General features: G+C 43.0%; 46 protein-coding genes (1 of these 46 running past the window's edge). 15 read left to right on the forward strand and 31 right to left on the reverse strand.

Annotated features, from left to right (window positions below; translation table 11 throughout):
* Positions 1-332: 332 nt before the first annotated feature.
* The 8 genes from ACYQ2C_RS07790 to ACYQ2C_RS07825 all read right to left on the reverse strand — a co-directional run bounded on the left by ACYQ2C_RS07790 (position 333) and on the right by ACYQ2C_RS07825 (position 7,321).
* Entirely contained in the window at positions 333-782 is a 450-nt protein-coding gene (locus ACYQ2C_RS07790) for a hypothetical protein (protein ID WP_460101573.1), read from the reverse strand.
* 74 nt (positions 783-856) lie between these two features.
* Positions 857-1,306 (reverse strand): hypothetical protein, encoded by a 450-nt coding sequence (locus tag ACYQ2C_RS07795; RefSeq protein ID WP_460101571.1) that lies wholly within the window; start codon positions 1,304-1,306, stop codon positions 857-859.
* A 173-nt stretch (positions 1,307-1,479) separates the two neighbouring features.
* Complete coding sequence (locus ACYQ2C_RS07800) at positions 1,480-2,076, reverse strand: DUF998 domain-containing protein (RefSeq protein WP_460101569.1); 597 nt, start codon at positions 2,074-2,076, stop codon at positions 1,480-1,482.
* Between the two features lie 87 nt (positions 2,077-2,163).
* Positions 2,164-2,451 (reverse strand): hypothetical protein, encoded by a 288-nt coding sequence (locus ACYQ2C_RS07805; RefSeq protein WP_460101567.1) that lies wholly within the window; start codon positions 2,449-2,451, stop codon positions 2,164-2,166.
* Positions 2,448-3,368: a zeta toxin family protein gene (locus ACYQ2C_RS07810; protein ID WP_460101565.1), complete on the reverse strand. Its 921-nt coding sequence runs from the start codon at positions 3,366-3,368 to the stop codon at positions 2,448-2,450. The genes ACYQ2C_RS07805 and ACYQ2C_RS07810 overlap by 4 nt, the downstream gene beginning before the upstream one ends.
* Positions 3,369-3,453: 85 nt before the next feature.
* Positions 3,454-4,560 (reverse strand): DUF4062 domain-containing protein, encoded by a 1,107-nt coding sequence (locus ACYQ2C_RS07815; RefSeq protein WP_460101563.1) that lies wholly within the window; start codon positions 4,558-4,560, stop codon positions 3,454-3,456.
* A 649-nt stretch (positions 4,561-5,209) separates the two neighbouring features.
* Entirely contained in the window at positions 5,210-5,698 is a 489-nt protein-coding gene (locus ACYQ2C_RS07820) for a MarR family winged helix-turn-helix transcriptional regulator (protein ID WP_460101561.1), read from the reverse strand.
* A 63-nt stretch (positions 5,699-5,761) separates the two neighbouring features.
* Positions 5,762-7,321 carry a BCCT family transporter gene (locus ACYQ2C_RS07825; RefSeq protein ID WP_460047474.1) on the reverse strand — a complete coding sequence of 520 codons (1,560 nt, stop codon included), beginning with the start codon at positions 7,319-7,321 and terminating at the stop codon, positions 5,762-5,764.
* 336 nt (positions 7,322-7,657) lie between these two features.
* Between ACYQ2C_RS07825 and ACYQ2C_RS07830 the strand changes: the two genes are divergently transcribed.
* The 3 genes from ACYQ2C_RS07830 to ACYQ2C_RS07840 all read left to right on the forward strand — a co-directional run bounded on the left by ACYQ2C_RS07830 (position 7,658) and on the right by ACYQ2C_RS07840 (position 13,693).
* On the forward strand, positions 7,658-10,261 hold the full coding sequence (locus ACYQ2C_RS07830) for a TonB-dependent receptor (RefSeq protein WP_460101558.1): 2,604 nt from the start codon (positions 7,658-7,660) through the stop codon (positions 10,259-10,261).
* A 255-nt stretch (positions 10,262-10,516) separates the two neighbouring features.
* Positions 10,517-12,478, forward strand: a complete 1,962-nt coding sequence (locus tag ACYQ2C_RS07835; protein WP_460101556.1) for a tetratricopeptide repeat-containing sulfotransferase family protein — start codon at positions 10,517-10,519, stop codon at positions 12,476-12,478.
* Between the two features lie 366 nt (positions 12,479-12,844).
* A complete protein-coding gene (locus tag ACYQ2C_RS07840) occupies positions 12,845-13,693 on the forward strand; it encodes a glycosyltransferase family 2 protein (RefSeq protein WP_460101554.1) in 849 nt (282 codons plus the stop codon).
* Between the two features lie 144 nt (positions 13,694-13,837).
* On the opposite strand, the gene ACYQ2C_RS07845 is transcribed toward ACYQ2C_RS07840, so the two are convergent.
* The 5 genes from ACYQ2C_RS07845 to ACYQ2C_RS07865 all read right to left on the reverse strand — a co-directional run bounded on the left by ACYQ2C_RS07845 (position 13,838) and on the right by ACYQ2C_RS07865 (position 19,384).
* Complete coding sequence (locus tag ACYQ2C_RS07845) at positions 13,838-14,728, reverse strand: TIGR03915 family putative DNA repair protein (protein ID WP_460101552.1); 891 nt, start codon at positions 14,726-14,728, stop codon at positions 13,838-13,840.
* Between the two features lie 62 nt (positions 14,729-14,790).
* Positions 14,791-16,104 (reverse strand): putative DNA modification/repair radical SAM protein, encoded by a 1,314-nt coding sequence (locus tag ACYQ2C_RS07850; RefSeq protein ID WP_460101550.1) that lies wholly within the window; start codon positions 16,102-16,104, stop codon positions 14,791-14,793.
* 127 nt (positions 16,105-16,231) lie between these two features.
* A complete protein-coding gene (locus ACYQ2C_RS07855) occupies positions 16,232-17,608 on the reverse strand; it encodes a DASH family cryptochrome (protein WP_460101548.1) in 1,377 nt (458 codons plus the stop codon).
* A 494-nt stretch (positions 17,609-18,102) separates the two neighbouring features.
* Positions 18,103-18,498, reverse strand: a complete 396-nt coding sequence (locus ACYQ2C_RS07860; RefSeq protein ID WP_460047482.1) for a VOC family protein — start codon at positions 18,496-18,498, stop codon at positions 18,103-18,105.
* 253 nt (positions 18,499-18,751) lie between these two features.
* Positions 18,752-19,384, reverse strand: coding sequence for a pyridoxamine 5'-phosphate oxidase family protein (locus ACYQ2C_RS07865; RefSeq protein ID WP_460101545.1), 633 nt, complete (start codon positions 19,382-19,384; stop codon positions 18,752-18,754).
* 99 nt (positions 19,385-19,483) lie between these two features.
* On the opposite strand from ACYQ2C_RS07865, the gene ACYQ2C_RS07870 reads away from it, so the two are divergent.
* On the forward strand, positions 19,484-20,377 hold the full coding sequence (locus ACYQ2C_RS07870; RefSeq protein WP_460047485.1) for a LysR family transcriptional regulator: 894 nt from the start codon (positions 19,484-19,486) through the stop codon (positions 20,375-20,377).
* Between the two features lie 311 nt (positions 20,378-20,688).
* Here the strand turns inward: ACYQ2C_RS07870 and ACYQ2C_RS07875 are convergent, their stop codons facing one another.
* The gene (locus tag ACYQ2C_RS07875) at positions 20,689-20,910 is read right to left on the reverse strand and encodes a hypothetical protein (RefSeq protein ID WP_460101542.1); all 222 of its coding nucleotides are present in this window, start codon (positions 20,908-20,910) and stop codon (positions 20,689-20,691) included.
* 2 nt (positions 20,911-20,912) lie between these two features.
* Positions 20,913-21,371 carry an EVE domain-containing protein gene (locus tag ACYQ2C_RS07880; RefSeq protein WP_460101540.1) on the reverse strand — a complete coding sequence of 153 codons (459 nt, stop codon included), beginning with the start codon at positions 21,369-21,371 and terminating at the stop codon, positions 20,913-20,915.
* Between the two features lie 149 nt (positions 21,372-21,520).
* Here ACYQ2C_RS07880 and ACYQ2C_RS07885 point away from each other — a divergent pair, with 149 nt between their 5' ends.
* Positions 21,521-21,997 carry a hypothetical protein gene (locus ACYQ2C_RS07885; RefSeq protein WP_460101538.1) on the forward strand — a complete coding sequence of 159 codons (477 nt, stop codon included), beginning with the start codon at positions 21,521-21,523 and terminating at the stop codon, positions 21,995-21,997.
* 228 nt (positions 21,998-22,225) lie between these two features.
* Here the strand turns inward: ACYQ2C_RS07885 and ACYQ2C_RS07890 are convergent, their stop codons facing one another.
* Positions 22,226-23,149, reverse strand: a complete 924-nt coding sequence (locus tag ACYQ2C_RS07890; RefSeq protein ID WP_460101536.1) for a histone deacetylase family protein — start codon at positions 23,147-23,149, stop codon at positions 22,226-22,228.
* A gap of 320 nt (positions 23,150-23,469) precedes the next feature.
* Here ACYQ2C_RS07890 and ACYQ2C_RS07895 point away from each other — a divergent pair, with 320 nt between their 5' ends.
* Positions 23,470-25,878, forward strand: a complete 2,409-nt coding sequence (locus tag ACYQ2C_RS07895) for a bifunctional acetate--CoA ligase family protein/GNAT family N-acetyltransferase (RefSeq protein WP_460047490.1) — start codon at positions 23,470-23,472, stop codon at positions 25,876-25,878.
* A gap of 267 nt (positions 25,879-26,145) precedes the next feature.
* Here the strand turns inward: ACYQ2C_RS07895 and ACYQ2C_RS07900 are convergent, their stop codons facing one another.
* Positions 26,146-26,811 carry an alpha-ketoglutarate-dependent dioxygenase AlkB family protein gene (locus ACYQ2C_RS07900; protein ID WP_460101533.1) on the reverse strand — a complete coding sequence of 222 codons (666 nt, stop codon included), beginning with the start codon at positions 26,809-26,811 and terminating at the stop codon, positions 26,146-26,148.
* An 858-nt stretch (positions 26,812-27,669) separates the two neighbouring features.
* Between ACYQ2C_RS07900 and ACYQ2C_RS07905 the strand changes: the two genes are divergently transcribed.
* On the forward strand, positions 27,670-28,971 hold the full coding sequence (locus ACYQ2C_RS07905) for a zinc-dependent metalloprotease family protein (protein WP_460047493.1): 1,302 nt from the start codon (positions 27,670-27,672) through the stop codon (positions 28,969-28,971).
* An 85-nt stretch (positions 28,972-29,056) separates the two neighbouring features.
* Here ACYQ2C_RS07905 and ACYQ2C_RS07910 read toward each other — a convergent pair whose 3' ends face one another.
* The 3 genes from ACYQ2C_RS07910 to rimO form a co-directional block, all read right to left on the reverse strand.
* Positions 29,057-29,776, reverse strand: a complete 720-nt coding sequence (locus ACYQ2C_RS07910) for a hypothetical protein (RefSeq protein WP_460101531.1) — start codon at positions 29,774-29,776, stop codon at positions 29,057-29,059.
* The gene (locus ACYQ2C_RS07915; protein ID WP_460101529.1) at positions 29,763-30,809 is read right to left on the reverse strand and encodes a hypothetical protein; all 1,047 of its coding nucleotides are present in this window, start codon (positions 30,807-30,809) and stop codon (positions 29,763-29,765) included. Before ACYQ2C_RS07915 ends, ACYQ2C_RS07910 begins: the two co-directional genes overlap by 14 nt.
* Before the next feature lie 502 nt (positions 30,810-31,311).
* Positions 31,312-32,646: a 30S ribosomal protein S12 methylthiotransferase RimO gene (gene rimO, locus ACYQ2C_RS07920; protein ID WP_460101527.1), complete on the reverse strand. Its 1,335-nt coding sequence runs from the start codon at positions 32,644-32,646 to the stop codon at positions 31,312-31,314.
* A gap of 293 nt (positions 32,647-32,939) precedes the next feature.
* Between rimO and ACYQ2C_RS07925 the strand changes: the two genes are divergently transcribed.
* Positions 32,940-34,094, forward strand: coding sequence for a flavohemoglobin expression-modulating QEGLA motif protein (locus ACYQ2C_RS07925; RefSeq protein ID WP_460047497.1), 1,155 nt, complete (start codon positions 32,940-32,942; stop codon positions 34,092-34,094).
* A 3-nt stretch (positions 34,095-34,097) separates the two neighbouring features.
* On the forward strand, positions 34,098-34,922 hold the full coding sequence (locus ACYQ2C_RS07930; protein ID WP_460101524.1) for a 23S rRNA (adenine(2030)-N(6))-methyltransferase RlmJ: 825 nt from the start codon (positions 34,098-34,100) through the stop codon (positions 34,920-34,922).
* A 107-nt stretch (positions 34,923-35,029) separates the two neighbouring features.
* Here ACYQ2C_RS07930 and ACYQ2C_RS07935 read toward each other — a convergent pair whose 3' ends face one another.
* Both ACYQ2C_RS07935 and ACYQ2C_RS07940 read right to left on the reverse strand, forming a co-directional pair.
* Entirely contained in the window at positions 35,030-36,055 is a 1,026-nt protein-coding gene (locus tag ACYQ2C_RS07935; RefSeq protein WP_460101521.1) for an alpha/beta fold hydrolase, read from the reverse strand.
* Positions 36,056-36,371: 316 nt separating this feature from the next.
* Positions 36,372-37,202 (reverse strand): alpha/beta hydrolase family protein, encoded by an 831-nt coding sequence (locus ACYQ2C_RS07940; protein WP_460101519.1) that lies wholly within the window; start codon positions 37,200-37,202, stop codon positions 36,372-36,374.
* A 398-nt stretch (positions 37,203-37,600) separates the two neighbouring features.
* On the opposite strand from ACYQ2C_RS07940, the gene ACYQ2C_RS07945 reads away from it, so the two are divergent.
* Genes ACYQ2C_RS07945 through ACYQ2C_RS07955 form a run of 3 tightly spaced genes read left to right on the forward strand, consistent with a single transcriptional unit; the run spans position 37,601 to position 42,552 of the window.
* The gene (locus ACYQ2C_RS07945) at positions 37,601-40,552 is read left to right on the forward strand and encodes a hypothetical protein (protein ID WP_460101517.1); all 2,952 of its coding nucleotides are present in this window, start codon (positions 37,601-37,603) and stop codon (positions 40,550-40,552) included.
* 9 nt (positions 40,553-40,561) lie between these two features.
* On the forward strand, positions 40,562-41,995 hold the full coding sequence (locus ACYQ2C_RS07950; RefSeq protein ID WP_460101515.1) for a hypothetical protein: 1,434 nt from the start codon (positions 40,562-40,564) through the stop codon (positions 41,993-41,995).
* 17 nt (positions 41,996-42,012) lie between these two features.
* Entirely contained in the window at positions 42,013-42,552 is a 540-nt protein-coding gene (locus ACYQ2C_RS07955) for a condensin complex protein MksE (protein ID WP_460047505.1), read from the forward strand.
* A gap of 140 nt (positions 42,553-42,692) precedes the next feature.
* On the opposite strand, the gene ACYQ2C_RS07960 is transcribed toward ACYQ2C_RS07955, so the two are convergent.
* From ACYQ2C_RS07960 to ACYQ2C_RS07980, 5 genes are all read right to left on the reverse strand, one after another.
* Entirely contained in the window at positions 42,693-43,439 is a 747-nt protein-coding gene (locus ACYQ2C_RS07960) for a sulfite exporter TauE/SafE family protein (RefSeq protein WP_460047507.1), read from the reverse strand.
* A gap of 6 nt (positions 43,440-43,445) precedes the next feature.
* Complete coding sequence (locus ACYQ2C_RS07965) at positions 43,446-44,144, reverse strand: pirin family protein (RefSeq protein WP_460047508.1); 699 nt, start codon at positions 44,142-44,144, stop codon at positions 43,446-43,448.
* A 118-nt stretch (positions 44,145-44,262) separates the two neighbouring features.
* Positions 44,263-45,168, reverse strand: a complete 906-nt coding sequence (locus ACYQ2C_RS07970; RefSeq protein ID WP_460047510.1) for a LysR family transcriptional regulator — start codon at positions 45,166-45,168, stop codon at positions 44,263-44,265.
* A gap of 517 nt (positions 45,169-45,685) precedes the next feature.
* Entirely contained in the window at positions 45,686-46,810 is a 1,125-nt protein-coding gene (locus tag ACYQ2C_RS07975; RefSeq protein WP_460047512.1) for a GNAT family N-acetyltransferase/peptidase C39 family protein, read from the reverse strand.
* 78 nt (positions 46,811-46,888) lie between these two features.
* Positions 46,889-48,328: a RimK family protein gene (locus tag ACYQ2C_RS07980; protein WP_460047514.1), complete on the reverse strand. Its 1,440-nt coding sequence runs from the start codon at positions 48,326-48,328 to the stop codon at positions 46,889-46,891.
* Between the two features lie 248 nt (positions 48,329-48,576).
* Here ACYQ2C_RS07980 and ACYQ2C_RS07985 point away from each other — a divergent pair, with 248 nt between their 5' ends.
* A complete protein-coding gene (locus ACYQ2C_RS07985; RefSeq protein ID WP_460047515.1) occupies positions 48,577-48,918 on the forward strand; it encodes a helix-turn-helix domain-containing protein in 342 nt (113 codons plus the stop codon).
* Positions 48,915-50,198: a type II toxin-antitoxin system HipA family toxin gene (locus ACYQ2C_RS07990; protein ID WP_460101510.1), complete on the forward strand. Its 1,284-nt coding sequence runs from the start codon at positions 48,915-48,917 to the stop codon at positions 50,196-50,198. The genes ACYQ2C_RS07985 and ACYQ2C_RS07990 overlap by 4 nt, the downstream gene beginning before the upstream one ends.
* A 341-nt stretch (positions 50,199-50,539) precedes the next feature.
* On the opposite strand, the gene ACYQ2C_RS07995 is transcribed toward ACYQ2C_RS07990, so the two are convergent.
* Positions 50,540-53,581, reverse strand: a complete 3,042-nt coding sequence (locus tag ACYQ2C_RS07995; protein ID WP_460101502.1) for a type I restriction endonuclease subunit R — start codon at positions 53,579-53,581, stop codon at positions 50,540-50,542.
* A gap of 121 nt (positions 53,582-53,702) precedes the next feature.
* Positions 53,703-54,572, reverse strand: a complete 870-nt coding sequence (dinD, locus tag ACYQ2C_RS08000; RefSeq protein WP_460047518.1) for a DNA damage-inducible protein D — start codon at positions 54,570-54,572, stop codon at positions 53,703-53,705.
* Here dinD and ACYQ2C_RS08005 point away from each other — a divergent pair.
* Entirely contained in the window at positions 54,571-54,696 is a 126-nt protein-coding gene (locus ACYQ2C_RS08005; protein WP_460101500.1) for a hypothetical protein, read from the forward strand. The two genes, dinD and ACYQ2C_RS08005, sit on opposite strands and share 2 nt — an antisense overlap.
* Positions 54,697-54,701: 5 nt before the next feature.
* Here ACYQ2C_RS08005 and ACYQ2C_RS08010 read toward each other — a convergent pair whose 3' ends face one another.
* Entirely contained in the window at positions 54,702-56,033 is a 1,332-nt protein-coding gene (locus ACYQ2C_RS08010; protein ID WP_460101498.1) for a restriction endonuclease subunit S, read from the reverse strand.
* Positions 56,033-57,500 carry the 3' portion of a type I restriction-modification system subunit M gene (locus tag ACYQ2C_RS08015; RefSeq protein WP_460101496.1) on the reverse strand. The gene runs 770 nt beyond the window's last position, so 1,468 of the gene's 2,238 nt are visible here — the last part of the coding sequence; the start codon falls outside the window, past its right edge; it ends in the stop codon at positions 56,033-56,035. Before ACYQ2C_RS08015 ends, ACYQ2C_RS08010 begins: the two co-directional genes overlap by 1 nt.

Genomic DNA, 57,500 nt, shown 5'->3' on the forward strand with positions numbered 1-57,500 from the left:
TTATAGGCCATTTGTAGGTTCCTTTGTTTGGGGCAGTTTACCCTACAAGCTGGTACGAGATTATTAAACCACTACACCCCTATAGAAGATGACCAATAAAAGAACTTTTTAGGCCAAAATATTTTCCCTACTGTTATTGAGATTAATGTTTCGTTTTTCGTTACGAACACGATTAATACTGGCAACGCCACTATAAAGAAGGCTAACACCAGGAAGATAATCGCCAGCATTCCAATCACAATAAAAACTCATAAGGCTGCAAGCAAAGGCGAGCTTTATCGAGTCCAGTAGCACGTAGTGCTACGATTTTGGCTTGCTTTGTTATGCAATTACTAAAGTCTTGATAGATATTCATTCGCTCTTTTCTCCGCTAAAGCCAGCTCATCTTTTGTAGAACCGCCATTGTAGCAGTGCTTCATTGAAACATTTGGATAATAGAAAGCGCCTTTTAGATTTGGATGATGATCAGCTAAAGGTACTTTCCATTTCCTTTGGCTGTAATCATCGAACCAGCGACTTGCCTTAAAAATGCTCGGTTTATCAGTTACTCGCTGAAGTGAAACATCTTCTACCTCACAGCGTATTTTATATAACTCGAAATAGAAAACCATTGATTCAAAACCACGTCCTTTGAAAAGAACTTCATTATCAGCCCAATTTCCATCAGATGATTGGAAGGCAATATCAGTTCCTTTTGAATCAAATAGATAAATACCAACCCCCCAGGTGCCTACTATCCCGATCACCGCTAAAACCAATATCCATTTAAGTATTTTAATCATCGCTATTCTCATAACGCCCGCATTTGCGTCTGGTTTGGGGCGCTGCGGAAAACCAGTCCGACAGTAGCGCTTTGTTAGGTGATTGTAATTCTTCCATGAACATCCTTTACAGTACCGTATATGTCACCATTATCGCTAATAACTAGAGCTGAATCTTCCAACGGAACAGGCAGCTGAGATAAACCTTTTATAAACTGATTTATTTGTTGAGAGTTTTCTGAAAGCGCTGCTTCCCTGCAATAGACAACTAGTAATTGCGGCCCGAAATTACTCGCCAAGCGCCCTCTTAAAAACCCACAATAGTCTGGTTCATCGTCTAGGATATGGTGAAACCCCTTAGGTGTGTTCTTTCTGTGAGCATCTTTAGCGTCAAATAAAGTTCCATCAGGATATATCCAGAATACAAAATCTGGGGAATGATGAGTAAATTCTTTTATTGCCTTTCTCCGACCTTTAAATCTCTTCGATAAAAAATGAAAGACTTCACTTGCTGCTTCTCTTTCAATTGACCCTACTGTGATCATAATTCCTCGTGGCAACTAACGTACAAATAAGTGGTGAAAACATGGCAGCTATAATTGGAGCGAAGCAACACAGCCTTCATATTTGTGTCCCAGCGAGCCCGCGAGCGACTTTAGGAACCTCTGATTAACTCATCCATGATTTAATCAGAGGTTCCTATATTTTTTGTTAGTTATTATGCTACCACGAAGAAAGAATAAACAAACAACCACAATATTTGAAAACCATAGCTTATGCGTTGATGAACACCCGGCACGGTTTCGGCTTTGAATGCTAGTTTAAGTCTGTAGGCAAAATAGAAACAACCTATGATACAAGCTAAGGAAAAAAGCCTGAGCGGTAATGAGTAGTAACTAGAAAAAATAACGATGGCCGGGGCAATGATGAGCGAGAGGAGCATAAACATTCCCGACCAAGAATGTATTAAACAGCTACGGGAAGGATTTTTTGTATAAGGGTCGGCGTCCATTGGGAAATAGCCGCAAATCCATGTACATAAGCCGTGAATTATTATCATTAGGCCAATTATTATCGTTGGCAAATGATCTGAAAAGTTAGCAACTAGATAATATCCAAAAAGAACAAACAAGGTTCCGAGTGGATAGTTGTTTATAAGAGGCGGAAGCTTTTGCGTTGGGCTGCCGAAAGCGCCCAGCTCACTGCAAAATTGCTTGGAATGGCTGAATTTTGGATAGAAAAGCGAAGCGACGTAAATGCCAACTACAATCCAAACTGACGCAATTATTCCTGTGTATTGAAACAAATTATCCATGCTTGAATCCTAATTGAGAACTAACGCCAGTAGCACCGGATCTAAAAGCCGAAGGCTTTTGGGGTCCGGTACCTACTTTTGTTACATTTACTTGGCACTGATATTTTTATATTTATTTTCTAAATGGGACTGAGATTTGGAGCTAACTGAAGCAGCCGACTTTGATTCGACTCGATCATTTTTAACAATGAAGCCGACGTTTGAGTTATATCTAATTGTTTCCTTGACAGTGGTTTTAGCTTTTCGGGTGCTGTGGTCTGAAGCAGAAACTCCTTTATGGATAGCTGTGTAGGACCGTCCATGATCACTTTTCACTATGAACTTACCTGTGGTCGAGTCTCGTTTCACATACCTGCCGGATTTTGGATTTTTCATTGCTGTCCTCCAGAATTTAGTAACAGATTTAGGGGGCTTGTCCTTGAAGAATAAACTATCTCTGGACCTTTATCCCTTAGATTGAGTGTTGAAACCTTCCCCACTGACTCCCAAGCCTCATCCTCTTTGATTCTGTAGTACGTCAGAGTAGGTTCATTACCATATACATCAAAAACCAAACCCAGAGGGACATACCTTTTTGTATCTAAATACCGGCTTAGAGCCCGTCTACTAGTTTCCTGTCTGTCCAAACAAACAAGCAATAAATGTACCTTATACCCTTTTTCTATAAGAGCATCTCTAATTTCTCTCACAGATTCACAATTGCTCCCTATTTTAGGTATAACCATATTGTGTCCTTTGGCGATGCAAAATTCATATAGGTTGAATTCATTCTCATACTTTGCATCGACAGACCCGAATGTAATTAGGGCTGATTCTTCATGCACTATAGATGCCCCAAATTCATGTCCAAACTCTGGTATTTTTCTTTTAGCAAAATCACTATCTATAATGTATGCGCCATACATTTCTGCAATCTTATTTGCTAAAAATGATTTCCCTGAAGCAGGCGGACCAGTCACCAAAAATGCTTCTCGTTTTGACTGTACTGGGGAATTAGGTTTGGCACCACCATTACCTAAAGAGATCAGCTCATCATCTTCGATTCGATGCAATTCTATTAGCTCATCAAATATTTTCCGCCTTAAATTTACCCTCTTCTCATCGTCTTTATATAAAGGCCTTCTATTCTCCTTGCTATCCAAAGTGGATTTTAATTCCATGCTTTCCAATAGTCGCTCGGCTTTCATAACATGCGGAGCAGCTTCATCTGCTTCCTCTTCACGTATATCTAGAACTTTCGTGAGAAAATTAAAAGCCAAATCATTGTTATTTAATGGTCTTGCAAAATTCACTGACAATTTCGATGTCCTCTATTCGATCTATTGAGAAATGTAACGCCCAAAACAGCGGTGCGAAGCATCCGCCTGCCTTTGTTTGTTAGGCCTCTTCATGCTCTTTGTCAGTTTGAGTAGCGTCGCCACCAATTTTTCTGTGCTCTTTTACTGTTCGGCTCAACGCTCTAAGTTGAACCATTAGTTGATCCCCGTAAGGCGTCAGCCTCCAATAGGTAGCTGTATCTCTTACACTTCTCTTCTTATCACTTTCTTTAATTAAGCCAAGAGCACGGAGCTGAACAACAACGGTATATATATCGTCGTTAGAAAACTTAAATCCATGAAGTACGTGCCCCTCAAATTGATCGTACTCTGAAAATTGTTCGTCCGATATTTTTGAAAGTGCTCCTTTGATAGCCTTGTGAAGATCACCTTCTGAGGCTTCATTTATCAATACAGGTGAAATGGCTGCAAAAATATCATTCCATGATGGCTTAATAGTAGCCGAATATCCTTTCCCAGTACGCCACGAATCTTCGCTGGAATGCCTTGCATAGAAACTTAGTTTGATTTCGAATGGGTCATCGCCTTGCATTAAATCTTCTGTACCAGAAGGAGCTGAGGTTTTAACCGCTAACAATTCTTCCTCTAACTCAGACACACGGTTTTTGAGTGCCAAAATATCTTTTAAGCTAGATTCAGATGGAACGTTATCTGCTCGTACCCATCCAACCGCAGGTAATCGCTTTAGGGTAGAGGTAAGCCCAACAATAACTTTGGCTTTTAGTTCATCTGCATTTTTCCAATATACACAAGTATGGTTTTTTTCAACCATATTTCTGAATTCTACAAGCTTTTTCCAGGCACCTTCCTCTGTTTCGGTCTTATCTCTGGGCAGGTTATCCGGATTTTCGTGCAAGAGGGGGATAACTGGTTTTTTGGTGGATAATGCGTAACGGTATTCTTTTTCCGTGTATCCAAGTCCCTCCTCATCTAAAGATCCATACCTACCGCCAACTATCAAAACATAATAGTCAGAAGCATCAATCACATCTTTTATTAGTTCCCAAGCAGTGTCATCTGATGCTGGGAAAAGCTCCATCCCCGCAGGCATATGATCCAGTTCTAAAATAGCTTTTAGAACAGACTGACGTTCGTCTAGGAGGTCGACAAATGTCGACGAAATAAATATCTGATACCTTTTATCCAAAATTTACTCCTTGTCGAGTACCGGTGGCCTAACATTTTAATAGATATATATACGACTTATATTCCTCAATACGCCATCTCGGCGACGTATATAATTGTCGGTTTTTCGCAAAATTATCCCGAATGGTTTGTTGGGTCAATGTTTGTATTTGTTTGGCGTAATATTCTTTTTTATTTTCTCTTTTGTAGTAAGGCGTGTCGCAGAGGTTTTTTATTTGGTTTGTGGTTTTTAAATGTTTTTAGATGGCAAAATATTATTGTTATTTATTTTTGAAGTAATTAGCTCAAAAATGTTGAGTGGTTTTAAGGTGTATTTTATTAAATTTATCTTTAAATGTTGGTTTAATTGATTTCTTGTTTTTACGAAAATTATTTTTCACGATAAAAACATTTAAGGAAGATTCTGAGTAGCTCACTCATGATTTAATTTGGCAAAATTAGGATTTAATGCGTGATTTATTTGAAGCTATTTTTTTGGAATATTTATTGTGGAAGGCTTTTTTGACGAAGTTTTTTGAAAAGGGTTTTTTTAAAGCGATTTTTAATGTGACAGAGTTGTGCTTCTAGCAACGTATCTGTCGCTAGAGGTTTTTCGTAAGAAAAGTTTGTTGGAAAGGAGCTGGTTTATCGCTAGGTGTTAAATGTTTGATTTAGTGTTCGGGTTTTGCGTGTCTGTCGAGTGAGCCTATGTCTAAGACTGGCGCTGCTTCGATATTTTGGGCGTCCATCATTTGGGCGACGCGTTGCAGCGACGCCAGTATCATGGATTGTTCCCAGTCTTGTAGGTTGCTGAATTGACGAACAAATTGTTCTTGTAGCGGTGTTGGCGCTTCTTTTAAGGTTTGTTCACCGTCTTCTGTTAGGTACGCGTGAACCTTGCGCTTGTCTTCGCTGGAGCGGGAGCGGTAGGTGAGTCCGCGTTTGTCTAACCGATCTAAAATGGTGGTCACTGTTGCCTGGCTTAAGCTTACGTCGTTGGCCAGTTCGCGAATGGTGACCTCGCCTTTTCTGGCGATGCTACGCATCAACAAAATTTGTGGCGCAGTGAGGCCAGAGATTTTAGAGAGGTGTTTTGAATGTAAGTCGGTTGCGCGAATCACTCTGCGCAACGCAATTAGAACTTCTTCGGTGTTAGACATTGATTCCACGCCAACTAATTTGGCTGGATTATAACGAGAAATTTGCAGTCGCCAAGATCAATTTTACGGCTTTGAAACCATGCCCTTAAATAAACTAAAACACATAGCGATAAGTACTAGAGTAAATGGCAGTCCGGTGGCGATGGTACCGGCCTGAAGTGCGCCGAGTGCGGTTTTGCCGCCGCCAATCATCAACACCGCGGCAATTAAACCTTCGGTGGTTGCCCAAAAAATACGTTGTGTCACCGGTGCGTCGAGCTTTCCGCCTGCGGTAATGCTGTCGATAACCAGTGATCCCGAGTCGGATGAGGTCACAAAAAACACCAGCACCAAGATAATGGCAGTGGCGGAAGTCAGTTGCGACATGGGTAGATTTTCAAGCATTTGGAATAGCACCAAGCTAACCTTGCCAATGCCGTTGGCGAGTTCACCAACGCCATGTTGTGCTTGACTCAACGCGCTTACACCGAATACGTTCATCCAAACCAGCGTAACCACAGTGGGAATCACTAATACTGCGATAATAAATTCTCGAACGGTTCGGCCTTTAGAGATGCGCGCGATGAACATTCCCACAAATGGTGACCAGCTAATCCACCAGGCCCAATAAAACACCGTCCAGCTTTGCATCCAGCCCTCGTCAGAGCGACCTAGCCATTGGCTGAGCGCAAAGATATTTTCTAGGTAGCCCACCGTACTTGTGCCGATGTTATGAACGATCTCAAGGGTTGGGCCAATTAAGAATACGGCCACCAGTAAAATGGCAGCAAGAACCATATTGATGTTACTTAGGATTTTAACGCCGCCATCTAACCCTCGTACCACAGAAAGCACGGCGAAAAAGGTCACGCCAACAATAATGCAGATTCTGGTGGTGATTTCATCGGGTGTGCCGAACAAAAAATGCAGTCCCGATGAGGCCTGTGTGGCGCCAAAGCCCAATGAGGTTGCCAGACCAAAAATGGTTGCCAGTACGGCAAATACATCGATGACGTGGCCCCAAAAACCCCAAATACGATCGCCCAGTAATGGATAAAACACCGAACGAATGGTGAGTGGTAAGCCTTTGTTAAAGCTGAAAAAAGCCAGCGATAAGCCCACGACGGCATAGATGGCCCACGCGTGTAGACCCCAATGATAAAGCGTTGCCGGAAGTGCCAAATCCGCAGAGGCTTGAGAGTTGGGTTTAACATCAAGCGGTGTGCCGCCCCAGCCGGTGTAGTAGGCCAGGGGTTCTGTCACTGCCCAAAACATCAAGCCAATGCCCATTCCTGCGGCAAACAGCATGGCAAACCACGATATCCGCGAAAACTGTGGCTTGGCGTTGTCACCACCCAGGCGAATTTTACCCGTGGGCAGTAGCGCCAAAGCAATGCAGAACAAAATCAGAAAACTCGCCGAGCCCATAAACAGCCAGTCAAATTTGTTGATGCTCCATTGCTTTGCTTGGTTGAGCAGGTCGTTCGCTGTGGTGGGAGCGATGATGCTGGCTGCGACGAAAATAAGAATCAAGGTTGCGCTAACAAAGAATACGGGGTTGTGAAGATCCATTCCCCAAAGCCTTACGTTGTCTTGGCCTATTTCGTAATCAGTTTCATAGGGTTTTGAGTGATGGTTATTCATTATTCTCAAAATATTATATAGTTAGATGTCTAATATATTTTGATTCTATCATTAAATTGCTTTTAGCTCGAATGAAACGTTTCAGCTTGTTTTTTGGGTGAATTTTGAGTTGTTAACCACCAAAAATTCTGTTTATGACTCGGTTTGTTGTGATTTTTATTGGGTTGAGCAAATTTTGAGAATGTGGATAATTGAAAAATAGTTAGAATTCTAATCAATTATTTAATCTATATTGTTAGTGCACTAATAATTATTCTGTTTTTAAACAACGGAAATCGCTAGGGCCAGGGTCGTGGCGTTAGCTGACTCATTTCGTCATTCACTAAAAGGGAAATCATGCTTCATAAAAAACTATTAGCCGCTGCTGTTGCAGTTGTGCCGTTTAGTTCACTCAGTTCAATCACTTACGCCCAAATTGAAGAAGTCATTGTTACCGCTACCAAGCGTTCAGAAAGTTCTCAAGATGTGCCGCTTGCTGTTTCTGCCATTAACGAAGAGTCTCTTGAACAGTTGGGTGTCAGTAACTTTTCTGATTACCTTATTCAACTGCCCGGCATTACCGCCGGTGGTTCTGGTCCCGGTCAAAACACCATTTATATTCGTGGCCTTGCTTCAACAACACCAAACCTAACAACAGCCGGTGTTGCCGGTCTTGCGCCTAACGTAGCGTTTTATCTAGATGAACAGCCTCTCGGCCAGCCGGGCCGAAATCTTGATGTCTACACCGCGGATTTGAGCCGCGTTGAGGTTCTATCTGGTCCGCAGGGCACCTTGTTTGGTGCCAGTTCGCAAGCCGGTACCGTGCGCCTAATTACCAACAAACCCGATCACAGCGAAACCTACGGCAAGATAAAACTTGGTGCTGCCGCAACCAGTGGTGGCGATCCCAGTAACAATCTTGAAGTGATGGGTAATCTCGCCGTGAGCGACAGTTTTGCTTTGCGTGCGGTGGTGTATCGTGATGAGCAGGGCGGTTATGTGGATAACGTACGCGGAACCCTAAGTGCCGAAGAGAGTGCGCGCTTTCGAAGCGCCGATACGGTTCGCGCTAACGGTGTCGTTGTTGGCCCAACCCGCGCGGGCTTCCAAGCCGGTTCCGATTTGAGCGGCGTTAATTTTATTGAAGCCGATAATGCCGACTTGGTTGAAGAGAACTTTAACGAAACCACCTATACCGGCGGTCGTATCAGCGCATCTTTTGATATCAACGAAAACTGGAATCTTCTAGTTTCGCATGCTCAACAGGAGCTGGATTCTGACGGTGTATTCTTTGCCGATCCAGAATTGGGTGACGATGATCCGGCTATTCAGCATTTCCAGCCCGATCAACTCGAAGACGAGTTCAACAATACTGCATGGACCATTACCGGTCGTGTTGCCGAGCTAGAAATTGTGTATACCGGCGCCTTCACCGATCGTGATACCGAGCAATTAGTCGATTACTCTGATTACTTGTTTGTGGGTCAGTATTTGCCGTACTACATCTGTGACGGTTCGGTATCTTATCCGGGCAGTGCCGCACCGAGCGGAACCTGTTATGCACCTAATCTGTTTGTTGATAGCGAAACCAACACCGAAGTAATTACCCACGAAATTCGCATTTCTACCGATGCCAGCAAACCTATACGTGCCACGGTGGGTGCTTTCTACAGCGATCTTGAGTTAGAAGAGCGTAACGACTTTAACTATCCGGGTTCTACTCAGGTGCTGGGTTTTAATGGTCAGGTGGGTTTTGCCGATAACTTCCCATTCACCACAGGTTTTACCTCCGATGCAGGGCCGTTCCCGGCTGGTGTTATTTTCCGTAACGATGTTCGTCGTACCGATGAACAGTTCGGTACCTTTGGCGAGGTGACCTTTGATATTTCTGAGCAGTTTGCCTTAACCTTTGGGGCGCGTTACTACGATATTGAAGTAGACTTTGAAGGCAGCGCTAACTCGTCGTTCTGTAATCTTGGCAGCGATGTTGACATCAACGGATTTGGTACCGATATTTCCGATATCTACAATAACGACGGCCAAATCACCTTCCGTGGTACCTGTGACCCAGATTCGCAAATTACCTACACGCAGGCCGATGTCGATGATCCGAACATTGCCGTGCCCGATGCGGTTATTGCGGCGCTGAATGCCCCCGGTAATGCCTCCACCGACGGTACCATCTTTAAGATAACCGCCAACTGGACACCGACCGACAATACCTTGTTTTACGCAACCGTATCGGAAGGTTTCCGCCCCGGTTTGTTAAACCGTCCGGGTGGTGCAACCAATGCCGCTGGCACTTTCTCGGTACCCTATGCGCTTGATACCGATGAGGTTTTAAATACCGAAATCGGCTGGAAGACCGATTTGTTTGATCAGCAATTACGCTTTAACGGCAGTATCTTCTACGTGGATATTAGCGATCTGCAAACCACTATTTTTGATCCAAGCATTACCAACTTGTTCTTCTCAGATAACGCCGCCGATGCCGAAATCTTAGGCCTTGAAGCCGATTTTATTTGGGCGCCCTACGCGGTTCACGGTTTAATGGTCAAAGGTGCTATTTCGTTGCTCGATACCGAAGTGACCGATGTTCTCACGCCAACGGAAGATGTTAGAGAAGGTGATTCTTTGGCCTATGCACCGGAATTCCAAGCCAATCTTCAAGTGCGTTACGAGTGGGATCTGCAAGGTTACACCGCGCATGTTATGCCGCACATGGCGTATTCCGATGAAGCCTTTAGTGACATCATCACCATTAACCGCGCAAAAATCGACAGCTGGGTGTTGTTTGGTCTTACTGCGGGTTTAAGCAGTGACAAATGGACCGCCGAGCTGTATGTGGATAACTTGTTGGACGAACGCGCCGAGCTTGCCGTTAACTTTATTAACGACCGCGAGCGCGTGAGCTATGCACGGCCAAGAACCGGTGGTGTTCGATTAAGTTATAACTTTTAAAGGAACCTATAGGAACCTCTGATTAACTCATCCCTGATTTAATCAGAGGACAGAAATTGACAATGCGATTTCCAATTTCTTCACAATTTCAATCACTTACTGTTCTTGAAATTGGCGACACATCCTTGTGTCGCGAGAAACTCTAGGTTAATCAGAGTTTCCTATAGCGATATACTACCGCGTGCTTACAAAACACCCCTTAATAGGGGTGTTTTTGTTTTTAAACTCATTTATTTTTATTCTTGGTTTAATTCTGTGACTCCAACCGATCAAAAAACGCTTGAACAACTTATGCGCTCGCAAAACTTTAGTGGCGCTATAGAATTTATCGACACCTTAATAGCGCGTGATGGCGACGAACCCGATAGTTTGTATTTTCGGGCGGTGTGCTTGCGTTATTTAGGTAATGTAGATTTGGCGTTGCAGGTATTGCATCAATTAAAAATGCGCTCGCCCGGTTATTCGCGAGCGTTTCAAGAAGAAGGTCATTGCTTTAAAAAACTCGGTCAATTTGATCAAGCACTGTCGGCTTACGCAAAAGCTTGTCAATTAAATCCGGCGTTACACGCCAGCTATAACGCGCAAATTGAGATATTACGCAGCCAGAGTCGGTTTGATCAGGCGAATGCTGTACAGGCCCAATTGCATTATTTGCAACAACAACCTAAAGCCTTGCAAGGCGTTTTAGATTTAATGTCACAGGGTAAATGGTTAAAAGCCGAAAAGCTCTGCCGACAATTTTTGCAAAGATACCCAAAGCACGTTGAGGCCATGCGTTTATTAGCAGAAGTGGGCGTGCAGTTAGGTGTGCTCGACGATGCGGAATTTTTATTAGAAAGCGCACTTATTTTTGAGCCCGATAATTTTTTGGTGCACCGCGACTCTATTCAGGTTTTAAGAAAACGGCAAAAATTTGCAAAAGCCTTAGAACAAGCAAAAACATTGTGGGAAAAATTCTCAGATAATCCTCAAGCGCAATCCATTTACGCCATTGAGTTTATGCAAACCGGTGATTACCAAAAAGCGATCGATTTATTTGATCAGGTACTTACCACCCTGCCTAATGAGCCAATTACCTTAACCTCTAAAGGTCATGCTTTAAAAACCTGGGGGCGAACCGAATCAGCCATTGAATCCTATCGTCAAGCCTTGGCGGTTAAACCCGCTCACGGTGAAGCTTGGTATGCGCTAGCGAATTTAAAAACCGTGCAGTTTTCCGGCGATGATATTGATCAAATGTTAATGCAATTACAATCCGGTGATTTAGGGCCTGCTGAATTGGTGTATGTGTATTTCGCTTTAGGCAAAGCGTTTGAAGATAATAAAGATTTTGAAAAATCTTTTTATTATTACGAACAAGGTAACACGCTTAAAAAACTGCAAAGTCGCTATCAAGCCGACCAAATTACCGAAGAGTTTCAGCAGCAAAAATTAGTCTTCACTAACGAATTTATTCAATCGCGTAAAGGCTACGGCTGCTTAAAACCCGATCCCATTTTTATTGTTGGCTTGCCTAGAGCTGGCTCTACACTGCTTGAACAGATTTTAGCGTCGCACAGCCAGGTTGATGGTACCCTTGAATTACCCAATATTTTATCGCTGGTGCATCGAATTCGCCGCGGCGAGTCACGCGACGGTGGCAACCATTATCCACACGCAATTACACATCTCTCGCCGGAACAGTTAACAGAGTTTGGTGAAGAATACTTACGCGATACGCAAATTCACCGGCAGGGCGCAGCCTATTTTATCGATAAAATGCCCAACAACTTTCGTCATATTGGTTTGATTAAACTTATTTTACCCAACGCGAAAATTATTGATGCGCGCCGAGAACCGATGGCGTGTTGCTTTAGTGGTTTTAAACAGCTATTTGCCGAAGGACAAGAGTTTAGTTACTCCCTAAAAGACATTGGTCAATATTACCGCGACTACGAAGATTTGATGGCGTTTTGGCAAGCACAATTTCCCGGTGAAATATTGCAAGTGAATTACGAAGAGGTTGTGGATGATTTTGAAAACCAAGTTCGTAGATTGTTAAATTACTGTGGTTTGGAGTTTGAGCAATCGTGTTTGGATTTTTATAAAAATAAACGCGCCGTACGCACCGCGAGCTCCGAACAAGTACGTCAGCCTATCTACAAAAGTGGTGTTGATCAGTGGCGTCATTACGAACCGTTTCTGCAACCGCTTAAAGAGTTATTGAATTATCGTTAATTGCCTACGTGAATAGCTCGTTTTGCTTGACAATTTTTATTGTTGAACCACTATTCAGGATTGCGCGTATAAAAAATCCTTTCTATAGGAACCTCTGATTAACTCATCCATGATTTAATCAGAGGACAGAAATTGAAAATGCGATTTCCAATTTCTTCACAATTTCAATCACTTACCGTTCTTGAAATTGGCGACACACCCTTGTGTCGCGAGAAACTCTGGTTAATCAGAGTTTCCTATATATTTCTTGATGGAATATATAAGCGTCTGTATAACCATAAATAAGCTTACAAACAGACTCTTGCCGTCTTATTTACGGCAAGAATTGTGTAGAATCTCGCGGTTTGTCGTAGCGGAAATATAAAAATGGATAGTCAGCTTAGTATCGTACTTGTTAGCTATAACAGTAGTGGGGTTATTGACCGCTGTTTGGGGGATTTAATTCGCAGTCAGGCGTTTCCTATCATTGTTGTGGATAACAACAGCTCCGATAATACGCCCTCCTATTTAAGAGATAGCTATCCAAATTTAACCGTGATTGATGCTGGTTATAATATTGGTTATGGCGGTGCTGCGAATATCGGCATGAAAGCTTGTCAAACACCTTTTGTACTCTTGTTAAATCCTGATGTTATTGTGACCGCTGATGAAATTACGCAATTTTTTACGGTTGCCTATAATCATCGTAGTGAAAATAACGAACTGGATTGGACGGTGTTTGCACCTGCAACCGGCGCTAAAAGTTTTAAAAAGCAAGGTATTTTAGAGGTGTCTAACGTGTTGGGGGCAGTCATGCTCTTTAACATGCAAAAGCTCAATAGCATTGGTTTATTTGATGAACGCTATTTTATGTTCTATGAAGAAAAAGACCTTTGTTTACGCATTATAAAAGCCGGAGAAAAAATTCTTTTAGATTCGGATATTCTGTTTGAACACGACAAAGGCACGTCTTCGGGTTCATCCAATAAAATTTATTATTTAAAGCAATGGCATGTGGCTTGGTCGAGCATGTATTACTTCGAAAAGCACTTTCCTAATCCGCAAAAAAAAGCGCGATCATTACTCGCTCGGTATCGCTTTAAAGCGTATTTCAGTCTAAAAAAACAAGCACGTATTAAATTCAAAGCTCGCTTGAATGGTTTAAAAGAGTACTTAAGTGGACGAGATTGCCGCAACGAAGATCGCACCCCTAAGGGTTTTGATCGAGTCGCGTAGACCGGGTCGCGTAGACCGGGTCGCGTAGACTGGATTGGCTAAACCGGATTTCGTAGATTAGGTTATGGGAAACCTTCATTGATTGAGAGTTTTTCATAACAAAACACCTCTGAATAAAACCTCTCTGATTGTTTAACAAAAATATTAATCCGTTTTTGTTGGAAATTTCTTTTGTATGCTAGCCATTTGCTTACCAAGTTTTTTATCACTGATTGACTGATTATTTTTTTCAATCATCGCTTCGGCGCGAGCCGCCGATTCCCTTGATAAAGACTTGATTAAGGGTGCTTCTGGCAGGTTTTTCCAGTATTTTTTGGGCATTTCGCTTTGCATGGCTTTTAATTTTAAGCGCGCCGGATTAAAGATATTCTTGTAATACTCCAGCCACAGGGATTCCAATTCATCGTTAATAACGGGCCTTTCACTACTGGGTTCTGTATAAAACAGCGATTGCTGGTCCCAATGCATTCCTCCGTCGGGTGTCAGTATCGACCACGTCATGTTTTTAAATCGGTTTTTAAAGAAACTGCTGGTTTTTTTTAAAATCAGATGTTCAGGTTCGAACCAAGCAACATAATGGTCTGAGTCGGATATTTTTTGGAATCGCACAAACGCGTGCATTTTATGAATGTCACGACCCACCGATTTTTGCATATGGTTTAAACGCATTATTTGGTTATCGGTGATATTTTCTAACAATTGTTTATCTTCGTGCATAACTCGCCAAACAATGGCATAAAATAACGCCCAACGTGTATCGTCTCTGTAGCAAGAGGCAAGCTCTATAGCCTCTAAGGTTTCTGCCGATATGCTCAGTTTGGGCGTTGTTACCGGAATGTTAGATAAATCAGTTTCAAAATTATTGTTATTCTCATCGTGAGAATTTGAGGTGTCTTGAAATAAATCTAAACTCGACTGTGTTAACGTTGGATCTTGCCAAACAATATATTCGGGTGAAATGTCTCGTTTTAACAGTTCACGGCTAATATTGCGCCACTGTGAAAACTCGCTAGCATTTACGGTGATAACGTGCATGATTCTAGTTGTTTAAAGTGGTGATAATTATAATCGTTTAAAATGTTAATAAATACAGTCGGTTAAAATAGAGCCAGCTGTTCGGTTTTTGAGTCGATAAATAATTGTTTTAACAAAACCGAGTCTAAATGTTTTAGCTCTGTATTTGGGTCTGCGGTTTCAACAAAATGCGCGACCTTTTTTATCGAAATTCGCAATTTTTTCAAATCATCCAACCGTAATGCCTTAAATTGTCGTGCCTGAATAATCTTTTCGACGCCGCGAACACCCACACCCGGAATTCTTAATAACAGCTCTTTAGGTGCTTTATTGACATTAATTGGAAAAACATCGCGGTTCGCTAAGGCCCAAGCTAATTTGGGATCAATATCTAAATCCAACATTCCGTGTGTGGGCGCTGCCGCCGAGTGAATATCGTTTAAATCGAAACCGTAAAACCGCAATAACCAATCGGCTTGGTAAAGCCGATGTTCTCTCATTAACGGCGGAGATTTTGTGGGTAAATTTTTTGAAGCAAATGGAATTGGGCTGAACGCCGAATAATACACGCGGCGCATGTCGTAACGCTTATACAGATGATTCGAGAGCGTTAAGATTTTTGTATCCACTGAATCGTCGGCGCCGACAATCATTTGTGTGCTTTGGCCGGCCGGTGAATAAATGTATTTAGATTTTCTGGATTTGGCATCACTGATGATAATGTCGGATTTTTTAGCGCGATATTCTTTCGATTCATCAATATGTTCTTTAAGTTGTGCCATGGATTGATGAATGGTTTGAGGATTTTTTTCCGGTGCTAGGTTAGACAAGGCAGCTTTAGACGGTAATTCAATATTTATGCTTACACGATCGGCGTATAAACCGGCTTGCTGTAAGAGTTCCGGACTTGCCTCTGGAATGGTTTTTAAATGAATATAACCACGAAAATCGTGTTTTTCGCGCAGGTCTTTGGCCACAGAAACTAACTGTTCCATGGTGTAGTCGGACGATTGAATAATTCCCGAGCTTAAAAATAACCCTTCAATATAATTGCGTTTATAAAAATCGAGGGTGAGCTTGACCACTTCATCAACCTGAAAACGCGCTCGCTCAACGGCACTAGAGAGCCGGTTAACGCAGTATTGGCAGTCGTAAATACAAAAATTGGTTAGCAATATTTTTAATAGCGAAACACATCGTCCGTCTGGCGTGTAACTGTGGCAAATACCCATACCGCCGCTGGTGGAGCCAATACCGGTGCCATTGCTGGAGTCGCGCTTAATCGAGCCGCTGCTCGCGCAGGAAGCATCGTATTTGGCGGCATCGGCCAGTATGGCCAACTTATGCTGTAGCTTTTGATAAGGTTGTTGATGTGATTGTGGTTGTGGCTGTTTCATGTTTGAGTAACGAAAAACTTAAGTGTGTATAAATATACAGTATTTGTCGTGATCGTCTAGCAATCGTGATTCTCAAAATCGCAGTTAACGCAGAAGCTGCCACAGGCGATTGAAGAGACGAACCACTTTATTCCAGCGGCCAGTCCGCGGCATCGACGTAATCGGTGATGGCTGAGTTTGAGTATTTGCTGCCGTGTTCGCCCAGCCAACGCTCGCAATAGCGATTTTCTGGATCGTATAAACGTTGTTGTTTATCAATATCAAAATGACGCCCACCGCGAGGATCAACACCCACACCGGCGATGTATTGCCAATTTCCCCAGTTGCTGGCCACGTCGTAGTCGATTAACTGTTGCTCAAAGTAGGCTGCACCATATCGCCAATCCACATCGAATTCGTTTACCAAACAGCTGGCGACAATTTGGCGGCCACGGTTGGATAAATAACCGGTTGTATTGAGTTCGGTCATGCAGGCATTCACCAGCGGGTAGGGGGTGGTGCCGCTGCACCAAGATTTTAACCGCTGTGGATAAAAGCTTTTCAATGGATTTTTATGGCGATAGCCGCCGCGTAAATACAAGGATTTACCTAAAACCTTGGCTAACCAGAAAAAATATTCTCGCCACAGTAATTCAAATTTAATCCAATAGGTGGATTCGTTAGCGCCGTGATTTTGTTCAAAAGTTACAAGCGTTTTGAGTATTTGTTTGGGTGAAATGCAGCCCTGTGACAACCAGGGCGAGAATTTTGTTGAATGATAAATACCGTCTAATTTGTTGCGTGTTTGCTTGTAGGTGCTCGCGTAATTATTCGAGAAATAATGTTTTAAATGCTGTTGGGCGTGAGTTTCACCGCCGCAAATCATGGCTGGCTCTGTTTTACTGGCATCGTTCAAAAACGACAAATCTGCACTAAAAGGGACGGTATTACCCGCAAAAAGTGTTGGTTTTTGTGGTTGTTTTGGCAAAGAACTCGGTGTGTTGTTTTTTAGAGTGTCAATAAATTCTGAATCTAAAATAATGGGTTCTACTTTTTTGCGAAATTGCGTAAATGATTTGGGAATATCTGCCAGTAAAAATGGCAGCTGAGTTTGGTCAAGTAACGTGGTGTGAGCAGACTCTACTAATCTCAGTTCTGGGTAGCTGCGCCGTATAAATTGAACGATGTCGTTTTCGTAAAAACCACTTTGCGTCGCGCAGTAAAATACATCGGGCCGATATTGGCCAATGAGTGTTTGCAAGCAGGTTAAGGTGGAGCCTTCCATCAAAAACAGCTCGCTGCCCAGCGAGGTTAGATTTCTGTTTAAGTCACTTAGGCATTCATCGATAAATTTTCGGCGCAGCTTACCCAAAGACCGAAATCCGTAGCGATTGGGCTTTAAAGAAGCACTTTCGCGAATATAAACAACCAGTAGGGATTCGCAGTCACGACTGGCATCGGCAAACAGTCTGTTGTCTGTGAGTCTTAAATCATTGCTGAGCCAGACGATTCCGGTTTTATACATGGTGTTTGCCGCGTTTTTTATCAATTACTTAGCTTTATGTGCCTAGATCTGTGTTTTCTCGATAACTAAACACTTCTTGAAAAAAGAAGCTGTTATTCGATACCAAGTTATTGATACGCAATAAAACACGGCTTAGATGTGTTGATCTTAGGTGAGTTGATGTTAGGTGAGTTGATGTTAGGTGAGTTGATGTTAGGTGAGTTGATGTTAGACATTTGCGTGAATTCGCAGGTGTTTTTGGCGATATATCCGAGGTTGGTCGAATTTTCTCGCGATAAGCAGGCTGAGATTAGTTTCGGCTTATGGAGGTATGAACAGCAGATGTCGGTAGAAAGAATAAATGGAACGAGTACGAGGAACACGTAAGAGGCGTAGGCGGAATAGGTGCTTATGTAAAATTATTCCTCGATAGTGAGAAAAAGGTAGCCCACGAAAAGATTCAAATGCTGTGGGCTACGAGGGGATTTCAAATGAAGAAAACGAAAGAATAATTACTAAGCATCGGCTTTATAGATAAATTCCATGCGAATACCGCCGGGTTCGTAAATCATAAAATGTTTGGCTGGCCAGCCGTTTAACGGCTCTGGTGCGAACTCAACTTTAACACCGGGGTGATTACTTACTTTAGAAAATAATTCATCCAGTGCGGCTTCTGTGCTGACACGCAGTGCAAAGTGGTGAAGTCCAATATTGGCTCGGCGATCAAATTCGGTGGCGCCTTCGTTGGTTTGCCAAAGCGTTAAAAATGCTTCGCCATTGGTGACAAATACTGCTGGATAATCAGGAACTTCCCCAGCGACTTCCCAGCCGAGACAGTCGATAAAAAAAGCTTGAGTTTCGGGTAAATTTTTAACTGCCAATCCGAGATGGTGAATCGCAAGCGTTGACATAAATACTCCTAAAGGATTTTTGAGTGGATTTTATGTTCACAATTTATAATATTGAGTTTTAAGTAAGCTTTCTTAAAACTCAGTGTTTTTATTATTGTAGGAATCTCTGGTTAACGCATCCCTGATTTAATCAGAGGACAGAAATTGAAATGTGATTTCCAATTTCTTCACAATTTCAATCACTTACCGTTCTTGAAATTGGCAACACATCCCTGCGTCACTGGAAACTCCAGATTAATCAGAGTTTCTTGTATTAATTTTTTGGCTGATTTGTTTGGTTCAGTTGATCTGTTAAATCAGCCACTTGTTTTTTTAAATCGTCAATTGTTGCTAGCATTTGTTCGACCGCACGATCTACCGTGGGTTTATCAAATCTTTGGGTAATATGTTGCGGACAATTCCAATCGAAGCCTTGTACCTCAATAATAATTCCGCGTTCCGGCGTTGCCCGGTAGTTTCCTAAGTCAAGCTGTGCAAATCGTGGATCGTTATTATCGATAACGGTCACCAAGCCTGCAATTTTTAAACGCCGTCTATTCACATAATCCATTAAAAACATCATTACGCGGTTGCTGTTTTTAAAGTTCGCAGCGCTCATAAATTGCATGTTGCCACTAAAATCAGCAAAACCTAAGGTTCTTTCATTTAATATTTTAAGAAAACCAGGCGGTCCGCCGCGATGCTGTACATATGGCCAGCTATCTTCCGTTATGCTGGCAAGGTAAAAACTATCGCGAGCTTCAATGAAATTTTGCTCGTTTAACGTTAATGCGAAATGGGTGTCGGCACCTTTTAATTGTGGGCCGTAGATGTGGTGACTTCCGCGTTCTCGCTGAAGTGATTGCACCGTCTCCGTGAAGAATATCTCTGCGTACTTGTTAGGCATAAGTTTTCTACCGGTATATATTGATAGGTGCACTTTAAATTATTTCGTATATCATAAGAATAAAATCTTTATAAATTAATTATTACAAAAAAAGCAATAATGGATAAGTTGCACGCTATGCAGGTTTTTGTCGCTATCGCTGAAGTCGGTAGTTTTGCGAAGGCCGCGCGAAACCTCGCTATGTCACCTCCTGCTGCTACCCGGGCTATATCCGCGTTAGAAGAACAGTTAGGTGTTCAGCTCTTTCAACGAACCACTCGTCACGTGCGTTTAACCGATGCCGGCGAACGCTACTTTGTTGACTGTAAACGCATCATCAGTGAAATCAAGGTCGCTGAGGATGCAGTCAATGGCATTGTCGGTGAAGCCGCTGGGTCGATGGCCGTAACTGCACCGGTTATGTTTGGTCGCCAATACATTTTACCGGTGATTACCGAGTACTTGACTACCAATCCAAAGGTTGAGATTTCGACATTATTTTTAGATCGAATCGTTAATCTAATGGAGGAAGATATTGATGTTGGTATTCGTGTCGGCAGTTTACCCGATTCAAGCTTGCATTCGGTGAGTTTGGGTGAAGTCGGCATTGTCACCTGCGCTTCGCCAGAATATATAGCGCGCGCCGGTGCTCCAGAGTTTCCCGAGCAGCTGCGTGAACATCAATTGATACAAACGCGAACTTCTGGCAGCCAAGACACTTGGCGTTATCTGGTTTCCGGTCGAGAAACTGTGGTTCGCTGTTCGGCGCAATTGGTGGTGAATCAAAATCAGTGTGCAATTGATGCCGCAGAAAGCGGTTTTGGTATTGCTAGGGTTTTATCTTATCAGGTTGCAGACAGCCTTGAGAGTGGCCAGCTGGTGCCACTACTGCAAGAATTTGCTTTACCGAAATGGCCCGTGAACGTTTTACATCGCGAAGGCAGAAATCCCAGCGCGAAAGTGCGCGGCTTTGTGGATTTATTAGTAGAGCGCGTGCGAGAACGCCTGAAATAATTTGATGTAAGCGCGATTTATGCGCACGTTAAATAGCCAAGGATATCGTGCCAATATTATTAATTCTAATTTTCCCGGTTACAGCGTTACTTGTTCAGGTAGGTGCTTACCTATATCTTCGAAAGAAGCGGAAACATAGATTGAGTGCAAATAATTTAGTGACAAAGTCACTTAAATATGGCTTTCTTTGTGTGTTTTTAACGCTTCTACTAACAATTTTCTGGATGCTCTGGTATGAATACTCTGCTGGGTATAGCTCGGGAAATACTGTGGCGCTATGGTTGGTTTTTATAGCCCCATTAGCATTCTCATTAGGTCAGCTTATCGCAACATTTAAGTGGTGGAAAAAACATGGCATTTAACAAGCCGATGTTGTCACTGCTTCTGAGTTGTCCTTCGTCCGCTGCACTCCACTTTGTCCCCAAACGTGAACGGTGTTGATACAGATACACTCGATGCTTGTGCGTGTATCTGCTGACCAGTTCTTTATTGGTGGTTTTATTGAGTCTCAAGTAGTTGTAGGGAGTAACCACAATTATTTAGCGGCTGAAATTATCGTCTGCCATTCTTCTTTGGTGACCGGCTGTACCGAGAGCCTGCCCTGTTTTAACAACACCATGTGATCAAGTGACGGGATCGATTTGAGTGTTTGCAAACTAACCACCGATTTGAATTTTTCAACAAACGCTAAATCTACGCAAAACCAGCGAACATTATCTTGGCTAGATTTTGGATCGTAATATTTGCTGTCTGGATTAAATTGCGCGGGATCAGGATAGGCGGGTTTTACTACCTTGGCGATTCCTGCCACACCCGGAACCTTACAGCTGCTGTGGTAAAAAAACACCATATCGTCTTCGGCTATCTTATCGCGAATTAAATTGCGCGCTTGGTAATTTCTAATTCCGTCCCAACGACCAAAACCGTTTTTTTCATTCGCAAGCGTATCGATGCTGTATTCGTCGGGTTCGGATTTAAATAACCAATAATTCATGATTTTTCTCTATTTATACAAAAATCTACAGATGCTTTGATTATTATTGAGCGCGTTTGGTTCGTCTAGAGATAACTTAGCGATTTTGTATTTAAATTCGGCTCTATTTATTTAGGGTTGGTGATTTTTCTTATTTTGATGAAATGTTAATGCGTATTCTTATTTTGTTAGTATTAGGTTTGTTTTTGTCTGGCTGTGAACACATTGTTGGCACCAAAGCAGATGTCCCGTTGGAAGCTAAACAACTTCGCGATCTTCTGATGGGCGTTTGGTGTGGCGAAAAAACCTTTGATGATGGCAGCGCTCAATCTTGGACCATCGAGCGGTATCGCGATGGTAGTTACGTGATTTTGTTTAACACTACATCAAAGGATGGTGTAAATACACAATGGGCCGAATACGGTATGTGGGGTATTCAGTATCCTATCTATTTCACCGTAGTTTTAGGGTATATTGAAGAGGGTGTTCCAACACCCGCAAACACAGACGATCACACTTTCTACGATGCCTATAATGTTCAGACGTTAACCGACAATGAGTTCAGCTATACACATTATTTGACGAATAATACGTTTACGACTTTTAAAGAATGCAGCGAACTGGGTATTCAAGAATTAATTAAGTAACGATAGTATTAATTAATACCATGACTTAATTTATGTCTTTTAAATTAGGTCATGACTTTTAAATTAACTCGTGGTTTTTAAAATTAACTCATGACTTCTAAGTTAATTCACAAATAATATGAGAAATTAAGGGTTTTATTGCACTTGTTATCCGAAACCAAGATCTAATAATTTCTAGAAAGCTCTGATTAACGTATTTTTGAAGTAATCAGAGCTTCCTTTCATTTTTTATAATCGCATTAATGTTTTTACGTGCGCAAAAGCTGCTCGACCGAGCGCGTCTAGCTCGTAACCGCCTTCTAAAACCGATATTAATCGGCCGTCACAGTGGCGATCGGCAATATCCATTAACACTTCGGTAACCCAGCCGTAGTCGTTATCTTGCAAGCGAATTTGTGCCATGGGATCTTGGCGGTGAGCATCGAATCCGGCCGAGACCATGATTAACTGCGGCTTGAATTTTTCAAGCTGCGGTAAAAGTTGTTCAATATAAATCTCTCTAAATTCTTGGCTGCCTGTACCAGCAGCCAAAGGCATGTGAATGATATTGTCGTGAGAAGCGCCGGGATCGGCAAACGGATAGTAGGGATGCTGATAACTGGAGGCGTATAAAACCTTCGGCTCTTCTCGAAATATGTTCTCAGTACCATTACCGTGGTGAACATCAAAATCAACAATGGCAATACGCTTTAGACCGTATTGGTTTATGGCGTGGCGCGTGCCCACGGCAATATTATTAAACAAGCAAAAACCCATGGCGCGATCGTATTCGGCGTGGTGACCCGGCGGCCGCACACAACAGAACGCGTTTTTTACGCTTTTGGCCATGACCATATCAACGGCTTGCACAACCGAGCCCGCCGCTAATAACGCTGCCTCTAGGGTATGCGGCATCATCAAGGTTTCGTCGTCGAGCTCAATTCGATCGCGAAGAGGCGCGCGTTCAAAAATAGAATCCACATAAACCGGATCGTGGGTGGCAACGAGTTGTTCGCGCGTTGCCGGTAACGCATCTGTCCAACGTAAAAAATCCAATACTTGTCCGGAGATCAAACGATTCTGGATGGACCCCAAGCGCTGGGGTGCTTCTGGGTGATCTTCGCCCATGTCGTGTTTTTCGCAAAGGTCGTGGGTGATGTACGCTGTAGTCATCGAAAGCTCCCGTTGTCTAACTTACGCCAAGCCGCTAGAGCTTTGTCATTCATGTTGGAGCATGGCGACAGCGGCTGAATTTATAATTATTTGAGTGAGGTGTGTGTCTGAAAATTCGACGACCTTCTTTGTCTTCAGACTAGCTCTAGCAGGCATTTTTCTTTTGCTGTAGATCAAGCCACAAACAGGAGCCAAAAGCCTATCCTACCAAGGTCTAATTTGAGGTAAATTAGGGTCCTATATTAAAAATCCGACTAAAGTCGAGATTTTATGGTGGGCTGAATTCCCAACCCACAGGATTTATTATTTGGAGAGCCTTCATGGCCCAACATGCACTACAGCCTGTTTTTGCCCCGACCTCGGTCGCGGTGTTAACCGGCGAAGATGCCACGCATCCCATTATGCTGGCTTTGTTACGTGCTATGCGTTCGGCACCGAATTGTTGCCCGGTGACGTTGATCGGCGTTAAACCAGAAATCGACATTGATATTTCGACATTCACCCATTATGAAAGCTTAGCTCAGTTAAAGACCCATGTTGATTTGGTGATCTTGGCGGGCAAGTCTAATGAAAGTTTAGAGAAAACCATTGCTGACTGTTCAAGAGCGCATCTTAAGTCGCTGCTTATGTTGACTTGGACCGATGCTGAGCCCGAGACCATTCGCAACGCGCTTCGTGAAAACGGCGTCCGTTTATTAGGGCCAAGCAGTTTTGGTATTTGCCGTCCTAAGCGCGGTGTATTTGCTTGGCTAGGTTCGGTCAATCCATTACCAGGGCGATTGGCGTTTATGTCGCAGTCGGGCACCATTGCTAGTGCTTTAGTCGATTGGGCAACCTGGCAGGGCATTGGATTTTCTCAGGTCATCGCGCTTGGTGCGCCTGTGGATATCATGCCGTGGCAAGCGCTTGATTGCTTGTCGATGGATTTTGAAAGCCGCGCCATTTTGATGTATTTGCAAAAAATTGGACAAACCACGCACTTTCTCAGCAGTCTTCGCTCTGCGAGTCGTACCAAACCCGTGGCGGTTGTGGCCGAACACGCCATTGGCGCCGATGAACGAGTATTAGACGCCGCGCTAAGTCGAACCGGTGCGGTGCGCGGGCGACGTCTTAACGATTTGGTTGCGGCGGCTTCGGTTATGTCGAATGCACGACGCATCAAAGAAGGCTCGTTGTTGATCATTGGTAATGGTGCCGGTCCTGGAGCACTGGCTGCCCAGCGCGCCGAAGAACTTAACGTTGCGCTACTAGATCCTGAAGACGAGCTCAGGAATAAACTGAGTGCAATTGTCGCCGACATGGGCTCGATTGGCCCTGTGACGACTGTGTGGGGCAGTTGTGCATCGGCGATGTTTGTTGAGCTCGCCGATGCAGCCTTGGCCGACCGTAGCTGTGGTGCGATATTATTAATGTTAAGCCCAACAGCATTAATTGATATTGCTTCACTGCATGAGCAAGTATTGGCACTGCATAACAAGCAAAATAAACCGGTAATGGTGTGTTTGCTTGGCGGCGGTAACATGGTAAGAGCTCGAACTCGATTAACCGAAGCCGGTATTCCTACCTTTAGAACACCCGAAACCGCCATCGAAGGCTATCAATTTTTGGTGCAATTTCAGCGTAATCAGCGCTTGGCAAAACAGTCACCAGAATCACACGCATTAAGTCTTAATATTGATGTTGAACAAGCTCGTAAATATTTGAAACAAATTCTTTACGACAACATTGATAAAGTGGGTTTTAAAGAATTAAAACCGGTGTTTAATCAGTTTAATTTACCGGTTACCAGCCAGCATGATCCTAGCACTGATTTTGAAACTCCGTTAAATGTAAGAGTATTTCGTGATCCCGTGTTTGGTCCGACCATTGGTTTGGCGTTGGGCAGCAAAGGTCAATGGCAAAAACATTTAGAGGTGGTTGCCTTACCACCATTGAATATCGTGTTAGTGCGTGACCTTATTAACCAGTTATTACCGGGTTGGAAATCCTTTGGTCTTGAAAACTTTATTTTAAATTTATCAACGCTTGTCTGTGAATTGCCGGAAATTGTCGGTCTTGAATTTTCGGATGTACATTTATTGCCCGATGCGCGGGTATACGCTGGAGTAAAAGCCGATTTAGGATTATCGGTAGAAAAGCGCCGCTACGATCATTTGGCGATTCAGCCGTATCCTCGTCAGTGGGTCAGCGAATATAAATTTCATGATGGTCGCTGCGCAACGATTCGCCCGGTTCGTCCGGAAGACGCAACAATTATGGCGGATTTTGTTCGCAACCTTTCTCACGAAAGCCGATATTTTCGCTTTATTGCGAATTTTTCTGAACTTACCCCCAGAATGCTTACGCGTTTTTGTCACATCGATTACGATCGAGAAATGGAATTACTCGCCGTAATGGAAGAGGACGATAAAATTGTCGAATTGGGGGCGGCAAGATACAGCGATAATTTCGACGGACACAGTTGCGAGTTTGCTGTTGTTGTAGGTGATAAATATCAAGGCTTTGGTTTGGCGGCCTATTTAATGCGCAAGCTATTTTTAGTAGCGGCAGACAACGGCATTAGTTTAATGGAAGGTACGGTATTGGCCGAAAACAAACACATGATTAATTTTTGCCGTAAATTAGGTTTTAGAATTCGCATGAATCCCGACGATATGACCTTGGTTATTGCCGAAATTACTCTAACCCCAAAATTAATTGCCGAAGCAAAACAAAAATTGAGCCATTGATTATTCCTTAAAACAGTGAGTCAGCGCAGTTGAATTCAGAGATTAGCTCATCTGCCTTTCATTGACTTTTTATTGACTTACTGTTGTTGAAATTGTCGGCACAATTTCTTGCTGCCAGGAACTTTGCTCTAATCGGAGTTCTTGGTTTTAAGTCCAAGAAGTTTTTATTCTAAGGAATTCTTTTTTAGAAAATTTCTTATTTTAGAAAACTGCGTGTTACGAAAATCGTTATAGGATACTAAGAAAGAGGTCTTGCTCAAGATAACGCTAAGGCGCTGGATAAACTTTTCTAAACGTTAGGTTTAATCGCAGTTGTTTTTCGGCGTGTTCGGGTAAGATGGCATGCAGCCAATCTTTTTGAAAATCAGGATGCATTAACCACAAATCGCCGTCTTCAATCACTATTTTTTGTACTCTGTGGGATTGTTTGTGTTTGATGCAAAAATATCGAGACTCGCCCAAAGAAAGCGACGCAATTATTGGGTTACTGCCCAGCTCCAGTTCGTCATCACAGTGCCAATCTACCGAATCGTTTCCGTGGCGATATAAAGTTAATAAAACCGAATTGAAGTCGCTGCTGCAAAGCTGCTCCACCTCTTGCTTTATGGTCAGAAGTAGATCACTCCAAGGACGATTGGCTAACAAATTATCTGAGTAGCGATACTTAAGTGACGGCTCTGCAACCCAAGACTGTTGCCTTGGTAGATCGAACCAGCGGCCAAAGGCCTCATATCCAGATTCTTCCCACGTTGTCTCATCAATAATGTGTTGCAACCATTGTTTGCGAGTCTGCACAGACGATAATTTTCCTAAAAACTGCAACGAATTGTTTGCAATCAAGTCATTGTTCGACAAATGTTTACGATCAATCTCTGTAAAAGAATTTATTTCTTTGATCTGCTTAACAAGATTGAGCTCATCTGGATCGATCATAGTACGCTGCCGCTGCTTAATTTTTTAAAAGATAGACAAAAACTAGAAACATAAACTCGTATTTTTAGCCGATAAAGGTATTGCAATAAGTCTGCCGATTTTGGCGTCTAAAGTCAGCTTTCTGAATTTTACTAAGTTTGATCTAATATGCGGCTTGCCGATATTTACGTTCTTAATAAATGCTTAAACCATAGGAGTTTTTGATTACCACATGCTGCGATTAATTGAATAAGAGTTAACCCTTAGGTTAATCAGAGTTTTCCGTTATTAAAAACAACAGTCCTGCTTTTATGGTTAGTAACTTCAAGTTAATTCGCGCTTTTTTAAATGCTTGATCGTAATAAGAACAACGCTTCTGGTTGGTTTCGACGATTATCTGCACACATCTACGTGAACTTTATCCAAAATCTATCGCGGCTAGAATTATGAATTGCATTGCTTGAAATTTTTCTGCGTAATTTTTTAAGATTTTTAATTACGTTTAAAAAATAGTCTCTGTAACGAAGATGCCAAATTTTGATTTTTTTATAGAGATATCGGTCAGGAATTAATTTTTAATAATTTTAATAGCCACCATTTAAATTTTGAATTTATTGATATCGTCATATTCAAATTCCCATCTGCAAAAACTTACAGTGCTTTACTTTAGTTAGCATCCGTCTTTACTATCAAATTCACCATCTCGTTATTTTAAGTTTGGAATTATCAGGATTTTTTTATTACATCGAAATTTTGAAAAATTTCGATTGCGTTGTTGCGCTTAAATTTTTTAACGCACAACGAGTTTAGGAGTGTTACTCAGCATGAAGCTAAAATCTAAATTAAATCGCCAAAAAGTCTACTTTTGAGGACATCGCAATGAAAAAACATTGGTTAGCGACAACTGCTGCGCTCTCTTTAGCAATTTCTTCAGTATCTGCCTTTGCAGAACCGCAAGAATTAATTTTTAAATCGGCGCCAGCGCCACAAGTGCTTAAAGTACAAAGTAACGAACTTTTTAGTTTTGGTGCTAGTGCGCGTTCACTGCAATCCGATTCTTTAATGCAAGCGTTGCGTTCTGACGATAATATTTTGTCTGTTCGCCCAATTAACGTAAATACCAGCTTATTAGATGGCTCGACCTCTACGCTTACCTTAAATATGGGCAGCGGTTTAGAACTTACAGCAACTAATACACAAAGTTACTGGATTAGCAGTGATTACCAAGTATGGGCTGGTGACATTAATACGGGTGCGGATTTATCGGCGACTCGTGGCATTAATACCGATCGTGCAGTTTTAGTTCGCAGCAACGGTCGTGTTCACGGCGAATTGCGCATGGGCGATCGCGTTTTTAGTATTCAAACCACTGAAAATGGTCGTCATTTATTGGCCGAAATTGATATGACCAAATTACCGCAAACTGACGATACTCCACTAAATGTTGGTGTTCCTTTCCGTGAAGCGGCCGCATCAGAACCAGCGCCATTAGAAACTACCGGTACTAGCACGATTCGTGTAATGCAAGCTGCAACCGAAGACGCAATTGTCGCATTAGGTGGCGTTGGCCCAACCGTTGACCGTATGAACTTCCATTTGGCGCAAAGTAACGATGTATACAGTCAAAACGGTTTGCCAATCGTTTTAGCAAATGGTGGTTTATTCCGTACTGGTGTTAACGAATTACCATTTATGACCGACAACCTTGACGGTTTGGTAAATACCAATGACGGTTACCTAGATGGTTTGGCTACCACTACCCGCAACTCACAAGCTGCGGACATTGTTACCATCATCACTCGTACTCAATCTAGCCCATTTGGTGGCTTGTGCGGAATTGCTGCCGGTATTGGTGTAAGTCAAGCGCAAGGCTTCTTTGCAATGGCTGCGGCAACCAGCTGTGCAAATGGTTTTAGCTTCGTTCACGAACTTGGTCACCTATTTGGTGCTCGCCACGATAACGATCCAAGCACTGCGCCATTCGCGTTTGGTCACGGATTTGTTAATGCTGGCGCGGGTATTCGTACCATCATGGCTGTAAACAGCAACCCACAAACCCGTGTTGGCCTATTCTCAACGGATGACCAAACATTTAATGGTGCGTCTTTAGGTAACGCAACCGTTGCCGACAACGAGCGCGTTCACGCACAACGTCGTGGCACCATTGCAAGCTTCCGTTAATTCGCAAGCTCTCGTTAATTCGAAAAGCTACGCAAAAAAAACGGAGGCAATGCCTCCGTTTTTTTGTTCCCAATTAATTCTAGTTTCACCAACCAAAATCGGTTATGGGTGTAATATCTTTTTCTGCATCTTCGTTGGGGATAAACGTAACGCCCGGTTTTAGGTGTGAGCAATCTACTTTTGTTGAATCAAAAATTTCCAGTTCTTCGATAAATTTTTTCGCGAACTCTAATAAAACATCCTTGCCTAACATTGATGAATCTTCTGCTGCTTTCCAAAGAGAAGAGCTGAAAATTTCTATACGCAAAGTAAATTGATCAAATAAAACGTATACATCTATACAAAAATTTTCAATCCCATTACCAAAAAAATGATAAAAGCAGGTTCTGCCAAGCAGTGTTATTTTCTCTATTTCGTTAGGTATTCTAGGGCTTATAGATGTTGGTGAATGATGGATGCTATATGAAATACCTTCTGAGCTAATATCTTTATAGATTTTTTCTTTAATTTCGTTATCAGAAAATCCTAATTTATATCTTGGTGTAACTACCAGATATGTAGAGGCTATAGCCTCTATATTTTTGTTGACTGTATTTGCTTGACAATAAACATGATTGTTTGAAAGTCGGCAATATTCATCAATGTCTGTATTGGGTACAGGATATTTATCTTCGCTAATGTCTGTTTCGAACGAAAATACTTTTACATCGGAGGTTTCGGTGTAGTCAAAAAATCGAAAATAGTATTGATTTACTCGAAGAACATATTGTTGAGATTTTTTTTCTGAAAAACTAATGAGCTTCATGATCAAACCCTTTGTTCTGAACTAAATCTGCAAAGGTTATATTGCTCTCAGAGATTTTTTGGCTATTGGCTAGGGTTTGTTTTTCGCTCAATAATCGATTTGCCATTGCTTGGTGTAATTCGGAGACCTTGTTGCCGTGGGTCGAATTGCCTAATTTAGATTTTTGTCCGCCACACTCTTCTATTAGTTTTTCCAATCGGTGTATTTCTGAAAAGGGTGCGTTAAGAGAAAACTTATGGCTACTCAGTTTAACATTAGCCTCTTTCACTTTTTCTAAGGCTTGAATTAAAACTTTAACGCTATCTTGCATTACAATTGTTTCGTAATCTCCGTGATTGCCTGGCTTCCAAGAGTTTTCTGAATCTATTAATATTTGTGCAAGTTCATTTGCACTAGCATTCGAAGAAATACGATCATTAGGTGATGTCCATACTTCACCATTATCTACTAGATAAGACGGGCAGTAATAAAGATTCGAGTTGGACTTGTCTGATTTAGCGTCGAGTATGGCGCCAATAGATTTAGTGGTCGCCTCTATATGAAAATTTTTTTCGCTGTTTTTAATGGCTGAGATAAAAAATAATTTCTCATCCAATATATCATTTGTTTTCTTTTCATAACGCCATGTACCTCTGTCATAATTAACTTTGTATAATCCTTCAGTACTTGATTCATTATGTTTTAGGGGTTTGATCGCGTATATGTATATACCGGGACCTTTGTTAGTTCCTTCTGTCTTATGCTGAACACTTTCGTAGTAAATTCTTATTCCTGGTAAACCCGGATGGTTGATGTCTTTCATGTAGCTCCCCGTTTGAATAGGAGATTTACCATCTGCACCACCAGCGGACATCGATATTAGTGTTTTGCTAATTTGTATAACAAATTTATAACCACCGTTTTTTTGATCATTAGGGTTCACATAAGTGACAAAATCAACAATTAAGTTAGGATCAATGTAAACCGGCTTTCCGGTGTTTCCCATTGTATTTCTTGAGAAGTATATAAAGTTCGAAAAGTTTTTACGTGCCATTTCTGCTACCTATAAAGAAGTTATGCGGTATTAGTGCATGAATTTAGGCAAGTGTATCGGCTAATGACGGTATTAAAAGTGTTTTGGAAGGAAATTTTTAAAATAGATGATACTTATATTTCGAAGTTTTAATGGGTTTATTGCTCTAGTATTAACTGAGTAAACTTAAGTATTAGTTAAATTCTAGATGTATGCGTTAGCTGATGTTTTCTAATATGTTGGTTTATTAATGTAGGGTTTATCTAGCGAGTCGGTTTTCTTGGCAAGTTGTATTTTTGAGTCGTAGAGTATTTTGAGTTGCCGCTCTATTTTTTTAGGCTGGTAATTACGGAAGTGTAAATTGTATTTAATGTTATTTTTGAATTTATTAATGTTTTATGCTGCTAATTATAAATGCAATTTTTATCGAGAGGTTTTGTTGAGAGATATTTATCGAGGGATTTTTATCAAGAAGCTCTAAACCGTTTAGAACTTCTTGAGTTATTTAAATTAACGCAGGCTTTTACAGTGTGTCGTCAAAGTCGGTCATTTCTGCCCATAGGTCGTGTTCGTCGGCTTGGAATATTTTTGCCGTAACCAAATCACCGGGGGCTAGTTCGGTTTCGCCATTTAGATACACCATGCCGTCAATTTCTGGGGCGTCGGCTTTGGTTCTACCAATGGCGCCTTCTTCGTCAACTTCGTCAATTAAAACGTGGACGGTTTTGCCAATTTTGTCTTGCAGGCGTTGCTTGGATATTTCGGCCTGTATTTCCATAAATCGGGCGTGACGCTCTTCTTTAACTTCGTCGGGCACTTGGTCGGCGAGTTCGTTGGCTTTTGCGCCTTCTACCGGTGAATACTGGAAGCAGCCAACGCGGTCTAGCTGCGCTTCTTTTAAGAAGTCGAGCAGTATGTTGAAGTCTTCTTCGGTTTCACCCGGATAACCCACAATAAAAGTGCTGCGCAGGGTTAAGTCTGGGCAGATAGAACGCCATTTATGAATGCGCTCTAGGGTGTTTTCTGCATGAGCTGGGCGCTTCATCGATTTAAGAATTTTCGGGCTGCCGTGTTGGAACGGGATGTCTAGGTACGGCAAAATTAGGCCATCGGCCATCATCGGAATAATGTCATCCACGTGCGGATACGGATACACATAGTGCAGGCGCACCCAAATGCCCAAACTTGCCAAGCCTTCGCACAAAGACTTCATGTTAGATTTCATGGGGCGGCCTTGCCAAAAACCGGTGCGGTATTTGATGTCTACACCGTAGGCACTGGTGTCTTGGGAGATCACCAACAACTCTTTAACACCCGCATTCGCTAAGCGCTCAGCTTCGTCCATAACATCGCCAATAGGGCGACTGACAAGATCGCCGCGCAGTGACGGAATAATGCAGAAGCTACAGCGGTGGTTACAGCCTTCAGAAATCTTCAAGTAAGCGTAGTGACGCGGAGTCAGCTTGATGCCTTGGGGTGGAACCAAATCGATAAGTGGGTTGTGGATAACTTCTTGTGGAACGAACTGGTGTACAGCACCAACCACCTCCTCATAGGCGTGGGCGCCGGTAACACTAAGCACATCAGGATAAAGCTCACGAATTTTCGCGGCTTCGTTACCCATACAACCGGTAACAATCACCTTGCCGTTTTCGGCCATGGCTTCACCAATGGCTTCTAGTGACTCGCGTTTGGCGTCGTCGATAAAGCCACAGGTGTTCACTACCACCACGTTCGCGTCGTGATAGGTGGGGGATATTTCATAACCATCGGTACGCAGTTGAGTCAGAATCCGCTCTGAATCCACAAGGGCTTTGGGGCATCCAAGGCTGATAAACCCGACTTTTTTCTGACTCATTCGACTACCTCAGTTAAGAAATTTGTGGCTGAAAATTAGGCGCGCGATTGTATTACAGCTGTCATCGGATATCGAACACTTCTTGGCTATATGTGAGCGATTGCGCGTGTTTAAGGGCGGTGTTTAGGGCGACGGAAGAGTTGGTACCCGAGAAATAGTAGTTTGCCTAGCGTTAAATTTCATGCACACTCATACGATAGTGTAAACAAGATGAAGTTCTCGCAATTTTTTGCAGTAAACACAGGGTAATCTAAGTATTAGCCCTTTATTTTATAAGTTATCTGGTTGTATACATGATTCATAATTCCACCGATCTCGAAAAGGCTAGAAAACTCGATTCTGCGCTTTACGATCTGGTTCGTGATGTCGATGTTTTAGAAGCCATTGCGCCACAAAACTTCCAAGAGCAAAAGAAGATATTTTTTGAGAGTAACTTCTCTATAAATCCAGAATTTACCTACAAAAAATCACCGTTTAACTCGTTTCAAAAAAAGCGCGCGCTTTACAATTTACCGGTTGAAGATATTCTCGATGAAGACCTTGCGTTTTTGTACGCAGAAGTGATCGAGTCTTATGTCGACAAGCTCGACCAATCTTTGTCGATCGGGTCGCCAGATTTTTTATACGACTCGCTGCGTTATTTTGGCGAGCCAAACGAAAAAGATCTGAATAATGCGAATTTTATTTTACATCTACCCGATGATCTTGATGAAGAATTTTGCGATATCGAAACCGATTTAATGAATGCCCAACAAATTCAAAAACATATGGATGAATTTGCCGGTGCGCAGGGTTATGAATATAAGATCAAAATTGAATCTGCTATGATTGCCAATGCAGTGGTATCTGGCAGAACGCTAAAAATTAATCAAAATGCAAAAATTCCAGAGACCGAAGTTTACGCACTCGCTCACCATGAATTAGGTGTGCATCTGGTGACAACATTAAATGCCGCAGAGCAACCACTAAAAATTATGTCATTAGGTTGTCCGGTAAACACTAAAACCCAAGAAGGTATCGCCATTTTATGCGAATACTTAGCTGGGTTTTTAACCATTCCGCGGTTAAAAGTTTTGGCGTTGCGTGTAATTGCCGTAGACTCAATGATTAACGAAAAAGATTTTAAACAAACCTTTTTATTGTTAAAAGAAACCCATGGTGTTGAAGAAAATCTGGCCTACACCATTACCGCGCGCGTGTATCGTGGTGGTGGTTATACCAAAGATTATTTGTACCTGCGCGGCTTGCGACAAATGCTTAACGCCTATGAAAAACACCCAAACTTCCAAAACCTGTTGATTGGTAAAGTTTCATTTGAATATATCGATGTCATTTCTCGATTAGTCGAAAAACATTATTTAAATCCGCCTAAATTTATCAGCCCTGCTATTGCAGCACCGGGTGATATTGATGCTGTTAAACAGTTTGTCGCTCACTCTATTAAGTAAAATATGCTCAGTTATCAACACGCTTTTCACGCAGGCAACCACGCCGATGTTTTAAAACATTGGTGCCTGCTTGAAACTCTATTGTATTTACAAAAAAAAGATAAACCCTTCGATTACATTGATACTCACGCGGGCGATGGCCTCTATTCGCTAAAAAGCCAAGCTGCGTTAAAAACCGGCGAGGCCAGCGCCGGAGTATTAAAATTAATAGATAATCAGCCCGAAGTCTTGAAAAACTACTTAGATGTAGTGCTTTCTTATATCGCACAGCATAAATATCCGGGTTCACCAAAGTTAGTGCAGCAACACTTGCGCTCGGGCGATCATGCATGGTTTTTTGAAATGCACCCGCAAGCCATTACCAATTTGCAAAAAAAACTGGCTTCTAAAACAGGGTGTTTTGTTAAAACTGAAGACGGTTTTAAAGGTTTATTGAGCTTGTTGCCTAACAAAAACAAGCGTGCATTAGTTTTAATGGATCCATCGTACGAAATTAAAGCAGATTACAGAACCGTTGTAGAAACCGTTGAAAAAGCCTACAAAAAAATGCCGCAAACGGTGTTTTTATTATGGTACCCAGTAGTGGATCGAGAACAAATTACGCAATTTGAAAAACACATTAAAAAAACTGTTTTAAAAAACGTGCATCTATTCGAAATGGGTGTAGCCGATGACGCTAATAAAGGTATGACGGCTTCGGGCATGATTGTGGTCAATCCACCATGGACCTTGCCAGAGCAATTCAAAAGCGGTTTTGGTGAAGTTTCTCAGCGGTTATCCGAAGATGGAATCGCGAGAACTCGATATGAATTATTGATCGCAGAGTAATTCATGGATTAAAAACTCTGATTAACATATGAAAACATTGATCAGAGTTTTTATGTTCTCGTAGAATTAATAGCAGCATAACAAATGGTATTGTTGTTGAAGTCTTTTTATTGTATTAACGTTTTAACTATTGTGTTTGTTAATATGTCGGGAATTTCTTCCGCTAAAAAATGCGCATTGTTTTCAAAAATAAACACGTTTTCATCCGGTATTTTTAAATGATCTATTAAAAACGGAATTTGCTGTGTGGTTAGGGTTTCGTCTTTAGCGCCCCAAAATACCAAGGTTTCACCGGTAAATTTCTCAAATACAACGGCATTGATTTCTAGTTGCGAAAATAACCTATCATCAATGTGGCTGTAAAACGCAAACAAAGCATCGCTGCTGCCCTCGGTCATAGGTTTTACATAACCTGCGCATTCTTGTTCAGACAGTTCGTGTTCTCCTAGGCCCATATTCTCAAAGGTTTGTTCAAGAACCAGTGCACTGGTAACTCGGTTTTCATAGGCGTCGGTCATTAAGCGTGTGAAAATGTCTAGTTCAAAATTGGGATGATTAAAACCTTCTTCACGAACAATGGTATTTAACACCATTAAATTATCGATATGCTGCTTAGAATTTTCGGTTGTAACATCGTTACGCAACATCTGCCATGCTACCAATCCGCCCATATCGTGAAATAACAAACTGTAATTATCTACGCCAAGACTATTAAGTAGTTGTTGAACGTAATTGGCTTGAGAAGAATCGCTATAAATAGCGTTTTTGTTTTCTGGTTTACTGCTTGAGCCATAACCCAACAAATCTATCGTGATTACCCGAAAATGATTTTGTAACGTAGGAATCATCTTTCGATACATCCAACTGGACGTAGGCACGCCGTGCAATAACACCAAAACATCGCCTTCGCCGTGATCGGTAAACGCAATTTGAGAACCATTTTCTAGGGTAAATAACTGCTGCTGTGCGCGATGGTCTTTATAATTGCTGGGTAATTGGTATTGGTTAGAAATGTGAGTGCCAATATTGTCGATATTTCTACTTGTAGTGCAACCTTGTATCAGCATGGCTGCAAGGGTTAGCGTAAACACTTTTATCAAATGAATAGCGCGGTTGCTTAGCAATAAACTCATCAATAGATACCTCAATTCCATTCTCTAGTTTTAAATCAATTGTTTCGTCACATTCAAACCACTTGCCGAAACTTTCCATCCACAAAGCCGTAAACGGTAAAATTTAAGACTATTTTCGGGTATTGCGAAAAATTTAATGACATGTCCGCATTGTCGAGCGTGTTTTTACACACATGTGTTAAATCATGGCTCATTTGTTAAATCATGGTTCATTGTTTTCGTAAAATACTGGGTTGATATAATCACATGTATTGTGGAAATTTCTAAAGAGCAATGTCTCACATGAATGAATCATGAAAGAGTTAATGTGAGATTCTTATTGTTTTTTCAGCCACTCAATCGAAGCCGGAATACCTTCGTCAATCATCGATTGATAATGGCCACCGTGGGCAACGGTTTTATAGGTAATTGGCGTTCCTTGTTCTTTTAAATCGGAAACAAATTGTTGATAGGTTTTTTGTCGGGCCGCCATTCGACTGTCATCGTTGGCTGAAAATAAAAATACAGGCATGTCAAAATACGCGATATTTTTGTGGGGCGAGCTATCCATGAGCGCTTTTTTAAACGCTGGAATTGCGGTTGACACTTGTCGTCCGATATCAGATAAATATTCTTCGGTATTAAGCACGGGCGCATAGGCAATAATGCCTTTTAAAAAAGGTAATTTCTGAGGAGCCATAAGTGCAACCGTGGCAGCTGAGCTGTGTCCCGCAAAGTACACTTCTTCTTTGTTGAGTTGTTTAAATTCTCGGGTTGCTACAACAAATGCTTCAAAAGCATCCTTAATACCGCCATCACTTTCTACAAATTGGTTAATGGCGCTTAACTGACTGGATTCGTCTCCGGTTTCTGGCCACGGGCCACTCAAATCAAAACTAATTACGGCGTATCCGGCTTCTACGTAAGGAACGTGTTCAGGGGTGTCGCCGTCGCTTAACTGCATACCAAAAAACAAACCTGACCCGGCTGGTGCGATTAAAATCACCGGAATTGACTCTTTTGTTGCAGTGCTTGGCAGATAAACCCATATATTTCCGTTGGTATCTGGATTCTTTAATCGGTATTTATTGGCTTTTAGGTCTTCTGCTTGGGCGATTGATGAGCATAAGAGAACCATAACGATCAGGGCGCGGCATAAATTAAACATAAACTATCCTACTTAAAAACGGCGTAGATGAGATTTTTGAGTAACCATACCCGCACTAGTGTTTGGCTACCACACTTATTCTCATTCAAGCTTATGCGTGATCAGAGTGTTTTTTGACCAAAATCCAGCGTAAATATCAACAATGACTTGTAGGCATTACTGATATTTGGCAGTTAAGAGCACAAAATCACCGTTCAAGCGAGATTGTTACTGTAGAAGTTGCGTTGGGTTATTTACAATAGAGAGTTGTTCTCGGGTTTAGATGCACGAGCGAGTTTGTGTAGGGTTTGATCAAACCAAGTTTGAGGTAAGCCAATTTTTAATCGATTTAGTCTGTGTTACTGACAATATTTAATGCTTAATAACTTAATTACAAAAGGGCCTATCTAGGATAAATCATGGAAAAAATTATGGATTTGTTACCAGATGGGGACCGTTACAAAGTTTTACGTTTGGTTATGGTCAATTCAGGCAGCGCTGCCTATGTTGAAATTCCTATTGATCAAACGGCGGCATTATTAAGTAAAAATAATAAAGGCAAAACCTCGGCGTTAAACGCTTTGAAGTTATTTTTATTGGCCGAGGTAAATTTTAAAGCCTGTGAAAAGAAATTCGGATTCTCCTCTGGCGGTAAGGTTTATAGCGGTGAAGAAAGTTTTAGTTATTATTTTCCAAGTTCTACTTCGTTTATTATTTTAGAAGCGACTAATCCGCAAGGGGATTTTTGCATTGTCTTGCATCAAAACCCCAAAGAAACCCTAGGATACAACCGCATTGCTGTGCCCTGTGCCTACGCAAAAATTCGCCATTTGTTTTGGAATACGCAATCGGCTGCTAACCAAGGCATGGGTGCACACCCAGACGATTTTAATTTAAGTGACGTACAAAAACAGTTACAAGCATTAAAAGCGCTACCACTTAACGATCAAGAAACCATTCGTACCGCGCTGTATACACGAGTAAGCCCAACTAAACCCGAAACACGGTTTTGTTTAATGCCTTTGGTGCAATTACCAAAACCACCAATGATGCGATCTATCAAAGCGTTATTGCAGCTCTCATTTGATATTAAAGGTGCGGATACCAAAAACCTGCCACTGGCCATTGCTAATATTATCGACAGCGAAGTTTCAACCGGGCGCGAACCGATTAATATTGATTTCAAACGCATTCATTCCGATCGCGAACGCTTAAGACAAGAAGCCAATCATATTCACAAGGTAAAAAATCACCAACAACATTGGAAAGTTTTAGAAACTTGCTACCGTGACTACGGATTAAACGTTAGAAGTTGGCAAAAAGACGTTGCCGGTCTTAGCCAATCCATTCAGTTGTTGATGGATCAGTTTCAGCCCGAACACGAAAGCGCGCAAGAAAAGCTGCTCAATTTAGTGGGTACTCGCAAACAACACGAAAAAATCCTCGCCGAAAAAACCGCTGAAATTTCTGCTAAAAACGGCGAGCGCAAACCTATCGCCAAAGACATTGAAAAACTCACCGCCAGCATTACCCTAGCCGAAGACGTTATTAAGCGCGAACGGCCGGTCATTGACAGCGACGATACCTTTGAAATTAGTAATCATTTACGGGAATTCAAAAAAGAAGCCGAGGCAGAGTTAGAGAGTTTTCAAAACAGCGAAAAAGCCAATGCTCGTTTGGGCGAATTGATCAGCAAAAAAAATAAACTAGCAACCAAGTTAAAATTGCTAGAGCAACAATTAAACGACGACTCGAAAGGTTTATTAAGTTATCTAGAAAATCACGCGGCAACGGTGCTTAACAGTTTAAACCCGAGCTTTAAGGCGCTTGTTGAAGAGCCCATGAGTATGCAGGTGCAGGCCGTTGAATGTTTTACCGAATTGTTTGAGTTTGAAAATGAACAAATACTGTTTTGCGGTGAGTTATTAGAAAACGTCAAAATCAAGCCATTTGATGCGCAATCGTTTCGAGAAACTATTTTAGTAGAACTAGACAATGTTCGAAATCAGTACGATAGCAACGAAAAATCCATCGATGAGCTAGATCGTGTTATTAAAGCTGGTGGTGATCTTACCACGGCATTGCTGGAAGAGAAAAAGCAAGAAATTAAAGAAATTGATGCCGAAATTAAGGCATTGGTAAGCTATGAACGTGATCTCGACGATTTACAAGAAAAACAATTGCAGCAAGCTAATTTAGACGAGCAGCTTGAATTGTTAGAGTTTGAAAAAGACCGTTTAAATAATGTCTATATAGAATATTTTGCCATAGAAGAAGAAACTCGCAAAGAAGTATTGAGTATCGAGAAAAATTTCGAGCGCATCAAACAGTGCGATACACAGCTACAGTACTTAAAGAAACTGGTTGCCGACGAACAAGATCAAATACTTGCCTCGGTTGAAGGTGATAACCCGTTAACGGTTGATGAAATAGAACAGTATTTAAACGCGTTAGAAACACTGCAAAATAAATTAAAAGCGAACAAACAAAAATCGCTGGAGCAGTTTAGAACGCTAATTTCGGCGAATATTCTTGCCATAGATGCCGACCTAGCTCACCGCACCGATTTAGAATCCAATGACTTTTTGGATGCTTACCAAAAACTGCGTTCCGAATTTGAAAATATTGTTTCCAAAGAGAAAGAACATTTTATTCAAGTTCGCCAGCACAACCATCAAACCAGCGTTGAAATCAGCCTGCTTGACAGCATGGCACGAGCCATTAAAAACTTTGAAGAGCGAATTAATGCTCTGCTTGGCAGTGTGAAAATCTCTAACCTGACCGGTGTGACCATCGAGATTAAAACCCTTGACGGTTTTAATACCCTACGTCGTGAACTTGCTAATCACGGCTCGACGTCTGATCAGCTAATGGAAGATTCGTTTTATCAACGCTTGTTGGATTTCTGTGAAAAATATTTAATTGAAGGCGCTAACTACGGCAAACTCGATTTAGAAAAAATCATTACCGACGTTAAATTTGTATACGAAATTAACGGTAAAAAAGAAACGACTTCGCAATCGAACGGCACCAGCGGCATGGTTAACGCCGTGTTATTGGCAATTTTAATGCGTCGCCTTGTACCCGAAGACGTTACCTTTACCTTGCCGGTTGTGTTTGATGAAATCGGCAGTTTGGATGAAGACAACCTTCCAGAGTTACGCCGAGTTGTTGAGTCTAATCATTTTGTGTTGTTGGTTGCCAACCCAAACAATAATGGTTACATCGCCCAGCACATTGGCCGTTGGCACGATGTGTATCTGCATAATGTCACCGAAGGCCAGGTGGTGAATAAATGTTTGGCAATTTATATTGCCGAGACCGAATCCCTCGCTGCCATAGATTCTGAAGAATCTTTCGAACTGGTTTAAGGGTGAATTATGCCAGTTGTTAATAGCGACCAAACTATTATTGCGATCTTAAATAATAAGGCGTTATTTTTCCGGTTAATGGATCACGCGCTTGCGGATTACAAAAACCACGCCTTGGAATTTACCATTAGTGACTACGATGCGTTATTGGTAGCAACCACCAAAGGCTTTAACGATACCGAAAGACGCCGATTATTTGATACGCTCAGTATTGATAATTTAGAGCGTAATGGTTTATTGAATTACGCCGATCGCCGTACCGGGCGCTTTCGTTTGCAAGATTTTATTTTGCAAATGCTGCAACACCTCGACAGCAAGCGATTGCGGGAATTATCGTCCGCCGAACTCAATCAATTAATGAAACAACTCGAAGAATGCTATCGGCAAGTGAGCGATACACAAGTTATGTGGATCGCCGGAGACGATAATTTTGAAGAGTTGGTCTCGTCGGTATATTCCAGCTTGCAGCACATCGCATCAAAGTTGAAATCCAATGTGCGAGCCCTGAAAGGCCAGACCGAGCGACTGGCAACAATTGTTGACGAAAAATCTTATATAGATTTAGAACGTTCCGATCAGGTGCGTGTTGCGCTGAATGAAATTTTGCGCATCCACGAACGCCACGTAACGCCTACCTTGCAGTTTTTGGATGAGCGCTTGGATATTCGCCGCGCGCGTACCGAGCTGTTTGGCGAAACTGCACCCATGGCGCTGTTAAAAAAGATTATCGCGCGGTTTGAAGAACGCAAGCTTACCGACCACGTTGCTAAATTACAGCGTATTCAGTTTCATATTTTGGCGATGGGCCGTGAAATTGGCAATATTGCTAAGGGTTTAGACAGCTACGTTAAATACGCAGAAGCTGAACGTCGCCGCTACAACCGCACCGAGCAACTCTACAACGCCTTGCGTGGTGCGGTTGAAGAAAAGCAAACCGGATTATTACGGGATTTTATGCTGCGCCCCGATCACCCGGTATTTGCATCGGCGCGCCCGTTAGGTGGATTAAAAAGCTTTTTGCGCGCTCAATCTGCCAATGTAAATTGGCCTAAATCTGAAGGTAGCTTTGCCTTAAATGAAATTCTGCGTGTTCGTCTTGAAGCCGAGCTGAATAAACCTAGAGTAGAATTTTCTGGCGTTGGCGAACCAACCAGTGATGCAGAAATCGCACAGCGTAAATTCATTGAAAAAATGCTCGCCGTTATGGCCGATTTTAATTACGAACAAAACTACGACGATGCGTTTTTAAGTGTGCATCGGTTTTTGTGTGAGCATTTGAGTGACTATTCGCTAAAGAATCTAATGGATGCCGTGCCCTTTCTTTCCGCGAAAGGCATCGTAGAGTTGGCACTTCCGGCGGCCTTTGCAACCATTGAATACCAAGGCTTACGATTACGCTATCGCAAACGCTGTTACAGCACACGTTCTAAAAGCCACGCGTAAGTTAAAGAGAATCAGCAATGCAAATACAATTAAGCCGTAAAATTTATCGTGAATTAATTAACGGTAATTTAATTAATAAAAAAATCCGCAACGGCGAGCACTTAGAGCCTAATCCGTTATTTGATGAGCTTGCCTCAGAAATTAATCGAGTTCATTACGATCAACTCTACAGCTGTATTGGTTACGAACTCAAGCAACTGGGTGATTGTTTTTTTCTCAACGAAATGGGCAAAGACGAAATGCTCTCTGACGTTGCCATGCGAATCCAGAGCTTATTGGTGATATTGTGCCGTGGCATTACACAAATTCCGTTGTTGATTAGCGTAATCACCGATTTTAATGCCGGATTAAGCCGCGAACACATCGAAAAAATATCTGAGACCGAAGAATACCAAAATATATTGAACGCGGTGGGATTAAAAAATTCGTTAATTAAAGAAATCGAAAACGTGCTTGTGGTCAGAAAAATCGCTTTTTGGAACCACTTAGATCGCTTAGTGTTAAGCGACGGTGGCATTGCCTTATTGGATTCGATGCAAGAGTTGAGTTCGATTTAAAAACTGGGTTAAAAAAGCTAAGAAACTTCCTGCCATTTAAATTAGGTCGTTTTATTGTAGACAAGAACGGGTTATCGAAAATGGCAGGAATAGTACCCATAGCTTTAGAATTTTTGTGTGAACTTAACTTGGTTATTTTTTTATTTAATAATGTGATAATGAATAAAGCTTTTAATCAGTAATCCTAAACCAGAGCAGGCTAACAAGACTCTACAAATCGTCATAAATTGCTTTTCACTCAGGTGCTTTTGTATTTTATAGCCTGCTTGAACACCTAAAAGCGCCACTGGCAGTAACAGTAAATCGTACAATAAAGAAGATCGACTCCAAAGCCCACTTAGCGTATAGGGTACCAATTTAATAACATTCATAAACGCAAAAAATACCGCAGCCTGTGCCAGCCATTGTGTTTTAGGTATTTGTTTGGCAATAAAATAAATATTAATGGGCGGGCCACCGGCGTGCAGTAATGTACTGCTAATGCCAGAGACACATCCCCACACGTATGCGGCGCCGGGTAGTTTGCCAATTAGCGGAATGATGTTGTGCCAAAAAGCAAATAAAATACAAAACAACGCCAATATTATTTGTAAACTCACCGCAGACAAGGTTTGCATGAGTGTTCCAGCTAAAGCGATACCGCACAATGCCGCAAGACTAATGGCTTTTATATCGTTTAAATTGACCGATTTTCTGTACAGACCTACCGTTCGCGCGTCCATAATTAATAACAGTGGCAACATAAGTGCAACCGCCTGTTGCACCGGAATAACCAATGATAAAAGCGGAACGGCCACAACCCCGGCACCACCGGCAAATCCCGATTTTGATATGCCGGTAAGAATTACTCCGACTATGGCTAAAAGCCAAAATACGTAAATGTCCAAATAAACCTACTGTTGTTCAAGTGGTGGTAAATCAAACCATAACGCCGTTAAATCGCTGTTGGCCGTTACTGTGAATGTTTCGCCTAAAGCGCCTAGTGCGTCACCTTCTTGCCAGGTTTTACCATCAATCATGGCTTTGCCACTAATGATATGCAAATACCCGGGTCTACTCTGGGTGTTAAAGGTATAAACTTCGCCAGCGGATAATTGTAATCGAAAAAGGCTTGCGTCTTGATGCATCATTAACGATCCATCTCGACCGTCCGCCGTCACCAATGGCGTTAACTGGCTGTGTTGTTCAATGGCTTTTTGCTCGTAACTTGGTTGAATATTCTTTTGGTTGGGTTGAACCCAAATTTGCAAAAAGCGTAAATTATCGGTTTGGGAGTGATTAAATTCCGAATGCTTTATTCCGCTGCCCGCACTCATGCGCTGTACCTCTCCGGCAGGCACCACAAACTCATTTCCCAAGGTATCGCGGTGTTCAATAGCACCTTCTAACACATAAGAAATAATCTCCATATCGCGATGCCCGTGTGTATCAAAGCCCGAACCGGGTTTTACCAAATCGTCATTAATAACCCTAAGTGCCGAAATACCCATATGTTGCGGGTCGTAATAATTCCCGAACGAAAACGAATGCTTGCTCTTAAGCCAACTAAAACTAGCCTCACCACGATCTTGAGAAGGGCGATAATAAAACATAATAAATGCTTCCAACGATTGAATTTAAGTTGGGAGTAATCTTAGTGATTACGGCGGATAAGAAAAATGGCTTTTATTCGTATGTATTATTCGGTTTAGTCGAACGAACAGCGGTGATTTAATTAATATCTTCCGATGTGGGTAGATCCAGAGTAAGCAGGCGCAACTCGCCCATAAATTCTCGGGTTGCGGGGCCAATTTGGTCGCGGTCTTGGTAGTTTAAATAGAAGCTACAGGTTCTTTTGCTACCTTCGAGTAAGGGCAGTGGTACAACTAATCCAGAGTCTAAATATTCTAATATGGATAATTTAGGCAGCCACGCGTAACCCATGCCTTGTTTAATTAATTCTATGGATGCGCGCATTTGTTCTACTGTCCAGCGTTGTTCTGCACCTAACCAGCCGGAGCTTGCGTTGTTGTGTGTGGCGGAATCGCGAACGATGATTTGTCGGTAAGATTTTAAATCTTCGTAACTGAGTTCGCGTTTAAGCTGCAATAACGGGTGATCTTTATGGGTTACGGCGATAAATTCTAATAAGCAAATTTCTTCGTTTAAGCCCGATGGCATTGGGAAGGGCGATACTCCAACATCTACTTTGCCTTCTTCAATAAGCTCATTAGTGCCGGATAAAACCGTGTCAAAAATATCGATTCGTATTTGCGGAAAAATAGCAGAGACTCGCTCTAAAGCCTGAAAGACTACTTTTTGCGGAAAGGCGCCATCTACGGCAATGCGTAATTCGGATTCAACACCGGTGCTTAAAGATTTTGCAACCGATTCTATGCGTTGTACTTCGTCTAATAAAAATTCGCCGCGTCTTAGTAGTAATTTTCCGGCTTCGGTTAAAACGGTTTTGCGGCCTTCTACATAAAATAATTTAACGCCTAGTGCTTCTTCAAGTTTATTAACGGCGGTGTGAATACTTGATTGGCTTTTGTGTACCTGATCGGATGCTTGATTAAAACCACCTGCGTCGACCACTGCCTTAAACATGCGCCATTGTTCTAAAGTGGTTTTTTGCATCAGGGGCTGCCCCATTCGATTCATTAGTTTATATAACCGCAGTTTATACCAAATAAGTTGGGTCGTAATGATGTTAATTGAGGGTTATTTACATACGCAAAAACGGCCAACAAGATTGTTGACCGTCATGTTTACTTAGAATGATTTATAGGAAACTCCAGGTGAATTAGAGCTCTCTATTTTAATAGCCTATGAATTCGCAGTGGAATTTAATTATTTTAAGAAGAATGACTGCGATCAATTTAATGTTATTTTATTAAATTTTTTGAGAGATATTATCTTGATTACAGCGTAGTTTCTTAAGAATTCGTTGTATTGTTATTGAGAAATGTTTAAAAAAATAAGTGCGTAAATTTTTTAACGTATTCGAAATTCAATTGTCTGGCAATTTTGAAATTAATAACACATCCATGTATTGCTGAAAAATCCGGGTTAATCAGAAATTTCTTTCTTCTAATTTGAAATTTTAAAATTAGCTTTTTAATATTTTATCTGCGTATTTATGACGGCGTTCTATTTAATGCGTATTTAAATGAAGTGTTACTGCGGCCCGAATTCGTTGGTTACCAAATACCGACATACGCTCGAAGTCATCGTGTGCGATGGGAATGTATTGGCAATCTAAGGGTGTTTGGTGCTCTTCATCTTGATCGGGATCGTGCACAAACAAGCAGTTATCATCAATACCTGTTACCACCATCCAGTGAGGCGCTTTTTTACCGTCTAAACGGTAGGTGCTTACTAAAATTAATACGGCGTGTTTGTTAGCAATCAGGTGAGCAATATCATCATAACTGATGGCTTGGGCATGAATATTAATGTTTTGCTGTAAACACTGCTCATAAAAATGATGATGAACCGTAGCCATGATTTGTTTTTTATGGTCTGAACGCACGCCATCAATAAACAAAGGTTGGTCGGTGCTTAGCCAAACATCGGTAGAAAAACCTCGTTTTTTAGCCGCTAAAGCCAGTCCATAAGGATGACAACCACCGTGGCCGGAAGTCATAAATATGGTTGTGGCTTCTCGCCAAATATCCAGTTCGTTCTCAAGCGTACAGGTGTAGTTTTGCGAAAGGCTGGCCATGGCCATTTGTAACGCCGCTGGGCCACAGGTGAACTCGGTAGACTGCCGATACCAAGGTGTATGACGTTGTACGCCGGGTTCTCGCGGTGCGCGAATACGTTTTTGCATACGCAACGCATCGTCGTGATCACCGTAGTAATCTTGATATTCGCCAAACACGCGATAACCGTTTGCCGCATAAAGGTCGATGGCTTTTTGATTATGTTTGGCAACTTCAAGGCGCATATAGTGACGTTCGTTATTTGCCGCTAAAGATTCCAATTGCTTCAACAACATTAATGCCAAGCCTTGGCCGCGGTAATTACTGCTAACGGCCAAAGAATACAAGCGTGACAGACGAGTGCCTTGGTGATACAGCACCAGTCCGTAGGCAATGCATTTTTGTTCCTCATTGCGAATTACTAGCAAGCTAGAATTGGGCGATTGAATATGACGTTTAAAGCTTCGTGCGCTCAAACGATCGGTTTTAAAACAAGCGGTTTCCAATTCTATCAACGAATTTAAATCGGTAAGCGTTGCCGCGTTGATAGCAAAAGAATGTTCTGCGTTGGTCATTTATATCGGTGCCTTACGGGCGACGTTGTCGCCCAACCACAAATTATCGCTAATGCTGTACCAGAAATTTTTACGAATTCAGTGGCCACGCTGTTCCAATCGATTCAAAAACTCACCCATTACTTGCATGTAAAGCTCATCCCCTAAATAAGCATCTTCAACTTTGTGATCAATGCTTGGGTTGTCGTTGACTTCTAGCACGTAGGCTTTGCCATCCACCTCTTTAATGTCGATACCGTAAAGGCCGTTACCCACCGCAGCGGCGGCTTTTAACGCGGCTTTTAGCACGGGGCGTGGTACCTCAAAGGTTGGTAGCGCATCAAAACCGCCGGAGAAATTTCGCGACGAACCATGGTTATAAATTTGCCAGTGGCCGCGCGCCATATAATAACGACAAGCATAAAACGCTCGGCCGTTAATCATGCCAATACGCCAATCGTATTCGGTGAACAGATATTCTTGCACCAATAAAATCGCAGAGTCTTTAAGCAACGTTTGGCAGGTATTTTCAAGCTCTTCGCGAGATTTAACCTTAAACACACCCTTAGAAAACGAACCTTCCGGCATTTTGATGACCATCGGATACCCGAAAGCCTGTTCGATGTTATCCAGCGTTTGCGGGCTGTCATCCAAAATAAATTCGGTTTTTAGGCTGGGTACTTTTTGATAATTAAAGGCATCGTGTAAATACACTTTATTGCAGCAACGCAAAATCGAGCGGGTATCGTCCATTACAACCAAACCCAATTCTTCGGCACGGCTTGCTAACTGATAAGTTGGGTGATTAATTGCCGTGGTTTCACGAATAAACAACGCATCGTATTGATTAAGATTCGTAAGCTCGTACGCCTCGATAATATCCACAGCAATACCCAGCTTAGCTCCGGCTTTTACAAAACGGTTTAGCGCGCTCTTATCACTCGGTGGCACCTTCTCCGCTTTATTCACAAGCATGGCCATATTCCAGCGCGCACGCTTATCGCCTTTTTGCTTTTTCCAATACGAATTCGCATTAAGCTCCAGAATTTGCGTCATTACCGCGTGTTGCTCTGGCGATAACGCTTTTATACTGCAACGCTGAACCTGAACGCGTACACCGCCAGAATCCGGCAGTAACGTAACCTTAAGCAACGGCGCCGGCCATTCATTAAAAACCTTTACCGCAATCGAACCGTAACGACCATCCAGTGGTTTACCCATGCACAGGATAAACTCCTGCTGCTCGGTAGGCATGTCGTCGTCTTTAATCTGATTCTTCTTAAGCCACAAAATCGCCCCTTCACCGCGCAGCGCATTAATGGTTTTCACACTCGGAATGGCACCGTGGTGACGAGCCTCTGCCAGCAGCGAACAATAATAGCCTTTGCTTAAATAACGCGAAGTATCGCACAAATTCACCACGCGAGTTTTTGGCTCGCCAATCTTCGGGTAATCACGCAGATAATCATCAAAACTAATAGACGTTTCAGGAAACGGTGAATCATCGTTGTTATCAACAACAAACAGGGTTTTTAGCACAAAAGGAGTCCTTGCTAGCAGGAAAAAGGGCGTTGTTTAATGAAAGGTGTAATCGTAAAACTAAGTTGCATTCATAGCAGGAGAGCACAAATAAAGCTAAGTTTTTTTAACCTAAGACCAAGGTTTTTATGTGATTGATGATTGAAAGCAGCTGGCACATAAAAAAACAACTTATAAGTTGCTATAAGTGCTCAAAAGCAACTAATATGTTTCTTATTCCATAAAAAGCAACTTATGTATTTACGGTTATGAATTCGATACTTCATCAAATCAAACAGCGGCGATTAGAGCTAAATCTTAAGCAAAACGACATGATGCTGCGCGTAGGTGTATCTCGCCAGCAGTATCAGCGCCTAGAATCTAAGGGAAATCCGAGATTAGATACCTTAGAGCTAATTGCGAAGGGCCTAGATAGCGAACTCATGCTCATACCAAAAGAAAAGCTAAACGCTGTTATTGAGCTGCTCGAACAAAAAAGCTACGAACCCGATAAAGAACCCGCACTACAAGCGAACCAGCCCGAAAGCCCGGAGAAAAAACAACGGCTTTCCGATGATCCATGGCAAGATTTGTTAGGGGACGAATCATGAGCGGTGACCGCGCTGAGGAAATCAAGGTACTTAAATTGAGCCTGCACGGAAGGCTGGTTGGCCATTTAGTGGGTTTTAAAAGTGGCAGAAATATTCTGAACTTTGCGGACGAATTTAAGCACGATCCAAACCGCCCAACTTTTAGCTTAATTACTCATCCTACTTTCCCGCACGCTAAAAAAATAATGACAGAGCAGTGGGCGAGAAATCAAAAGCTGCATCCCGTCTTATCTAATTTGTTACCAGAGGGATCTTTAAGAGAACTGATAGCTCAAGAGCTTAAAGTTCACATCGATAATGAATTTCATATTCTCTCTTATTTAGGCGCAGACCTGCCGGGTGCTTTAATTGTCGAACCTGTTGAACCAAACGATGTTCCAGAGAGCATTTTGAATATTCACGGTAAAGTTCTTCCTATAAAATTCGATAGAATTTCACCGGAAAATAAATTTTCGTTAGCCGGTGTTCAAATGAAATTCTCCATGAAAGAACAGGATGGACGCTACAATCTTACTAAAGATAATATATTGGGCGATTGGATTGTAAAAACACCTTCTACCAAGCATAAAGATGTGCCGCTTAATGAATACACTGCAATGAAACTCGCAGAATTGGTGGGTGTAGACATTCCAGAAATTAAACTGGTTGAGCTGAATAAACTCGATAACCTACCACAGATAAACTTACCGAATGAAAAACTCGCTTTTGCGATTAAACGATTTGATCGCGAAAATAATACTCGTATTCACATGGAGGATTTTGCCCAAGTATTGGTTAAATACCCTCACGAAAAATATAACGCAGCAAACTACGAACAAATAGGGCGCATTATTTATGAATATTCAGGTAATGGTTTGGCAGATGCACAGCAATTTGCTCGACGATTACTCGTAAACATATTATTGGCTAATGGCGATGCACATTTAAAAAATTGGAGTTTAATTTATAGTGATAAAATCACCCCAAGACTTTCACCCGCATACGATATTCTTACCACAAACGTATACATCAATAACGAACAAAACCTTGCGCTTAATTTAGGAAAAACCAAAGACTGGTATAACGTCTCTCTTACGCATTTTCAATCATGGGCCGAGCACGCCAATATTCCTTGGCGAGCAATTAAACCACATTTAAATGATGTTGTAGAAAAAGCCCGAAACCTATGGCAAGACGCAATCAAAGACCTTCCCATAAATGAAACACACAAACAAAAACTCAAAGAGCACTGGAGCCACCTGCACGAGGATTTTAGAATAAAATTTCATATAGGAAGTTAATTCAAATTTGGGGCTATGAGTATTTATTTGACTCATCCGTGGCTCTCCTTTGCGAACAATCGGCACCTTTGGTGAATTCAAGACGTGTGAGCATTAAAAACAACGGCTTTCGGCCAATAAAAACCCCACCATCGTGCGATGGCAGGGTTTGTTTATTGGTGGCGTATGCGGCTTATAGCAAAACCAGCTTACGAGGGTGGTGCAGGCCGGTGCGGAGTGCTGCGGGTAGAGGCAAGGCTTTACCGGAGGACAGTGGTCTGTCCACGCTGACTTGCGGGATGACTTCAGGGATGCGCCCAGTTATCAGGCACTCCCGGGTAACTAGGCAACACCTCAATGGCTCACACGTTTTTGTCCGAAGTGCGAATCTGCTGATACACCGCCCGCATCAAATGGCTGGCGGCGATATTCCGAAATGCCTCGTCGTTCATCAGGCGTACAAAAATCTCCTCGTTGCCGTCCATGCGCTCAATAAACAGGTTTTCAAGTTGCTTGTTAAATACCGGCTCAAAGTTTTCCATGCTGTTGGCCATCACAGCTTGGCGCAATTGCTCATTGGCTACGGCGGTTTCGCGCACCTGATCAAAAAACAATTGGTCAGCAGGAGTAAACTCGGTACCGAAGCGTTCGTTTAATTTATCCACTAATGTCGAGAGCTGCACTTCTTCGTCGGCTTGGCCTGTACCCACTTCAGTGGGGCCGTAAAGCGCTTCGGGTTCACCCACCTTTAAATCAATCGCGCCTTCGCTGATTTTCTGCAGGCGGTAGTATTTCAGCTCCACTTCATCATCTACTTGCACGGTGCGGTTATCCGGATTGCGTGGCAACTTGGTGAGCAGAAAACGCGCATAGGTGTAGAGCTTTTCGTGGTCAGAGTCTTGATACGGAATAATCTGCGAAACAAAACCATACAGATTTCTGAAACTCACCAACTGGCTTTTGAATAACGCCTGACCTTCTTCGGCCAGTTCTTTGTAGCGCTCGATTGCTAGATCAAGAATGCCGTTCAGTTTTTTGTGCTCACCACCGGTGGGGTTTAAGCGATTGCGGAACCAGATTTCACACCAGGCACTGATTTCCGACTCGGTAAATACTTTCCATCCAGCCAGTGTATGCGCCAATGTATTGAGCTGTTGTGGGTCGGTGTCTTCACCTTTATCGGTAGTTTCGTAATAGGGCTTAAAAGCGGTGTAGATATCTTCCGGCTCATTGACGAAATCGAGCACAAAGGTATCGGTTTTTCCGCGTGTGGTACGGTTTAAGCGTGACAGGGTTTGAACCGCCTGAATGCCCGACAGGCGTTTGTCTACATACATACTGTGCAGTAGTGGCTGATCAAAACCGGTTTGATATTTCTCGGCCACTAATAACACCTGATACTCCTCGGTGTTGAATTTCTCCGGCAGTTCTGATTCTTTAATGCCGTTATTCATAGTCACTTCGGTGAATTTTTTGTCGGCATATTCTTTTAGCGTAATTTCACCGGAGAAGGCCACCAGCGATTTCACATCGGTATAGCCTTTGTCTTTGATGTATTTATCAAAGCCCAGTTTGTAGCGCACCGCGTGTTCGCGCGAGCCGGTGACCACCATGGCTTTGGCGCGACCACCGATTTTATGGCGGGTATGGGTGCGAAAATGCTCCACAATCACTTCCACCTTTTGCGCGATCTCATAATCGTGAAACTCAACAAAGCGTGCCAGTGCGCGAGCTGCTTTACGGCGCGGCACTTCCGGGTCGGCTTCTACTTTTTGAATCAGCTTGTAATAGCGCTTGTAGCAGGTGTAGTGCGCCAAAACATCGTGAATAAAGCCTTCTTCAATGGCCTGACGCATGCTGTAGTGATGGAACGGTGGCTTACCTGTTTTTGGATTTGGCTCATTAAATACCGCCAGGGTTTTAAATTTGGGTGTGGCGGTAAAGGCAAAAAAGCTGAGGTTGGGTTGCTTGGCGCGCTTAAGTTGCTCGCGCAGTAATTCTTTTTTGGCTTCCTCACTCAGTGCGTCGTCATCTATATCCAGCAGTTGCTCTGCAATGGCCGATTCAATGCCGTCTTTATTCAAAATTTTGCGCAGCTCCATTGCGGTTTCACCGCTTTGCGAGCTGTGGGCTTCGTCCACAATCACTGCAAAACGCTTGCCTTCGGTAGAGATCGCCACGCCCTTGCCGTTAGCTTCCATGGTACGAATGGCCTGGGTAATAAACGGGAATTTCTGAATGGTGGAAATAATAATCGGCACGCCATCGGCCAGCGCCTTGGCCAGCTGCTGGGTGTTTTCGTCGATTTTCTGCACCACGCCCAGCTTGTGTTCAAACTGGAAGATGGTGTCTTGCAATTGCTGGTCGAGCACGCGCCGGTCGGTGATTACCACCACCGAATGGAAAATCTTTTCATCAAAGGCATCATGCAAGCTGCTTAAGCGGTGCGCCAGCCAGGCAATGGAATTGGATTTACCGGAACCTGCCGAATGCTGAATCAGGTAATTATGGCCAGAGCCATTGGCTTGGGCATGGCTGGTAAGTGCTCGCACCGCATCCAGCTGGTGGTAACGGGGGAAAATCATCGTCTCTTTGCGGTGGCGCTTGATGCCTTTTTCGGTAACGACGGTTTTTTCTTCGATATCGAGGTGGATAAACCGCGCCAGAATATCCATCAGGCTGTCGCGGGTGAGCGCTTCCCGCCACAAATAGCCAGTGCGCACATCACCGGCTGCCGGTGGGTTACCGGCACCATGGTTATGCCCAAGGTTAAAGGGCAAAAAGAAGGTATCTTTGCCTTCCAATTTGGTGGTCATGTATACCTGCTCGGTATCCACCGCAAAGTGCACCAGGCAGCGCTGTTTAAAGGCAAACAGCAGCTCCTTAGGGTCGCGCTCAAAGCGGTATTGCGCCTTGGCGTGCTCCACATTCCAGTGCGTGGCCGACATCGGGTTTTTCAGCTCCAGGGTCGCCACCGGCAGGCCGTTCACCGCCAGCACTACATCGGGAATGGCGCCGCTTTTGGTATTCACTTGCCGAATAATGGTCAGGCGGTTATCGGCAAAGCGCTCGGTACTGGCTGGGTCCAGCCCGGTATTGGGGGCAAAATAGGCGAGGCGCACGGTTTTACCCACGCATTTAAAGCCCTCGCGCAAAATAGCCAGCGAACCCTTTACCGCCAGCTCCTTCACTAGGCTATCAATCAGCATGGCCGGGGCTTTAGCGGCATCCAGCCCCGTGAGCCGTGTCCAGATTTTGGGCTGGGTTTGTTGCACAAAGGCCACAATATCGGCGGGGAACAGCGCTGTTTCCGGGTCATAGGCTTTTGTGTTGCCCTTTTCATAGCCGCCGAGGCTGATCAAAGCTTGTTCAATGTCGTTTTCAAAGTCGCTTTCTATGTGCATGGTCATTCTTCCGTTGATTCTTGGCGGCTGGATTTAGTACAGTGCGCCCCATGCGGATTGGGGGTGCCCGGTCGCCCGCTGTAGGTCAGATAGCAGCGGATCAAGCTAGCCTCGGTGTGTGTCATCGGGGCTTTTTGTTTTTTGGTGCTTGTGTTTTTTCCAGCTTCTTCTGGCTGCTTTTTACCTGAGCGATGCTCTGTTCCGGCGTTGGCAGGGCTTCGGGCATGGTGCCGCCTAATTCGGCAATGGTCTGGCGCACCTTTTTGCCCACCTCAAAATGGGTTTGATTGGCCTGCTGCTTGCCGCTGACCTGATCGCGTTTGAGCTTTTCTTCGGCTTGGGTGGCGCGGAACAAGTTCGCTGCCAGCTCAGTGCTGCCCATATGGTCGAGGATTTTTTGGCTCTTTTTTAAACCTTTGCGGGCGTGAATGTCTTTTGCGCCCAGCCCTCCATACAAGCCCTTATAACCGTGATCCTGAAATATGGCGTAATCCAGCGGGGTTTCTACACCGGCATCTTTGGCCGCTGCCGCTAGGTATTTATTGTGCTCGGCCAGTTCATTGCGAATGGCGATGCGTTTTTCATCTTCGCTCAGTTGTGCAAATTTGGCACTGTCTTCCAGCTCTTGTCGGCGGGTTTGCAGGGCAAAATAGGTTTGGCCGTTGGCGATGACTGCCTTTGATGGATCGCCATTTTGCACAATCAGGTAGCAGGCATAGCGTGACAAGCGCACATCCTCGACCTGCCTCTTGGCCCCGGAGCCGATATCGACCATAGTGAGGAACTCCTCCATATGGTCGGCCACCTTCTGGCCACTGTTGGTACAGGCTTCCCGCGCCTTATCCATCACCGGTAAAAAGTGGCGGTATTGCGAGTATTCCAGCACCTTGGCTAATTGCCTTGCTGACCAGAATTCATTTCCAGCCTCATCGGTTTGGCGGATGCCTTCAAAAGTGGCGTGGTGCTGGCTTGAAATAGGTGATTTAGGCATGGGTATTTTCCTTCCGTGGAGTAGTAGTGGTGACATCAAAACCGCGCACATTGATGAAGGGCAGAATAGCCCAAATGCCGCGGGCGCAGGGATGCGCAGGAGCGGTGTTGCCGGTGCCAGTTGAGGCACTCATGCCGCCTCCCAATCACGAACATCGATCTTACCCGTGACGGCGTTGGTGATTAGGGCGGAGCGGTATTCTTGGAGCCGCTCGACAGCATTTGAAATAGATAATGCTTGCTCAGAGAGCTTTAATTCTATTGATTCTAAATACTTTGCTATTTCAATTTGTTCAACAAGTGGTGGGCATGCGCCAAACTGATCAGCAATTCTCTCGATGTTCAAATTGAGTTGCGTATTCAGAACCGCTGTTGTTAAAAGTTGCTGTCTCATGGCTGTGAACATATAGAATAAGTAATCAAGGTTCACATTATCCTGAGGTACAAATCCAACAATGCTGTCAGGAAAGCATGCGTCAAAATTAAGTATCGCCATATCTCCAATATTTGCAGCTATGGTCATCACGAGTGTACCTGCTGGAAACTCTCTACTTACCTTCAATCCATCTTCGTTCAATGTTTGCGAATAGCCGGTTATAAATTTCTGGGCTCTAGCAACATCGCCGGTTTGGATAAAAGGATAATCCCCATCGTAAAACCTTGGATCATTTCGAGGTCGGTGTGAAAACTTTCCTCTAAGGATTTGTGTGAAATACTTAATCTTCTTGGGTTCCCAATGCCCCGGAATTTCCCCCAACCATTCCACCCCCGAATCTTTCATCGGTACGGAAGGATCAAGCCCCTTGGTGACGGCGTGGCTGATGAGGGCGGTGCGCTTTTCGGCCAGCTTGTCGAGCAGGGCTTTTTTCTTGGCGATCAGCGCATCGATTTGTGCGGTTTTGAAATCGAGGAAACGGGCGATGGTTTGTTGTTCTTCATAATCTGGACAACAGATTCTGTAATTTCGGATGTCTTTTGCTGTGATGTGGGGAACCATTGGGTCTGTTTTGCGCTGTTCTACCCAACTTAAAAAAAGTGGACAACCTATCAAATATCTTAGGTATGACGGATATAGATCAGATGTGCTCCGAAGGCGAGCCACACGTTGAACGAGTAAAAGTGGGAGATCATCTTGGTGCACTTGTGCAAAGTTCTTTCCAACTTTCGATCCATCCATTCCAATAAGGATGTCATCGCTAGACAATAAATATCGTTCAATATCTTTCGTAACTTCAGGCCAGCATCGCTGTTTATCACCCCAGCGCAATCGGCCTTCCGTTACATTGTCACCTCGTACGAGACGAATTCCGCCTTCATATTGAAATTTTTCACTTGAGAAAGCATTCCCGACAAGCATTTCTATCAGGAAGCCTAACCGGATGGTTTTCCAGTGAGAAGGAATATCCTTACTCCAAAGATACTCTTCTGTAGGTGATCTATCCGGATATGCTGAGTATTGCATCACACCACCTCACCCAACATCGCCACAATTTCTTTTTCCAGCTGGCTAATTTCGCTGGCAATTTCTTCCAACGGGCGCGGTGGCTGGTACACATAAAAATGCCGCGTCAGCGGAATTTCGTAACCTACTTTGGTTTTGCTGTGGTCTATCCAGGCATCCGGCACATGGGGCAGCACTTCGGCTTTGAGATAATCTTCACAGTGGTCTTTGACCAGCTCTAACAACTGATCGTGACCGGTTTCGTTATCAAAACCCAGCGGCAATGGCAGGGCGATATTGTCGGGCAGGCTGACAATTTCGGTATCGCGCAGCTCGCTATCGGGCTCGGGGTTGCCTTTGGCATCCAAACAACTATCAGCGGTTTTATCGCGCTCGCTGAGCGCCGCCAGAATCGCCTTTTTCACTGGTGCGCCGAGTTTGAGTTCGGCTTGTTTCAGGGCTTTATTTAAAACGTTTTCAAATTGGGTTCGGTTTTTATACAGGGTTTCGCCATTCATCTGTTCGAGCAGGGTTTTAATCGCTGCTTGCAGCGCCTCACCGGCTGCCACTTCGGCCGCATAGGCGGCTTCGTTTTTGCGCTTTTTGCTGGTGGCTAAATTGCTAAAGGCTTTTTGCTCATCCAGCTTGGCAATGCGCTCGGCACTCACCTGAAAGTTCAAGCGCAGCGGCCGCTCGACAGTGATTTTTAAAAAGCCGAAATCCTGGTTATCAAACAGTTTGCTGCACACGCGGGCCTCACTTTTGCCATCCACTAATACCTGGCTTTGGGCATCGTGTTCGTATTCGGCATACAGGCGCACCAGTTCTTTAATGTGATCGTCTGACAGTTCATTGCGTTTATTGCCCAGGCTTTTATCCATTTTTTTGAAATGGCGGGTGCCGTCGATGAGTTGCACTTTACCTTGTCGGTGGGCGGGCTTTTTGTTGGTGACGATCCACACATAGGTGTATATGCCAGTGTTGTAGAACATCTGATCGGGTAGCGCGACGATGGCATCGAGCATATCGCGTTCGATAATCCAGCGGCGGATATTGGATTCGCCAGAGCCTGCATCGCCAGTAAACAGTGGCGAGCCGTTAAAGACGATGGCGATTTTGGAGCCATCACCACCTTCATTTTTATCGTTAACCATCTTCGGCGGCTGGTGCATTTTGGCGATCATATGCTGTAAAAACAGCAGCGAGCCGTCGTTAATGCGCGGCAGGCCAGCGCCAAAACGGCCGTTAAAGCCGAGGTTGTTGTATTCCTCACGCACAAAGTCTTCTTCGGGTTTCCACTCCACGCCAAAGGGCGGGTTGGCCAGCATGTAATGGAATTTTTTATCCGGGTGGCCGTCATGGGCAACAAAGCCGTTGGTTTTGTTTTTGGCGTCTTTAATGCCGAGAGTATCGCCGTAAATCAGGTTGTTAATGGGTTCGTCTTTTATCAACAAGTCAGCGCAGCAAATGGCGTAAGACTCAGGGTTG

Source organism: Sessilibacter sp. MAH3 (assembly GCF_054658275.1).

Coding starts and splice junctions, on each gene's coding strand:
- ACYQ2C_RS07790 (WP_460101573.1), bottom strand. CDS start 782: ATGATTAAAATACTTAAATGGATATTGGTTTTAGCGGTGATCGGGATA.
- ACYQ2C_RS07795 (WP_460101571.1), bottom strand. CDS start 1,306: ATGATCACAGTAGGGTCAATTGAAAGAGAAGCAGCAAGTGAAGTCTTT.
- ACYQ2C_RS07800 (WP_460101569.1), bottom strand. CDS start 2,076: ATGGATAATTTGTTTCAATACACAGGAATAATTGCGTCAGTTTGGATT.
- ACYQ2C_RS07805 (WP_460101567.1), bottom strand. CDS start 2,451: ATGAAAAATCCAAAATCCGGCAGGTATGTGAAACGAGACTCGACCACA.
- ACYQ2C_RS07820 (WP_460101561.1), bottom strand. CDS start 5,698: ATGTCTAACACCGAAGAAGTTCTAATTGCGTTGCGCAGAGTGATTCGC.
- ACYQ2C_RS07825 (WP_460047474.1), bottom strand. CDS start 7,321: ATGAATAACCATCACTCAAAACCCTATGAAACTGATTACGAAATAGGC.
- ACYQ2C_RS07830 (WP_460101558.1), top strand. CDS start 7,658: ATGCTTCATAAAAAACTATTAGCCGCTGCTGTTGCAGTTGTGCCGTTT.
- ACYQ2C_RS07840 (WP_460101554.1), top strand. CDS start 12,845: ATGGATAGTCAGCTTAGTATCGTACTTGTTAGCTATAACAGTAGTGGG.
- ACYQ2C_RS07845 (WP_460101552.1), bottom strand. CDS start 14,728: ATGCACGTTATCACCGTAAATGCTAGCGAGTTTTCACAGTGGCGCAAT.
- ACYQ2C_RS07850 (WP_460101550.1), bottom strand. CDS start 16,104: ATGAAACAGCCACAACCACAATCACATCAACAACCTTATCAAAAGCTA.
- ACYQ2C_RS07855 (WP_460101548.1), bottom strand. CDS start 17,608: ATGTATAAAACCGGAATCGTCTGGCTCAGCAATGATTTAAGACTCACA.
- ACYQ2C_RS07860 (WP_460047482.1), bottom strand. CDS start 18,498: ATGTCAACGCTTGCGATTCACCATCTCGGATTGGCAGTTAAAAATTTA.
- ACYQ2C_RS07865 (WP_460101545.1), bottom strand. CDS start 19,384: ATGCCTAACAAGTACGCAGAGATATTCTTCACGGAGACGGTGCAATCA.
- ACYQ2C_RS07870 (WP_460047485.1), top strand. CDS start 19,484: ATGGATAAGTTGCACGCTATGCAGGTTTTTGTCGCTATCGCTGAAGTC.
- ACYQ2C_RS07880 (WP_460101540.1), bottom strand. CDS start 21,371: ATGAATTATTGGTTATTTAAATCCGAACCCGACGAATACAGCATCGAT.
- ACYQ2C_RS07885 (WP_460101538.1), top strand. CDS start 21,521: ATGCGTATTCTTATTTTGTTAGTATTAGGTTTGTTTTTGTCTGGCTGT.
- ACYQ2C_RS07890 (WP_460101536.1), bottom strand. CDS start 23,149: ATGACTACAGCGTACATCACCCACGACCTTTGCGAAAAACACGACATG.
- ACYQ2C_RS07895 (WP_460047490.1), top strand. CDS start 23,470: ATGGCCCAACATGCACTACAGCCTGTTTTTGCCCCGACCTCGGTCGCG.
- ACYQ2C_RS07900 (WP_460101533.1), bottom strand. CDS start 26,811: ATGATCGATCCAGATGAGCTCAATCTTGTTAAGCAGATCAAAGAAATA.
- ACYQ2C_RS07905 (WP_460047493.1), top strand. CDS start 27,670: ATGAAAAAACATTGGTTAGCGACAACTGCTGCGCTCTCTTTAGCAATT.
- ACYQ2C_RS07910 (WP_460101531.1), bottom strand. CDS start 29,776: ATGAAGCTCATTAGTTTTTCAGAAAAAAAATCTCAACAATATGTTCTT.
- ACYQ2C_RS07915 (WP_460101529.1), bottom strand. CDS start 30,809: ATGGCACGTAAAAACTTTTCGAACTTTATATACTTCTCAAGAAATACA.
- rimO (WP_460101527.1), bottom strand. CDS start 32,646: ATGAGTCAGAAAAAAGTCGGGTTTATCAGCCTTGGATGCCCCAAAGCC.
- ACYQ2C_RS07925 (WP_460047497.1), top strand. CDS start 32,940: ATGATTCATAATTCCACCGATCTCGAAAAGGCTAGAAAACTCGATTCT.
- ACYQ2C_RS07930 (WP_460101524.1), top strand. CDS start 34,098: ATGCTCAGTTATCAACACGCTTTTCACGCAGGCAACCACGCCGATGTT.
- ACYQ2C_RS07935 (WP_460101521.1), bottom strand. CDS start 36,055: ATGAGTTTATTGCTAAGCAACCGCGCTATTCATTTGATAAAAGTGTTT.
- ACYQ2C_RS07940 (WP_460101519.1), bottom strand. CDS start 37,202: ATGTTTAATTTATGCCGCGCCCTGATCGTTATGGTTCTCTTATGCTCA.
- ACYQ2C_RS07945 (WP_460101517.1), top strand. CDS start 37,601: ATGGAAAAAATTATGGATTTGTTACCAGATGGGGACCGTTACAAAGTT.
- ACYQ2C_RS07950 (WP_460101515.1), top strand. CDS start 40,562: ATGCCAGTTGTTAATAGCGACCAAACTATTATTGCGATCTTAAATAAT.
- ACYQ2C_RS07955 (WP_460047505.1), top strand. CDS start 42,013: ATGCAAATACAATTAAGCCGTAAAATTTATCGTGAATTAATTAACGGT.
- ACYQ2C_RS07965 (WP_460047508.1), bottom strand. CDS start 44,144: ATGTTTTATTATCGCCCTTCTCAAGATCGTGGTGAGGCTAGTTTTAGT.
- ACYQ2C_RS07970 (WP_460047510.1), bottom strand. CDS start 45,168: ATGCAAAAAACCACTTTAGAACAATGGCGCATGTTTAAGGCAGTGGTC.
- ACYQ2C_RS07975 (WP_460047512.1), bottom strand. CDS start 46,810: ATGACCAACGCAGAACATTCTTTTGCTATCAACGCGGCAACGCTTACC.
- ACYQ2C_RS07985 (WP_460047515.1), top strand. CDS start 48,577: ATGAATTCGATACTTCATCAAATCAAACAGCGGCGATTAGAGCTAAAT.
- ACYQ2C_RS07990 (WP_460101510.1), top strand. CDS start 48,915: ATGAGCGGTGACCGCGCTGAGGAAATCAAGGTACTTAAATTGAGCCTG.
- ACYQ2C_RS07995 (WP_460101502.1), bottom strand. CDS start 53,581: ATGCACATAGAAAGCGACTTTGAAAACGACATTGAACAAGCTTTGATC.
- ACYQ2C_RS08005 (WP_460101500.1), top strand. CDS start 54,571: ATGGGTATTTTCCTTCCGTGGAGTAGTAGTGGTGACATCAAAACCGCG.
- dinD (WP_460047518.1), bottom strand. CDS start 54,572: ATGCCTAAATCACCTATTTCAAGCCAGCACCACGCCACTTTTGAAGGC.
- ACYQ2C_RS08010 (WP_460101498.1), bottom strand. CDS start 56,033: ATGCAATACTCAGCATATCCGGATAGATCACCTACAGAAGAGTATCTT.